36 protein-coding genes are annotated in these 45,306 nt (G+C 58.5%); 15 read left to right on the forward strand and 21 right to left on the reverse strand.

Features of this window, described 5'->3' with window-relative positions:
• The 3 genes from ACZRMH_RS21865 to ACZRMH_RS21875 all read right to left on the reverse strand — a co-directional run.
• The coding region (locus tag ACZRMH_RS21865; protein WP_464015250.1) for an Ig-like domain-containing protein at nt 1-2,511 on the reverse strand (2,511 nt) is incomplete at its 3' end.
• Between the two features lie 163 nt (nt 2,512-2,674).
• Nucleotides 2,675-4,060, reverse strand: coding sequence for an ATP-binding protein (locus ACZRMH_RS21870; RefSeq protein WP_464015251.1), 1,386 nt, complete (start codon nt 4,058-4,060; stop codon nt 2,675-2,677).
• Nucleotides 4,057-4,767, reverse strand: a complete 711-nt coding sequence (locus ACZRMH_RS21875) for a response regulator (RefSeq protein ID WP_464015252.1) — start codon at nt 4,765-4,767, stop codon at nt 4,057-4,059. The genes ACZRMH_RS21870 and ACZRMH_RS21875 overlap by 4 nt, the downstream gene beginning before the upstream one ends.
• Nucleotides 4,768-4,954: 187 nt before the next feature.
• Here ACZRMH_RS21875 and ACZRMH_RS21880 point away from each other — a divergent pair, with 187 nt between their 5' ends.
• The 5 genes from ACZRMH_RS21880 to ACZRMH_RS21900 all read left to right on the forward strand — a co-directional run bounded on the left by ACZRMH_RS21880 (nt 4,955) and on the right by ACZRMH_RS21900 (nt 11,008).
• Nucleotides 4,955-7,333 (forward strand): TonB-dependent receptor, encoded by a 2,379-nt coding sequence (locus tag ACZRMH_RS21880; protein WP_464015253.1) that lies wholly within the window; start codon nt 4,955-4,957, stop codon nt 7,331-7,333.
• 24 nt (nt 7,334-7,357) lie between these two features.
• The gene (locus ACZRMH_RS21885) at nt 7,358-8,038 is read left to right on the forward strand and encodes a Fe2+-dependent dioxygenase (RefSeq protein ID WP_464015254.1); all 681 of its coding nucleotides are present in this window, start codon (nt 7,358-7,360) and stop codon (nt 8,036-8,038) included.
• Between the two features lie 83 nt (nt 8,039-8,121).
• Nucleotides 8,122-9,183, forward strand: coding sequence for an ABC transporter substrate-binding protein (locus tag ACZRMH_RS21890; RefSeq protein ID WP_464015282.1), 1,062 nt, complete (start codon nt 8,122-8,124; stop codon nt 9,181-9,183).
• Nucleotides 9,180-10,241 carry a FecCD family ABC transporter permease gene (locus ACZRMH_RS21895; RefSeq protein WP_464015255.1) on the forward strand — a complete coding sequence of 354 codons (1,062 nt, stop codon included), beginning with the start codon at nt 9,180-9,182 and terminating at the stop codon, nt 10,239-10,241. Before ACZRMH_RS21890 ends, ACZRMH_RS21895 begins: the two co-directional genes overlap by 4 nt.
• Nucleotides 10,238-11,008 (forward strand): ABC transporter ATP-binding protein, encoded by a 771-nt coding sequence (locus ACZRMH_RS21900; protein WP_464015256.1) that lies wholly within the window; start codon nt 10,238-10,240, stop codon nt 11,006-11,008. Before ACZRMH_RS21895 ends, ACZRMH_RS21900 begins: the two co-directional genes overlap by 4 nt.
• Before the next feature lie 158 nt (nt 11,009-11,166).
• Here ACZRMH_RS21900 and ACZRMH_RS21905 read toward each other — a convergent pair whose 3' ends face one another.
• Nucleotides 11,167-12,201, reverse strand: a complete 1,035-nt coding sequence (locus tag ACZRMH_RS21905; protein ID WP_464015257.1) for a D-cysteine desulfhydrase family protein — start codon at nt 12,199-12,201, stop codon at nt 11,167-11,169.
• 191 nt (nt 12,202-12,392) lie between these two features.
• Between ACZRMH_RS21905 and mdeB the strand changes: the two genes are divergently transcribed.
• Together mdeB and ACZRMH_RS21915 are read left to right on the forward strand one after the other, a co-directional pair.
• Complete coding sequence (mdeB, locus tag ACZRMH_RS21910) at nt 12,393-15,101, forward strand: alpha-ketoglutarate dehydrogenase (protein WP_464015258.1); 2,709 nt, start codon at nt 12,393-12,395, stop codon at nt 15,099-15,101.
• 95 nt (nt 15,102-15,196) lie between these two features.
• Complete coding sequence (locus tag ACZRMH_RS21915; protein WP_464015259.1) at nt 15,197-16,129, forward strand: LysR family transcriptional regulator; 933 nt, start codon at nt 15,197-15,199, stop codon at nt 16,127-16,129.
• Between the two features lie 101 nt (nt 16,130-16,230).
• Here ACZRMH_RS21915 and ACZRMH_RS21920 read toward each other — a convergent pair whose 3' ends face one another.
• The gene (locus ACZRMH_RS21920) at nt 16,231-18,615 is read right to left on the reverse strand and encodes a membrane-bound PQQ-dependent dehydrogenase, glucose/quinate/shikimate family (RefSeq protein WP_464015283.1); all 2,385 of its coding nucleotides are present in this window, start codon (nt 18,613-18,615) and stop codon (nt 16,231-16,233) included.
• 314 nt (nt 18,616-18,929) lie between these two features.
• Here ACZRMH_RS21920 and ACZRMH_RS21925 point away from each other — a divergent pair, with 314 nt between their 5' ends.
• The gene (locus tag ACZRMH_RS21925) at nt 18,930-20,294 is read left to right on the forward strand and encodes an MFS transporter (RefSeq protein WP_464015260.1); all 1,365 of its coding nucleotides are present in this window, start codon (nt 18,930-18,932) and stop codon (nt 20,292-20,294) included.
• Nucleotides 20,295-20,429: 135 nt separating this feature from the next.
• Here the strand turns inward: ACZRMH_RS21925 and ACZRMH_RS21930 are convergent, their stop codons facing one another.
• The gene (locus tag ACZRMH_RS21930; RefSeq protein ID WP_464015261.1) at nt 20,430-21,110 is read right to left on the reverse strand and encodes a response regulator transcription factor; all 681 of its coding nucleotides are present in this window, start codon (nt 21,108-21,110) and stop codon (nt 20,430-20,432) included.
• A gap of 447 nt (nt 21,111-21,557) precedes the next feature.
• Between ACZRMH_RS21930 and ACZRMH_RS21935 the strand changes: the two genes are divergently transcribed.
• The 4 genes from ACZRMH_RS21935 (at nt 21,558) to ACZRMH_RS21950 (ending at nt 27,289) form a co-directional block, all read left to right on the forward strand.
• Nucleotides 21,558-23,816: a type I secretion system permease/ATPase gene (locus tag ACZRMH_RS21935; RefSeq protein ID WP_464015284.1), complete on the forward strand. Its 2,259-nt coding sequence runs from the start codon at nt 21,558-21,560 to the stop codon at nt 23,814-23,816.
• A gap of 62 nt (nt 23,817-23,878) precedes the next feature.
• Nucleotides 23,879-25,057, forward strand: coding sequence for an HlyD family type I secretion periplasmic adaptor subunit (locus ACZRMH_RS21940; RefSeq protein WP_464015262.1), 1,179 nt, complete (start codon nt 23,879-23,881; stop codon nt 25,055-25,057).
• A gap of 2 nt (nt 25,058-25,059) precedes the next feature.
• Nucleotides 25,060-26,517, forward strand: a complete 1,458-nt coding sequence (locus ACZRMH_RS21945; protein ID WP_464015263.1) for a TolC family protein — start codon at nt 25,060-25,062, stop codon at nt 26,515-26,517.
• On the forward strand, nt 26,444-27,289 hold the full coding sequence (locus ACZRMH_RS21950; RefSeq protein ID WP_464015285.1) for an Hpt domain-containing response regulator: 846 nt from the start codon (nt 26,444-26,446) through the stop codon (nt 27,287-27,289). Before ACZRMH_RS21945 ends, ACZRMH_RS21950 begins: the two co-directional genes overlap by 74 nt.
• Before the next feature lie 77 nt (nt 27,290-27,366).
• Here ACZRMH_RS21950 and ACZRMH_RS21955 read toward each other — a convergent pair whose 3' ends face one another.
• The 10 genes from ACZRMH_RS21955 to ACZRMH_RS22000 all read right to left on the reverse strand — a co-directional run bounded on the left by ACZRMH_RS21955 (nt 27,367) and on the right by ACZRMH_RS22000 (nt 38,073).
• A complete protein-coding gene (locus ACZRMH_RS21955; RefSeq protein WP_464015264.1) occupies nt 27,367-28,338 on the reverse strand; it encodes an ABC transporter ATP-binding protein in 972 nt (323 codons plus the stop codon).
• The gene (locus ACZRMH_RS21960; protein WP_464015265.1) at nt 28,338-29,327 is read right to left on the reverse strand and encodes an ABC transporter ATP-binding protein; all 990 of its coding nucleotides are present in this window, start codon (nt 29,325-29,327) and stop codon (nt 28,338-28,340) included. Before ACZRMH_RS21960 ends, ACZRMH_RS21955 begins: the two co-directional genes overlap by 1 nt.
• 2 nt (nt 29,328-29,329) lie before the next feature.
• A complete protein-coding gene (gene ddpC / locus ACZRMH_RS21965) occupies nt 29,330-30,211 on the reverse strand; it encodes a D,D-dipeptide ABC transporter permease (RefSeq protein ID WP_464015266.1) in 882 nt (293 codons plus the stop codon).
• Between the two features lies 1 nt (nt 30,212).
• On the reverse strand, nt 30,213-31,229 hold the full coding sequence (locus ACZRMH_RS21970; RefSeq protein ID WP_464015267.1) for an ABC transporter permease: 1,017 nt from the start codon (nt 31,227-31,229) through the stop codon (nt 30,213-30,215).
• Nucleotides 31,230-31,303: 74 nt separating this feature from the next.
• Complete coding sequence (locus tag ACZRMH_RS21975; protein WP_464015268.1) at nt 31,304-32,884, reverse strand: ABC transporter substrate-binding protein; 1,581 nt, start codon at nt 32,882-32,884, stop codon at nt 31,304-31,306.
• A 148-nt stretch (nt 32,885-33,032) separates the two neighbouring features.
• Nucleotides 33,033-33,584, reverse strand: a complete 552-nt coding sequence (gene ddpX / locus ACZRMH_RS21980; protein ID WP_464015269.1) for a D-alanyl-D-alanine dipeptidase — start codon at nt 33,582-33,584, stop codon at nt 33,033-33,035.
• Nucleotides 33,585-33,621: 37 nt separating this feature from the next.
• Nucleotides 33,622-34,485, reverse strand: a complete 864-nt coding sequence (locus ACZRMH_RS21985) for a MurR/RpiR family transcriptional regulator (protein WP_464015270.1) — start codon at nt 34,483-34,485, stop codon at nt 33,622-33,624.
• A 118-nt stretch (nt 34,486-34,603) separates the two neighbouring features.
• Nucleotides 34,604-35,800: a hypothetical protein gene (locus tag ACZRMH_RS21990; protein WP_464015271.1), complete on the reverse strand. Its 1,197-nt coding sequence runs from the start codon at nt 35,798-35,800 to the stop codon at nt 34,604-34,606.
• 12 nt (nt 35,801-35,812) lie between these two features.
• Nucleotides 35,813-36,706, reverse strand: a complete 894-nt coding sequence (locus ACZRMH_RS21995; RefSeq protein ID WP_464015272.1) for a nitrilase family protein — start codon at nt 36,704-36,706, stop codon at nt 35,813-35,815.
• Between the two features lie 329 nt (nt 36,707-37,035).
• Nucleotides 37,036-38,073 (reverse strand): LacI family DNA-binding transcriptional regulator, encoded by a 1,038-nt coding sequence (locus tag ACZRMH_RS22000; protein WP_464015273.1) that lies wholly within the window; start codon nt 38,071-38,073, stop codon nt 37,036-37,038.
• 212 nt (nt 38,074-38,285) lie between these two features.
• Between ACZRMH_RS22000 and ACZRMH_RS22005 the strand changes: the two genes are divergently transcribed.
• A complete protein-coding gene (locus ACZRMH_RS22005; RefSeq protein WP_464015274.1) occupies nt 38,286-39,617 on the forward strand; it encodes an MFS transporter in 1,332 nt (443 codons plus the stop codon).
• Between the two features lie 13 nt (nt 39,618-39,630).
• Entirely contained in the window at nt 39,631-41,061 is a 1,431-nt protein-coding gene (locus ACZRMH_RS22010) for an amidase (protein ID WP_464015275.1), read from the forward strand.
• Here ACZRMH_RS22010 and ACZRMH_RS22015 read toward each other — a convergent pair.
• Together ACZRMH_RS22015 and ACZRMH_RS22020 are read right to left on the reverse strand one after the other, a co-directional pair.
• The gene (locus ACZRMH_RS22015; RefSeq protein ID WP_464015276.1) at nt 41,008-41,499 is read right to left on the reverse strand and encodes a GNAT family N-acetyltransferase; all 492 of its coding nucleotides are present in this window, start codon (nt 41,497-41,499) and stop codon (nt 41,008-41,010) included. The genes ACZRMH_RS22010 and ACZRMH_RS22015 overlap by 54 nt on opposite strands.
• A 3-nt stretch (nt 41,500-41,502) precedes the next feature.
• Nucleotides 41,503-41,664 carry a DUF2986 domain-containing protein gene (locus ACZRMH_RS22020; protein WP_464015277.1) on the reverse strand — a complete coding sequence of 54 codons (162 nt, stop codon included), beginning with the start codon at nt 41,662-41,664 and terminating at the stop codon, nt 41,503-41,505.
• Between the two features lie 225 nt (nt 41,665-41,889).
• On the opposite strand from ACZRMH_RS22020, the gene ACZRMH_RS22025 reads away from it, so the two are divergent.
• A complete protein-coding gene (locus ACZRMH_RS22025; protein ID WP_464015278.1) occupies nt 41,890-42,300 on the forward strand; it encodes a VOC family protein in 411 nt (136 codons plus the stop codon).
• Between the two features lie 394 nt (nt 42,301-42,694).
• Here the strand turns inward: ACZRMH_RS22025 and ACZRMH_RS22030 are convergent, their stop codons facing one another.
• The 3 genes from ACZRMH_RS22030 to ACZRMH_RS22040 form a co-directional block, all read right to left on the reverse strand.
• Nucleotides 42,695-42,958, reverse strand: coding sequence for a PAAR domain-containing protein (locus tag ACZRMH_RS22030; RefSeq protein WP_464015279.1), 264 nt, complete (start codon nt 42,956-42,958; stop codon nt 42,695-42,697).
• 72 nt (nt 42,959-43,030) lie between these two features.
• Nucleotides 43,031-44,614, reverse strand: coding sequence for a type VI lipase adapter Tla3 domain-containing protein (locus ACZRMH_RS22035; protein ID WP_464015280.1), 1,584 nt, complete (start codon nt 44,612-44,614; stop codon nt 43,031-43,033).
• The coding region (locus ACZRMH_RS22040; protein ID WP_464015281.1) for an effector protein Tle3 domain-containing protein at nt 44,614-45,306 on the reverse strand (693 nt) is incomplete at its 5' end. The genes ACZRMH_RS22035 and ACZRMH_RS22040, both read right to left, overlap by 1 nt.

Here is a 45,306-nt window from a genome sequence, read left to right on the forward strand (position 1 = left end):
AGAATACGATTGGAGCGCGGGCTGACCTGCGGATTGAGCGGTAAAGTGGTGATGGCCGTTGCTCAAGGGTTCGACAGGAGTGAATGCCCAGTTGCCACGTTCATCGACGAGTGTTTCACCGATTTTTTTGCCATTGGTGTAGATACCAAGGGTTACGCCCGGTTGGCCAGTACCCTTGAGGGTCGGGGTGTTGTCAGCAGACATGCTGTATTGCGGGGTGCCGTTATCGTCAAGTACCTCAGAGATCGTTGGTCTGATCGCTGGCGGCTTCACGAGCACATTCAAAGGGTCGGACATTTCACTCTTGATGCCTGTCGAGCTGACGGCAATCACCGAGAATGTGTTCTGGCCTACTGGCAGTGGCTGGAAAGGGGTGAATTTCCAGTTGCCGTAATTATCCACGGGCGCCATGCCGATGGGCATGCCGTTGAGATAGATTATCACTCTACCGCCAGGCCCCATACCGCTACCTTGCAGGGTAGGGGTCGTGTCGTTGGTCTGTGTGCCATCTGCAATAGGTTGTCCATAGTCATCGACGATCTGGATGACGCCCCCGGTGCCGCCAGCCCCTGGCTTACCCGGTGGAGTGGTGTCAATTGCCTGAATCAATACCGTATAAGAATACGATTGGAGCGCGGGCTGACCTGCGGATTGAGCGGTAAAGTGGTGATGGCCGTTGCTCAAGGGTTCGACAGGAGTGAATGCCCAGTTGCCACGCTCATCGACGAGTGTTTCACCGATTATTTTGCCATTGGTGTAGATCTCAAGGATTACGCCCGGTTGGCCAGTACCCTTGAGGGTCGGGGTGTTGTCAGCAGACATGCTGTATTGCGGGGTGCCGTTATCGTCAAGTACCTCAGAGATCGTTGGTCGGATCGTTGGCGGTGTCACGAGCACATTCAAAGGGTCGGACATTTCACTCTGGATGCCTGTCGAGCTAATGGCAATCACCGAGAATGTGTTCTGGCCTCCTGGCAGTGGCTGCCGAGGGGTGAATATCCAGTTGCCGTGCTCATCCACGCGCACCATGCCGTTGGGCGTGCCGTTGAGATAGATCACCACTCTACCGCCAGGCTCCATACCGCTACCTTGCAGGGTAGGGGTCGTGTCGCTGGTCTGTGCGCCATCTGCAATAGGTTGTCCATGGTCATCGACGATCTGGATGGCGCCCCCGGTGCCGCCAGCCCCTGGCTTAGCCGGTGCAGTGGTGTCAATTGCCTGAATCAATACCATATAAGAATACGATTGGAGCGCGGGCTGACCTGCGGGTTGAGCGGTAAAGTGGTGATGGCCGTTGCTCAAGGGTACGTCAGGAGTGAATGCCCAGTTGCCACGTTCATCGACGAGTGTTTCACCGATTTTTTTGCCATCGGCGTAGATCTCAAGGGTTACGCCCGGTTGGCCAGTACCCTTGAGGGTCGGGGTGTTGTCAGCAGATATGTTGTGTTGCGGGGTGCCGTTATCGTCAAGTACCTCAGAGATCGTTGGTCGGATCGCTGGCGGTGTCACGAGCACATTCAAAGGGTCGGACATTTCACTCTGGAGGCCTATCGAGCTGATGGCAATCACCGAGAATGTGTTCTGGCCTACTGGCAGTGGCTGCCGAGGGGTGAATATCCAGTTGCCGTGCTCATCCACGCGCACCATGCCGTTGGGCGTGCCGTTGAGATAGATCACCACTCTACCGCCAGGCTCCATACCGCTACCTTGCAGGGTAGGGGTCGTGTCGCTGGTCTGTGCGCCATCTGCAATAGGTTGTCCATGGTCATCGACGACCTGGATGACGCCCCAGGTGCTGCCAGCCCCTGGCTTACCTGGTGCAGCAGTGCCAGTCCTCTCAATATTCAACGAATAAGGTTCAGATTTTAGCCCTGGGTAGCCTTCGGCATTGACGTAGCTGGTGCTGAAGGCGTTAAAACCGTTTTGCAAGTCTTCAGTCGGGGTGAATGCCCAGTTGCCATTTTCATCGACGAGTGTCTCTCCGATCTTTATACCATTGACCACGATCTCAAGAGTCCTGCCGGGCTCTGCGGTGCCTTTGAGCGTGGGAGTCTTGTCAGTAGACGTACCGTTTTGTTGGGTTTGCTGATTGTTTTGATCGTCAAAAACCGCAGTGATCACCGGGGCTGGTGCTGTCTCAACGTAGATGATGAAGGGATCTGACTCTGTGCTGGTTACGCCCGTTGCGCTGACAGCAATGACCGTGAATATATGCTCGCCTTGAGACAGTGGTTGGTCAATGGTGAATGACCAATAGCCGTTTTTGTGGACAATGGCCTCACCGATGGGCTCGCCGTTAACCATGATGATGACTTTGGCGCCGGGGCCCACCAGCCCACCAGATAAGATGGGGGTTGTGATTCCTGTTGGAAAGCCATTCTGAATGAACGTGCCGGGGCCATTGCTCAGATAGGGTTCTCTTGGCTGAGAAGGCCTGTTGAGCAACTGCTCAGGATGAGACAGAAAACTCTGTTGGTTATTGCCATTCTCGTTTACGAATCGGTTATCCATTCACATCTCTCGCTTAAAGGTTTAGCGCTCACAGAGAACCTGTACTCAGGAGCCCGTGAGGCTCATGTGCGTTTCAGGTGTGGTGTTGCGCGGGGGAATTTGTCAGGTGGCGAGAGGAGTTGGTATGAGACTGGTCTCAAAAATGGCTGTGTGAACGGGAGTATCAGGAAAGCGGGGAGAGCCGCAGCACCACATCCAGCCCACCTTCGGGCCGGTTGCGCAGTTCCAGTGTGCCGCCGTGGGCCGCCGCAACTGTCTGCGCGATGCTCAGCCCCAGGCCATAGCCGCCGCTGCTGCTGTTGCGTGATGACTCTACCCGGTAAAACGGCTCCAGCACTTGGGTGAGCAGTTCGGGTGCAATTCCCGGGCCGCTGTCCCTGACGGTGATGGTCAGTGTGTCGGGCTGCTCGTCGACGATCACCTGTACATCCCGGGCATAGCGCACGGCATTTTCCAGCAGGTTTTGCATGCAGCGTTTCAGGCTGTGGGCATAGCCTGAAACGGGGCGGCTGGCATGACCGTTTAGGGTGATGTGCTCGCCGATATCCTCCAGGTCGGCCTGCAGGCTTTGCAGCAGTGCATTGATATCGATGTTTTGGCGTGGTTCGTTGATTTCACCGCTGCTGACAAACTCCAGGGTGGTGGACACCAGCCCCTCCATATCCGTCAGATCCTTGCGAAAGCGCTGTTTGAGTGGTTCGTCGTCGAGCATTTCGGTGCGCAGGCGCAGGCGGGTGATAGGTGAACGCAGGTCATGGGACACCGCCGCGAGAAACCGCGTGCGCTCGGCCAGACTGGCCAGCAGGCGCTGTTGCATCAGGTTGAAGGCCCGGGCGGCGCGCTGCACTTCCACCGGCCCTTTGACGGTCAGCGGTGAGCGACGGATATCCTGCCCCAGCGCCTGCGCGGCCTGGGCCAGCTGGTTAAGTGGGCGGATGGCAAGGCGCACCGCCAGCAACACGATAATCACCACCACAATGATGCGCAGCAGATAAATGCGCAAAAAGTAATCGAGCATGACATCGGCGGGGGCGAGGCTGGTCCAGCCTTGATCCTCCCGCGCCTGCACATGCAGCCAGCGGCCATCGGCCAGGCGCAGTTCAAGGGTGAATTGACCGGCGGCGGGGCTGGAGCCAAACAGGGTGTCGATCCCGGCTTTGTGCCCCTGATTGTCGAGCAGGGTCAGGTTGAGCAGGCGCAGGGGCGTTTTTGACGCGGATTTTTCATCGATCAGGCTGCGCAACAGCGATTCGGTGGCCTGATCCTGGGGCGTCAGCGAGGGTTGCACGGGGCTGGGGGCATTGCCCAGTTCAAGTTTGAAGTCCGCGGTGCTGAGGCTTTGCAGCAACAGTTCGGTGCGCTGCGGGTCAGTCCTGGCCACTCGCACGATATCGGCCAGGCGGCTGGCAATCAGGCGCGTAGGGATTTCCAGCACCTGGCTGTGGCGCACGTCATACCAGATGCTGCTGGTCAGTACCTGGGCGGCCAGCATGCCGGTCACCAGAATTACCACCAGCCGCCCGTAGAGCGTGCGCGGCAGCAGGGTCATGATTCGCTCGTCACGCAGGCGCAGGTCAGCATATAGCCCTCGTTGCGTACGGTTTTGATCAGGCCGGGCGCCAGTTGCTGGCGCAAGCGGCTGACGCATACATCGATGGAACGGTCGAAAGGCGTGCTGTCCTTGTCAAATACATGGTTAAGCAGGAAGTCGCGGCTGAGCGGGCGATTGGGGTGCTGCAACAGCAAGCGCAATACCCGGTAGTCGGAGTTGCCCAGGCTGATCACCAGCCCTGCGGCGGACAGCACCTGCCGGGCGCGGGTATCGAGGCGCCAGTCGTCGAACCGGACAAAGGGCGCTTCATCGACCCTGGCCCGCTCGGGAAAGCTCTGCGCGCGGCGCAACACCACCTTGATCCGCACCAGCAGCTCGCGGGGGTCAAAGGGCTTGGGCAGGTAATCGTCGGCGCCGATTTCCAGCCCGACAATGCGGTCGATCAGGCTGGCGCGGGCCGTGAGCATGATCACCGGGATATTCGAGGTACCGCGCAGGGTGCGGCACAGGCTCAGGCCGTCTTCGCCGGGGAGCATCAGGTCGAGCACGATCAGGTCGATCACGTTCAACTCCAGACGGCGGCGCATGTCCTTGCCGTCACAGGCGGTGGACGTCTGATAGCCCGCGTCGCGCAGGTACTCGGCCAGCAACTGGCGGATTTCGGGGTCGTCATCGACGATTAACACATGATCTTGCTTGGACATGGGGTTCGGGTACGCCTTGGGGCTCGCAGCAATAGCGGATTTCACGGGGTGGAGCCAAACGAAATGTAATGGAATGTTGTAGGCGCTGTTTTCGTGCAGTGCCAATACAAAGTCGGGCCATCCCCCGCAATGACGCTCTTTAGAATAGCGAATCTAAATGCGAGTCATTGTAATTAAGGAAGGCCCGATGCCATCGTCACCCGATGCGGCAGTAGTTCGCAATACCCCTTATGCATTGAATGGCACCCTTGCCCCGGTTTTCAGCGGGCTGGCCCTTGGGGTTTTCAGCACCGGCGCTCAGGCCGCACTGCCGTCAGCGGATGTGCTGACCCTGCCCGCGTCGAATGTGCAGGGCACCTATGACTCGCCGTTCAAGGTCGACGAGGTGTCTTCGCGCAAGGTCATGACCCCGCTGCTCGATGCACCACAGAGCATCACCATCGTGCCACAGCAGGTGCTCAAGGAGCAGAACGCGCAGAGCCTGCAGGATATTCTGCGCAATGTACCGGGGATTACCTTTATGTCCGGGGAGGGCAATCTGGGCTGGGGCGACCTGTTTTCCATCCGCGGTTTTTCTTCCGAGCAGAGCCTCACGGTGGATGGCGTGCGCGACGCGGGTATGTCCAGTCGCAATGACACCTTCAACTTGCAACAGGCCGAAGTGTTCAAAGGCACCGGTGCCATTGAATCGGGCATTTCGGCGGTGGGTGGCAGCGTCAACCTGGTGAGTAAAGAAGCCCATCTGGGGGATGCCAACCGGGTATCGGCCGGGGTCGGCACCGATGGCTATCGACGCCTGACCGCTGATCTGAACAAGGAGCTGAACGACACCAGTGCCCTGCGTATCAACCTGATGAAGCACGACAGCCAGGTAGCCGACCGCGACGAAGTTGATTACGACCGCTGGGGCATTGCCACCTCTCTGGGGCTGGGGCTGTCGACACCGACCCGGGCCTTTGTCGATTTTTTCTACCAGAAGGATGACAACACCCCGGACGGCGGCCTGCCGATTTTGCGCGGCACCGATGGCAAGCGCATGCCGGGGGTCAAGCGCAGTAACTGGTACGGCGATTCCAGCCTGTATACCCAGCAGACCGAAACCACCTCGCTGACCGGGCGCCTGGAGCATGACTTCGACAATGGCGCACTGCTGACCAACCAGCTGCGCTGGCAGCGCACAGACAACTTCTCGGTGCTGTCGCCAGCGCGTTTCACTGCGGCGGCTGCCGACGGCTCGAAAACCTGCTCCGGCACGCGCTGCGCCACCCTCGGTTATGTTGGCGTGGGCCCGGTGTCGACGGTCAACGGGGTCAAGGTGTACACCGATTACACCAACAACGGCAGCACCGCCAACGGCATTCTGCGCGGCTCTGATTTCGGCCTGTCCAAGCGCTACACCATTCTCGACAACCAGACCGATCTCAGCTGGCAGTTCGACACGGGCAGTATCGGCCACAAGGCCGTGGCCGGGCTGGATGTCTACCATGAAACCTACGGTGGCCTGGAGCGCAACGCCAAGGTCCCGGCGCCGAACATGACCTTCGACATGGGCGACCCGCAGCACGATTTTGATGCGGTCTACACCACCAAGGGCGTCGGCGAACCGCGTTCGAGCATCGACAATGCCGGGCTGTTTTTCGGTGACACCCTGACCCTCAATCAGTGGTGGCAGGTGATGGGCTCGCTGCGTTACGACCACTGGAGTGCCGAAACCACCCAGCGCGGCTTCGACGATGTCAAAGACACTTCGGGGGCCTGGAGCGGGCGCGCCGGGGTGGTGTTCAAGCCGCAACCCAACGGCACTATCTACGCCTCTTACAGCGAGTCGACCCAGCCCTCGGCCCTTGGTGCCTCGACCAATAACCAGATCTACGGCGCCGCCAGTACCAGCAGCTACACCCCGGCCAAGTCCAAAACCTACGAGCTGGGCACCAAGTGGGACTTGCTGGACAAGGGTGTCAGTGTGACCGCCGCAGTGTTTCGCACTGAACTGGTCAACTCCTGGGAATACGCCGAAGGCGAAATTTCACCGGTGCGCGCGCTGCCTGCCAAGCGGGTCGACGGCGTAGAGCTGGGCCTGCAGGGCAACCTGACGGATCGCTGGACCGCCTACAGCGGGTTCTCGGCCCTTAAAAGCGAACAGACCAAGGGTATCAACAAGGGCGAGGAGGCGAAGAACGTTCCCGACCTGACTGCCAACCTGTGGACCACCTATGCCTTTACCGATGATCTGAGCCTGAGCTATGGCGCCAACTATGTCGGGCGCAGGCGCTATACCGACAACCAATATGTCGGTGGCCTGAACAACAACAGCAGCTATGCCGACGGCCCTTCCGGGGTGCTGGCGATCTATACCGAAGACAAAGAGAAAGCTCCGGGCTACTGGGTCCACTACCTGGCCGCGCAGTACCGGGTCAACCCGCAGACCACGGTCAATCTCAATGTCGACAACCTGTTCAACACCTTTTACTTCAGCCGTATCGGCGCCTCACTGGATGGCTTCCAGCTGTATGGCGTTCCGGGGGCCGGTCGCACCCTGACGGCGAGTATCGATTATGACTTTTAAGTTTCGCCGGCACGGGAGCGCGCCATGCTGATCGAAATCGCCGATGTGTTCAGCCCGCAGGAAGTGGCCGATATGCGCCGCGTGCTGCTTGAACAACCCTGGGTCGACGGCAAGCAGACAGCGGGGCAACGCTCGGCACTGGAGAAGTGCAATCGTCAGCTAAGTGAGGACAGCGAGGTGGCCATTCAGTTGGGCCAGCGCATTCTTGCGCGGCTGTCCGATAACGCCCTGTTTATGTCCGCTGCGTTGCCCAAGCGCATCTACCCGCCATTGTTCAACCGCTACAGCGGTGGCGAGGCGTTCGGCTTTCATATCGACAATGCCATTCGCGGTATCAAGGGTGTCCGTGAACGGGTGCGCACAGACCTGTCCGCCACCCTGTTTCTGGCCGAACCTGACCGCTATGACGGCGGAGAACTGGTGATCCGCGACACCTTCGGCGAGCGCAGTGTCAAGTTGCCCGCCGGGCATCTGCTGTTGTACCCGGGCACCAGCGTACACAAGGTTAACCCGGTGACGCGCGGCGAGCGGGTGGCGGCATTTTTCTGGATAGAGAGCCTGGTGCGCGAAGACAGCCAGCGCAGCCTGTTGCTGGACATGGACGTTGCCATTCAACGTCTCACCGCCCAACAGGCCGATGACGAATCGCTGCTGCAGTTGAGCGGCGTTTACCACAACCTCTTGCGGCGCTGGAGCGACGTATGAGCCTTTCACCTAGCGGGAGATTTGCCGTGTCCAACTTGTTTTTACGTCAGTCCTTTGCGCGCTTGAGCGCCATTGTTGTGCTTATGCTGCTGGCCGTTTCGACGGCCTGGGCCAAGGATGTGACCGATGCCCTGGGGCGAGTGGTCAAGGTGCCGGACCATGTGCAGCGTGTGGTGCTGGGGGAAGGGCGGTTGATCTCGGCCTTCGCGCTACTCGACCGCGACCAGCCGTTCAAACGCATCGTTGGCTGGCAGAACGATTTGCGCAAACTCGACCCCAATACCTACGCCGCCTATGTGGCCAAGTTTCCCGAGGTCAAGGACATCCCCCTGATCGGTCAGGCGTCGGAACAGAGCGTCAGCGCCGAGCAGATCCTGGCGCTTAAGCCGGATCTGGCGGTGTTCAGCATTTCCGGGCATGGCCCGACCGAGCACAGCCCGGTGGCCGATGTGCTGGAGCAGGCCGGGATTGCGGTGTTGTTTGTCGATTTTCGGGTCAACCCGCTGCAAGGCACCCGCGACAGCATGACTGCGCTGGGGCAGGCCCTGGGGCGTGAAAAGCAAGCGAGCGCCTTTTTGGATTTCTACAACCAGCATGTCGAGCGTATTACCCAAACGCTGGGCGTGATCGATGAGCAAAAACGCCCCAGCGTGTTTCTCGAACTGCTGGCCGGGGTCTGGGCCAATCCCGGGCACACCACCGGCAAGGGTGGCATGGGCGAGCTGATTCGCCTGGTCGGTGGGCGCAATATCGCCGAGGGCGTGGTGCCTGGTGCGCTGGGGGATATCAGCGTGGAATACGCGCTCAAGGCCGATCCCGATGTGTACATCCTCACCGGCAATCAAAAACCCGGTGTGATGCTGGGCGCTGGTATCGACAGCGCAACCGCGCAGGCTTCGCTCAAGCAGGTGCTGGCCCGGCCGCAGTTCGCCGAATTGCGGGCGATCCGCGAGGGCAATGTGCATGCCCTGTGGCATGACTTTTACAACTCGCCGTACAACATTCTGGCCATCGAGGCCCTGGCCAAGTGGGTTCACCCGCAAACCTTCGCCGACCTCGATCCGCACCTGACCCTGGAGCAAATCAACCGGCAGTTCCTCGACACGCCATTGGCGGGCCAGTACTGGATCAGTGAGCAGAAATGACTTCGTTCGCAAACCCTGCGGTGCTTGCCGCCAGCCAAGGTTATCGACGCCTGCTGGCGAGGCGCTTTGGCCTGCTGCTGGTGATGGGCTGCGCACTGGTCGGGGCGGTGCTGCTGGACCTGTCCACCGGCTCATCGGGAATGGGCCTGGGCAATTTGCTGCACGGCTTGCTGCACCCGCAAAGCCTGGACGTGACCGATCGCGTGATCATCTGGAATGTGCGCTTGCCCTATGCCCTGATGGCCGTGCTGGTGGGCGCGGCCCTGTCGCTGGCGGGGGCGGAAATGCAGGCCATCCTCAATAACCCGCTGGCCAGTCCGTTTACCCTCGGGGTGTCTTCGGCGGCCGCGCTGGGGGCTTCGCTGGTGATTGTGTTTCCGGTGAGCAGCGCCTTGTTGAGCCGGGATTCGCTGGTGGCGTTGTCGGCCTTTGTGTTTGCCTGCGCTTCGATGTTCCTGCTGCACGGTATGTCGCGATTAAGAGGCGCAGGGGTCGAGACGCTGGTGCTGTTCGGCATCGCCCTGGTGTTCAGCTGCAATGCGCTGGTGGCCCTGTTGCAGTTGCTGGCCACCGAAGACGTGCTGCAACAGCTGGTGTTCTGGAGCCTGGGCAGTGTGGCTCGGGCCAACTGGGACAAGCTGGGCATCCTTGCTTTCGTGATAGCTCTGAGCGCGCCGTTCTCACTGCACGCATCCTCACGCATGACCCTGCTGCGCATGGGTGAGGAGCGGGCGCAGAGCTTTGGCGTGGATGTGCGCCGGTTACGGTTTTTCTCGTTGCTGCGTATCAGCCTGTTGTCCGCCACGGCCGTAGCTTTTGTCGGCACCATTGGTTTTATCGGCCTGGTGGGGCCGCATATTGCACGGATCCTGATCGGTGAAGACCAGCGTTTCCTGTTCCCGGCCAGTGCGCTGGTAGGGGCGTTGTTATTGTCGCTGTCTTCGGTGGTCAGCAAGATCATCATGCCGGGGGTGATCGTGCCGGTGGGTATCGTCACTGCTCTGGTGGGTGTGCCGATTTTTGTGGCGCTGGTGTTCAAGCGGGGCAGGCAATTATGAGCAGTGAAGGGTTGTTGATCCGTCACGCGCAAGTGAAATACGGGCGCCGGGTGGTGATTGCCGATGCCTCGCTGCCAGAGCTGCGCCCCGGCACGTTGACGGCCCTGATCGGTCCCAATGGCGCTGGCAAGTCGACCCTGTTGCGTGGTCTGGCCGGGCTTGAGCCAATGGCCGGCTCCATCAGCCTGCAAGGCCAGCCACTGGCGCCCATGTCGGTGGCGCAGCGTGCGCGGCTGATCACCTATATGCCCCAGCATCTGCCGCCGGGGCTGGGCTTGAGCGTGACCGAAAGCATCATGGCGGCCTTGCGTGTGGGCGGTGGCGCTGGCGATTATCTGGAGCAGGCCTATGGCGCCTTGCAGCGTATCGGTATCGAGCAACTGGCCGACAATATGCTCAATGCATTGTCCGGCGGCCAACGGCAACTGGTCAGCCTGGCACAATTGATCGCCCGCCAGCCCAAGGTCATGCTGCTGGATGAACCCACCAGCGCGCTGGACTTGAGCTACCAGTTGCGGGTGATGGAATGTGTGCGGGAGATGGTGCGTGAGCACCGGTTGATTGCCGTGATCGTGATGCACGACATCAGTTTGGCGGCGCGCTATGCCGATCATATCGCGGTACTGCGCCAAGGCGCGGTGATGGATTTCGGCAGTGCAGAACAGGTGCTGACGCCGCAACTGTTTGCCCGGGTGTACGGGGTCAAAGCCCGGGTCGAGCGGTGTTCGCAGCAGACCCTTCAGGTGTTGGTGGATAGCCCGGTATAAATGCTTACGTGTCATCTCGCAGTGTTGTTTACAGGTAAGACCACTTGTGGTCCGTGTGACCCATTTGTGGGAGCGAGCCTGCTCGCGAAGCTCTTGGCCTGACAGACCGAGTCGCCTGCATCGCGAGCAAGCCCGCTCCCACAGAAACGACTGGCGTGTCACTGGCTGACAAATGTATCCCTATAGGCATACAACCCCGGTGTGCCCCCGGTCATCACAAACAGCACACTATCGCCCGCGTGATAGCGGCCCTGGCGCAAGTCAGCCAGTAGCCCGGCAAAGGCCTTTCCCGAATACACCGGGTCGACCAGCAAACCTTCGCAACTTGCCATTAGCCGTACGGCTTCAAGCATGGCCGGGGTTGGCAAGCCATAACCGTCGCCCAACTGGCTGCCATCGATATTGATTGCGTCGGTGCGCAGGGCTGCTGAGCTGCCCAGCAGGGCCAGGGCCTGGCGGGTCAGTTGCAGGGTTCTGGCCGCACAAGTGTCACGGTCCGCCAGGACCGACCAGGACTTCACCGTCGCCGCGCTGCGGCCCAGCAGCTCAAAACCGGCAGCAAGCCCGGCATGGGTACCGGCACTGCCATTGGGAACTATGACCTCAGTAAACTGTACGTCCAGTTCTGCTTCCTGACGCAGGATTTCCGCCGCGCACCGGGCGTAACCCAGGCTGCCCACCGGCGTCGAGCCACCGGTAGGAATCACCAGCGGTTTACGCCCTGCAGCGCGCAATTGAGCGGCCCTGATTTCGGCCTGGGCCAGCGAATCTTCACCTTGGCCCAGCACGTGCACCCGGGCGCCAAACAGGTGGTCGAGGAGCATATTGCCGTTGAGTTCGTAGTCGGCGTCGCTCTTGGCCACGGCACGACTGAGGATCAATTCACAGCCCAGGCCCAGGCGGGCGCACACGGCGGCCGTCAGGCGCGCGTGATTGGACTGGATACCGCCCACCGTGATGAGTGTATCGACACCGTCCTGCAAGGCCGCGCCGAGGTGAAACTCCAGTTTACGCAGTTTATTGCCGCCACCACCGATCAACATATGGTCATCGCGTTTGATAAATAACTTCACCTCCTGCTTGTGCAGGCCAAGATGTTGCTCAAGGCGGCTGGCCCGTTGCACAGGGGTGCTGCCCGGCAACAGGTCGGCCCGGGGGAAAGCACTCAGCGCCTTGTCCAGTACGGTTTGCATATAGTCAGGTCTCGTCGCTCAATTTAGTGGGGCGTCACTGTATGGATAAAAACCCCCACAATAAATGCAGTAAAAGTTAGTTCTTGTATAACCTGAAGTTTGTAATTGCAGGTCCAACTTTTATATATAAAAAGTCTATTTAATTTCTTCTGGTTAGCGGCCTAAACTAATAAAAAAGCGAGGGAGTGCCAATGAACCGTTCTGATTCAATTTGCAGTGCCGCGTCACCTGCTAACGATTGCCAGGCCGATAGCCAGCAGTTGCAGGAATGGCGCGAAGCACTGGAGTCACTGGTGGCCAATAATGGGCCGCAGATGGCCAGAACCATGCTCGACATGCTGGCAGAGCTGGGCCGTGATCCGGCAATTGGTTGGCAACCGCAGCACAACACGCCCTACATCAACAGTATCGGTGTGGAGCAACAACCGCGTTTTCCAGGCGACCTCGCCACTGAAGAACGGCTGGCTTCGATCATGCGCTGGAATGCGCTGGCTATGGTGGTGCGGGCCAATCAGGCTTATGGCGAACTGGGTGGCCATATCGCCAGCTACGCCAGTGCGGCGGATCTGTTCGAGGTGGGTTTCAATCACTTCTTCCGTGCCCGCAGTGACAGCTTCGACGGCGACCTGGTGTTCTACCAGCCGCACTCGGCGCCTGGGATCTACGCCCGGGCCTTTCTTGAGGGGCGTTTGAGCGAAGTCGATCTTGAACATTACCGTCAGGAAATAACCGCAGGCAAGGCCGGCGCCCAGGGCTTGTCCAGCTACCCCCATCCGTGGCTGATGCCGGATTTCTGGCAGTTCCCTACCGGCTCCATGGGCATTGGCCCGATCAGCTCGATTTTCCATGCCCGCTTTATGCGTTATCTGCAACATCGCGGCTTGCAGGACACCACGGACCGTCATGTCTGGGGCGTGTTCGGCGACGGTGAAATGGACGAACCGGAAAGCATGTCGGCACTGACGCTGGCCGCCCGCGAGGGCCTCGACAACCTGACCTGGGTGGTCAACTGCAACCTGCAACGCCTGGACGGGCCGGTGCGCGGCAACGGCCGGATCATTGATGAACTCGAAGCCTTGTTCGGCGGCGCCGGGTGGAACGTGATCAAGCTGGTCTGGGGCTCTGACTGGGATGTACTGCTGGCCAGGGACAAGGACGGCTCGCTGGTGCGAACGCTGTCGCAAACGGTCGATGGGCAGTTCCAGACCTTTGCCGCCAAAGATGGTAGCTATAACCGCGAGCATTTCTTCGGCCAGGACGAAACCCTGGCTGCGCTGGTTCGCGACCTCAGTGACGAGCAGATCGACCGTCTCAAGCGCGGTGGTCATGACATGGTCAAGATCTATGCGGCCTATCGCGCCGCCTGCCTGCACGAAGGCAAGCCTACGGTGATTTTGGCGCAAACCAAAAAAGGCTTCGGCATGGGGGAGTCCGGGCAGGGCAAGATGACCACCCACCAGCAAAAGAAACTCGACCCCGCAGCGCTGATCGCCTTTCGCAACCGCTTCCAGTTGCCGTTGTCGGATGAGCAGGTTGCTGCGTTGAGTTTCTACAAACCGGCCGATGACAGCGCCGAGATGCGCTATCTGCGTGAGCGTCGCCAGGAACTGGGCGGCAGCCTGCCGGTGCGCAACCGTGATGCATCGGTGGTGCCGGTTCCCGCCATCGACGGCTACGGTGGGTTTGCAACGCAGGCCAATGGCAAGGAAATGTCCACCACCATGGCCTTTGTACGCATGCTCAGCAATCTGCTCAAAGACAAACAGCTGGGGCCGCGCATTGTCCCCATCGTCGCCGACGAGGCACGCACCTTCGGCATGGCCAATCTGTTTCGCCAAATCGGCATCTATTCCAGTGTCGGCCAGCGCTATGAGCCGGAAGATATTGGCTCGATCCTCAGTTACCGCGAAGCCACCGACGGGCAAATACTCGAAGAAGGTATCAGCGAGGCCAGCGCCGTCAGCTCCTGGGTGGCGGCGGCAACCAGCTACTCGGTCCACGGCCTGCGCATGTTGCCGTTTTATATCTACTACTCGATGTTCGGTTTCCAGCGTATCGGTGATCTGATCTGGGCCGCCGCCGACCAGCGCGCCCGGGGTTTCCTGCTGGGGGCGACGGCCGGGCGCACCACCCTGGGCGGCGAAGGTTTGCAGCATCAGGACGGTTCCAGCCATCTGATTGCCGCCACTATCCCCAACTGCCGTGCCTACGATCCTGCATTTGCCGGTGAGTTTGCGGTGATCCTCGATCATGGCATGCGCCAGATGCTGGAGCAGGATGCCGATGAGTTCTACTACGTCACCCTGATGAACGAGAACTATGCCCAGCCCACACTGCCAGAGGGCGTCGAGCAGTCGATCATCCGCGGCATGTACCGCTTTGCCGGGCATGTCGTGCAGGCAGCGCAAGGGCGCGTGCGCCTGGCCGGTTCGGGGACGATCTTGCGCGAAGCCCTGGCCGCCGCCGAATTGTTGGCCAGTGACTGGCAGATTGAAAGTGAGGTATGGAGCGTCACCAGCTTCAGCGAGTTGGCTCGGCATGCCCGTGAGGTGGAGCGCTGGAATCGCCTGCATCCGGGGCAAGTGCCAAGGCTGAGCCACTTGGGCGAGTGCCTGCCCAAGGGCGCGCCGGTGATTGCCGTGACCGACTACGTGCGAGGGCTGCCCGAGCTGATCGGCTCCTATATCGAGTCGCGCTACACGGTACTGGGTACCGACGGTTTTGGCCGCAGCGATACCCGGGCTGCGCTGCGCAGCTTTTTCGAAGTGGACCGTCATCACATCGTGCTGGCAGCCTTGTCGGCACTGGCGGATGAGGGGCGGATTGAGCGCGCTCTGTGTGCTCAGGCCATCGAGCGATATGCATTGCAGGTTGATGGCAACAGCCCATGGACGTGCTGAACTGCACAACGTTCAGGGTATGATCTGACTGCCCGGGTTTGAGCCCGGGCAGTCGCGTTCAAGGTTTATTCAAGCGGGGCCACAAGGCATTTTTTATGAGCAAGCTCAGGCAGATGGAAGTTTTTGTCGCCGTGGTCGAGGCCGGCAGTTTTGCCGACGCTGCCGTGCTGGTGGGCATGTCGGCGGTCATGGTGGGGCGCCATGTGCAGAGCCTTGAAACAGCGCTCAATAGCAAATTGATCCAACGCACTACCCGACGCCAATCGGTGACGGGCGAGGGGCGGCTTTTTTATGAAGAATCGAAAAAGGCCCTGGAGCAGGTCAAGTACGCCTATAGCCGGGTGGAAGCCTCTGCCGGCAAGCCGGGCGGGCTGCTGCGCATGACCGCGCCCATGACATTGGGGGTGGCGCTGGTGGGGCCGCTGGTGAGCGAATTTATGCAGCTTTACCCGGATATACAGGTGGAACTGATCCTGTCCAACGAGGTGGTGGACCTGCACGAAAGCTCCTTTGATCTGGGTTTCAGGATATCGGAGCTGATCGAGGTCAACCTTGAATCAAGGCCGCTACCGCCTTATCGCATGGTGATTTGCGCGTCGCCTGCGTACCTGCAAATGTGCGGTGAGCCGCAGGCACCGGAAGAGCTTTGCAAACACCGGATTTTAACCCACACCTCCTGGAACAACCGCTTTGCCTGGCCCTTGCAGCACGGCACTAAAACCATGCCCTGGCCTGAGGGGGCGGTACTCAAAAGCAATGACGGTCAGGTGCTGTTGCAGGCGGCTATCGCTGGCAACGGGATTTTGATGCAACCGGATTTTCTGGTGGCTACAGCCCTGGCCGAAGGCGAATTGGTGACGATCATGGATGCCTATGCACCGGCACCCAAGCCGGTACAAATCGTCTATCCGCGATCCAAAAAAGCGCTGCCCAAGCTTACTGCTTTTGTCTCTTTTATGGTTGAGAGGCTGGAGCCGCAGTCGACGAAGAACTGCCAGAGCACTCGACCAGCCGCAGCGGGATCGTAGAGCATGTGGGAGCGGGTTTGCCCGCGATGGTATCAGCGCAGTTTGCCTGACAAACTGTGTGGCTTGCATCGCGAGCAAGCCCGCTCCCACCAAAACACGTCTTAGTCCGGCAAGGCATAAGCAATGATGTAGTCACCCACATCAGGTGAATGGCTCATGCCCCCTGCAGAGATCACCACATACTGCTTGCCCGTGGCCGGCGACTTGTAGATCAGCGGGGCCGCAACGGCACCCACCGGCAAACGCGCCTTCCAAACTTCTTCCCCTGTCCTGGAGTCCAGTGCACGCAGGTAGTAATCCTGGGTACCGGCAAAGAACACCAGCCCCGACGCGGTTGCGGTCGGGCCACCCAGGGTCGGCATGCCAAGCGGGATCGGCATATGGGTCTTGATCCCCAGTGGCCCGGTGTCCTGGACGCTGCCCAGGGGGACCTGCCACACCAGTTTCTGGGTATTGAGGTCAATCGCGCTCATGCTGCCGAACGGCGGGGTATTGCACGGCACACCCAATGGCGACTGGAGAATGTCGATTTTTACGCCGCCATAAATACCGGCCACTTGCGGGCGAATGGTGCCCATAAAGCCGGGCACTTCATCGGTCGAGACCTTGAACTTTTTGGTGTTTTCCTTGGTGACCAGGGCCATGCGTAATGGCATGCGCATATCATTGACGAACATCATGCCGGTGTTTTCGTCGATGGAAATCCCGCCCCAGTTCATCCCGCCCAGCAGGCCTGGCCATTCGATATAGGGTTTTTCGCTCGGAGGCGTAAATGGTCCCAGGTAGACCGAATCCTTGAACATGATGCGGCAGTACAGCTGGTCGAATGTGCTGACACCCCACATGGATTTCTCGGTCAGCGGCTCGGCGCCAATGACCGGCATACCGGTGGAGAAAGGTTGCGTCGGCGACAGGTGCTCGCCTGCAGCTGCAGGTGAAGTAGGCACGGCGCGTTCTTCAACGGCAGTTACCGGCTGGCCTGTACGGCGATCGAGGACAAAAATCTGCCCGGTCTTGGTGGTCTGGATCAATACCGGGGTTTTCACGCCCTGTGCATTTTTGATGTCATACAGCACCGGCTGCGAGGGCAGGTCATAATCCCAGACATCGTGGTGTACGGTCTGGTATACCCATTTGGCCTTGCCGGTCGAGGCATCCACGGCCACCACGGCCGAGCCGTACTTTTCCTTGGCCTGGTTGCGATCACCACCCCAGTAGTCGGGCGGGCCATTGCCGGTTGGCAGGTAGACCAGGTTCAACTCTTTATCGTATGTCGGAATGGTCCACACATTGGGGGTTTCCAGAGCGAACTGGTGATCCGCGCCTGTGGCATCCTGGCCCTCGGGTGCGCCAACGTCCCATGCCCACACCAGTGAACCGGTCAGTACATCGAATGCGCGCACGGCGCCGGAAGGTTCGCCCGCCACGATATCCCGTACCCAGCCACCCACTACAGTGAGATGGCCCATGACCACCGGCAGGGAAGTGGGGTGGTAGCGTTTGCTGTGTTCGGTCGGGCCCATGCCTTTTTTAAGGTCAACGTAACCGTTGTCGCCAAAACCCGGGCACAGGGTGCCGGTATGGGCATCCAGGGCAAACAGGCGGGCATCGACAGACGACACCAGAATCCGCTGTCGGCATTGTTGTTGATCGTTGTAAGACGCTTTAACTGCAGCGCTCAGGCTATCGTCTTTGTCAATGTCGTAATAACCCACGCCACGGCAAGTAACATGCTCTTCACTTTTGGCCTGAGGGTCGAACTTCCAGAGTGGTTTGCCACTATCACCGTCAAGTGCGGTAATCAGGTTTTCCGGGGTGCAGGAGTACAGAACGTTGCCGATCTGCAACGGCGTGTTTTCGTCGACGCCAGTGCCCGCGCCGGTAGTTCTGCGGCCAGTGCGGTAGATCCAGGCAACTTGCAGGGCATTGACGTTTTGCGGGGTGATCTGGGTGTAGGGAGCAAAACGGGTGCCGGATGCATTACGGCCAAAAAACTCCCAGTCTTGCGGCGCCTCGGCGGGTTGTAAAGCCTGCGGTGTATTCGTGGCAGCCACCGGATTGGAGATGGCACCGTGCGGGTAAAACGCGGCAATAAAGGTCGCGATCAACGCCAGCAGCACGGCAAAGCCTGAACGGTTGGCAGCGCGCCGTGTGCTCAAGGGTAGGCCAGGGAACGTGGCGCCTACCCACAAGCTCAGGGTCAGGATAATGGCCGGTACCACCAGGCGTGGCAGCAGTTGCCAATAGCTGAACTGGCCCACTTCATAAAAGGCCCAAACGCAAGTTGCCAGGAAAATAACAGCCGAAAGGCTAACCCCCACGCGCTTGCGCAGTAAAAACACAACGGCCAGCAGTAAATACGCCAGGCCGGCGATCAGGTAGTAGCTTGATCCATCCAGAGCCACAAGTTTGAAGCCGCCATAAATCAGTGCCAGCGCTACGACAAATACAAGCAAGGAAAAAAGCACCCGCGCAATATTGCCCATTCGGGGGTGTTGGTTATCCGTCATACTTTTTATTGCTCCGTTAGTTGATACAAAAGTGGCCGTTTAAAAAACAAGAGCATTTTATTCCGATGTTTTTTTGGATAAATCCGCAGTGCGGAGAAACAATATTGGTTAATCAGTAACAATACTTGGCTGTGATGTTGTCGGCTTAAACGTTTCAGCTGTGGTGATTACAGGGCAAGTAGCACGAGGCCTCTGGCAACATGAAAACTGGGTCAGCCGCGCAATTGCCCGCTGAAAAAAAGCTCGGCTGCACGTACTCTGCACATCTTTGCCTTGAGCGCGGAGGGTTCATGTCTTCAGATGCCGATGGTTTGCCCGGTCACCAACGCTTGCCTGCGGTTATCGCGATCTCCCTGGGGATCGGTATGGCGACGCTGGATACCGCCATCGTCAACACGGCGCTGCCGACCCTCGCCGAGGGCATTGGCACTGACTCAGCTTCGGTAATCTGGGTGGTCAATGCTTACCAGTTGGCAACCATCGCCGCGGTGCTGCCGTTTGCATCGCTCAGTGACGTGCTGGGCCATCGGCGGGTGTTTCTCGGCGGCCTGCTGGTGTTTATCGTGGCTTCGTTGTTCTGCGGGCTGGCCTGGTCGCTGCCCACCCTGACGGCGGCGCGGGTGCTGCAGGGGCTGGGTGCGGCGGCGATCATGAGCGTGAATATCGCCCTGTTGCGGCATATCTACCCGGCGAAAATTCTGGGTCGGGGGCTGGGTTATAACTCGCTGGTGGTGGGGCTGGCCTTTACCCTCGGGCCTACTGCGGCCTCGGCGATCCTGTCGCTGACCACCTGGCATTGGCTGTACCTGATCAATGTGCCCCTGGGGCTGCTGGCGGTTGTACTGGGGCTGCGCTCGCTGCCCCAGATCCCACGCAGCGGGCATGCTTTCGACCGGTTGGCAGCGATCTTGTGCGCGGGGCTGTTCGCCTTGCTGGTACTGGGGCTGGGTTCGGCGGTACATGGGGCTGAAGGCGATTTGAGCCTGGGCCTGATCGCTGTGGCACTGGTGTGCGGAGTGTGGCTGATGCGGCGCCAGGCCGGTCATCCGGCGCCGATGCTGGCGATTGATCTGTTCAAGCGGCCGCTGTTTGCCTTGTCTTCACTCACGGCGATTTGCGCATTCAGCGCCCAGGGGCTGGCGTTTGTCTCGTTGCCATTCTTGTTGCAGACAGCATTGGGCCACAGCCAGGTGGCAACCGGGTTTCTGATGACGCCCTGGCCGGCGGTAGTGGCGGTCATGGCGCTGATTGCCGGGCGCCTGGCAGACCGGGTGTCGTTGGCGCTGCTGTGCGGTATCGGCCTGTTGATGCTGGGCGCGGGCATGGCCTCCCTGGCGTTGTTGAGCGAAGGGGCATCGGCTTTTGATATCGGTTGGCGCATGGCTTTGTGCGGCGCCGGTTTTGGCTTTTTCCAGTCGCCCAATCTCAAGGCGATCATGACCAGTGCGCCAATCGCCCGCAGTGGTGGGGCCAGCGGCATAGTGGCCACCTCGCGGCTGATGGGGCAGACGCTGGGAGCGTCACTGGTGGCGCTGTGTTTTCACTTGTCAGCGGTCAGCGGCCCGCACTATGCACTGTGGCTGGGCTGCGCCTTTGCCCTGGCAGGTGCGTTGGCCAGCGGTTTGCGCCTGATGCAGCAGCCCGGGCAGGTTTGAGTTTACTTGGCGGGGCACATGGTTGGGTCAATAAAAGGGACCGTGAGAAAATGGCCGCTTCCATGTTGGTAAGTAACCAGGCCATTCCGGTTTACACATCGAAGGTTGGAACTCTCCATAATGTAGTCAGGTATCTTAAAGACGGGCCTGAAGCTTGAACAGTTCCGTATCAGTACGGACTCCAAGTTTTCTGAGTGCGGACTGTTTTTGACCACTGATTGTTTTAGGGCTACGTACGAATTTTGCGGCAATTTGAGAGACCGACATCCCCTCCAGGCAACAGCGCAACACTTCGATTTCCTTGGGCGAAAGTTCAGGGTGGTTCGCGAGTGTTAAATCGCTATCAATGTTTGATCCTGCAAGTGGCAAATGCGCTGCCGGAAGCTTTTCCAACTCGAATGCCATCGCAGGGGCCAGATAAAATCGGTCCAAAGCGGCCATTCGAATAGCGCGCAGCAGCTCTTCGGTTTCCTGGGATTTTCCGACGAAACCATTGGCGCCCGCACGAAGGCTTATATTGACGGTGGCGGCCTTTTCTGATGATGAGAAAATCACGATTTTCACCGCTGGATAGTGCCTGCGCACTGACTGGATCAGACGTAAACCATCAATTTCCCCCTCGCTCAACTGGTAGTCAAGAACCACCAGGTCAACTGCTGTCTCAGACAGGCCGTCAAGCAACCCCCGGCTCGTTGAATACACGGCTTGTACTTTGAAATCTGCTTCCAGATCCAGACGAATTTTCAGCGAATCTCTGATGAGCGGATGATCATCCAGAAGGACAATACGTAACGGCGATATAACTGACCATCTCATGTCTGAAAGACTCTTGGTTGTTGTTAAAGCATTTTTTGGGATTTTTCCTACGTTGTCGTCGTCGCCCCCCTATATGTGAAAACCCTTTTGTGCTGTCTTCTTTACATCCTTCAGCAGTCTTTCCATTAGGTGTTGGTGCCCTGTTTAAATTTGTAATGGAATAACTTTGGGGCTTCTGCTTTGTGAAGCGTCACGGCGGGGAGTATATCGGTTCGAATTGATATATTTTTTAGTTTAAGAATTTTCTTACATCTGATTCGTACTATATGGCAGCTTCAATTTAAGACAAATCTTGTTTAGCCGGGCTGCATCATTTGTAAAAATCTTCTCATTGGGAGTGAAAGGTTTCATCCGTTCTGACGGAATAAAAAGCATTTGCAAAAAAACTATTTATGACGCTCGCCGTAGACGAGTTAAGCTCAGGACTCATTGATGCCAACTAAAAGTATGCCCTCTTATTCTCAGGGGGACGCACAGGAACAGCCTGCCTCTCAAACAAGTATTCCGGACACTTTATTGCAAAGCGTTGCATGGCTCTGTGATCACTACGGCGTAGGCCGCTCGATACAAGCATTGACAGCAGGTCTGCCAAAAGAAGGGCTGCTTTCCCCTTCATTGGCACTTGCAAGCCTTGCCAGCGCCGGTTTGTCCGCAGGATTGGTAGAGCGCATTGCGCTCGCATTGCCCAAGCAATTGGTACCCATGATCCTGCTGCGCAAGGAGCAGGGTGGCTGCATTCTCCTGGGGCGACGTCTGGACCCGGAAGATGAAAAAAAGCGTGCTTGTCTGTACCAGGTAATATTGCCGGAGGTCAGCAACGAACCGGTAGAGGTCACGCAGTCGTTTATTGACGAGTCCTATTCCGGCTTTGCCATTCTCGCCAAGCCCAGGGCGAAAGTGGACATGCGCGCGGGCGAAGAAGTTGCGAAGCCGGCGGGCCACTGGTTATTGAGCACCCTGTGGCGCTATCGCAGTTACTACCGCAGTGCAGCTATCGGCGCCGTATTGATCAACGTGCTGGCGCTGGCGAGTATCTTTTTCACCATGAACGTGTACGACCGGGTTGTGCCCAACCAGGCGTTTATAACCCTCTGGTCGTTGGCCATTGGCGTGGTGATTGCTATGGTTTTCGAAGCCGTTGCCCGTTACGTCAGGGCGCACTTGCTGGACATGGCTGGCAAGAAGGCCGATCTGGTGTTGGGAGCCCTCTTATTCCGCCAGGCGCTGTCGATTCAGATGGAACACAAGCCTGCGTCTTCAGGGTCCTTTGCCAATCAGTTACGCGAGTTCGAATCAGTTCGCGATTTCGCCACCTCGGCAACGTTGGCAACCATTTCCGATTTGCCCTTTGTGCTGATGTTTGTTGGTGTGATCTTCGCCATAGGTGGTCCTTTAGGCTGGGTGCCGTTGTTATTGATACCGCTGATCCTCATCATCAGCATTGCTATTCAATGGCCGCTGGCCCGGGTCATGAAAGAAAACCTGCGCGAGTCCTCTCTCAAGCAAGGCGTACTGATTGAGTCTGTTGAAGGCCTGGAAACCCTGAAGGCGGTGGGTGGTGAGGCCTACATGCAGCGCCGTTGGAATAATTTCAGTGCCTTGGCCGCGGCCACATCGATGAAGTCCCGGCAGTTGTCGAGTCTGGCCACCGGAGCGGTGACGTTTTTGCAGCAGGTTCAGTCGGTTGCATTGGTCGTGATCGGGGTCTATCTGATCAGTGCTGGCGATATGACCATGGGGGCATTGATTGCGACCGTGATGTTGTCAGCTCGTGCCACTGCGCCGCTGAGTCAGGTTGTTGGCCTGGCCGTACGATTCCAGCAGGCCAAGGCAGCCATGACGTCACTCAATAGCTTGATGGCGATGCCGGTTGATCGTGACTGCACTCGTGAGTACCTCGCCAAACCAACCCTCAGTGGGCAGATCACGCTCAAGAGCGTAGATTTTTCTTACCCTGCGCCGCCCATGCAACCTAATCCTGCGGTGTTGAAAGGTATCAACCTGACGATCAAACCGGGAGAACGAGTCGCTATTCTCGGGCGAATTGGCAGCGGCAAGTCGACCCTCTTGCGGGTAATGGCGCGGCTGTATTCGCCCGTCGGTGGCCAAATGTTCACCGACGGGCTGGACGTCAACCAGATTGATCCCGCCGACTGGCGCAAGGCTGTCGGCTACGTCGGTCAGGATGCACGCCTGTTCTACGGCACTTTGCGCGAGAACGTCATGATCGGCCGGCCTGAAGCCACAGCGCGGGAGTTTTTGCGCGTGTTGCAACTCAGTGGTCTGGACCATATTGCGGCGCGGCATCCCGCAGGTATCAACCTGCCCATTGGTGAAATGGGCGAAGGATTGTCGGGTGGCCAGCGTCAGTTGGTTTCTCTGGCGCGCAGCTTGCTGGCCAGGCCAAAACTGCTGTTGCTGGACGAACCGACCAGCGCCATGGACACCCAGACTGAAGCTGTATTTCTACAGCACCTGCAGCGGGCAACTGAAGGGCAAACGCTGGTAGTGGTTACCCACCGCTCCTCATTACTGAGCCTGGTTGAGCGCATTCTGGTGGTGGACGATGGCAAGGTAGTCGCCGATGGTCCCAAGGCCGCCATCCTTGCGGCGATGAGCAGCAATGCGACTTCTACAGTCAAACCTGCTCATGCCCAGGACGTACAGTCGCCTGATACGGCTCCACTTGCAGTGGAGAAAGTTTGATGCTCAGGAAATTATTCAGGCGAAATCCATCCGCTGACTTGCAGCCAGGTGATGCGGCCTACATGAACGATGTCCAGGAGTCGTTACTGGCGCAAAACACTCCCGGTTCAAAACGGGTGCTGTACCTGATTGGCGCAGTTCTGTTCGCAGGGGTGTTCTGGGCCAATTTTGCCCGGGTTGAAGAAGTCACCCTGGGCGAAGCGAAGGTCATTTCCAAGAGTCGAGAGCAACTTATCCAGAGCCTTGAGGGCGGCATTCTCACCGAAATGATGGTGCGCGAAGGCGATGTTGTGGAGAAGGGCCAGGTCTTGCTCAAGATTGATTCGACCCGAGCCGTGGCCAGTTATCGTGAGGTCCTGTCCAAAGTCATTGGTCTCAAGGCCAGTATTGCCCGGCTGCGTGCCGAGGCCTACCAGCAACCGCTGCAGTTCGATGAGATGGTGAAGGGCGACAAGGCCGTTGTTCAACAGGAAACCCAGGCTTATAACGCCCGCAAACAAGCGTTGACTGAAAGCCTCTCGGTTCTGGAGCGCAGCTACGCATTGTCCATGGGCGAAATCAAACTGTCTGAACCTTTGGCAGCCAAGGGCCTGATGTCCGACGTGGAAATCCTGCGGATGCAACGTCAGGCCAACGAAATCAAATCGCAGATCGTTGAGCGCAAGAACCGTTACCAGGCCGAAGCCAACGCAGAGCTGGCCAGGTTCGAGATGGAACTGTCGCAAACCTCTGAAAACCTGGTGGGGCGTGCGGACGTTGTCGAACGCACGACAGTTTATGCGCCGGTACACGGCACCGTAAAAAATGTACGGGTCAACACTCGCGGCGGCGTTATACGGCCTGGTGAGCAGATTCTGGAAATCATTCCACTGGAGGAGCAACTGCTGGTCGAAGGAAAAATTCGCCCGGCCGATGTGGCTTTTTTGCGTCCGGGCCTTGCCGCTACGGTGAAAATTACCGCGTACGACTTCAGTATTTACGGCGGGCTTAAGGGAGTGGTCGAGCATATCAGCCCGGACACGCTCAAGGATGATCAGAAGGCCGCGTCCGGTCGCTCTGACGATTCCTATTATCGCGTTCTGATCCTGACGGATAACAGCCACCTGCAAGCGGGCAGCAAATCCTTGCCCATCATTCCCGGCATGGTTGCGACCGTGGAAATCCGCACGGGCGAAAAAACCATTCTTGATTACCTGCTCAAGCCCGTGCTCAAGGCACGCGAAGCGTTCCGGGAACGATAGAAATGAAACCTTTTATCCAGTGCGTTCAAGTGGCGCCCGTTATCCAGGTGGCGGTGGTTTGTCTGGCCATGGAACTGTGTATCAAGCCAGCAAAGGCCGACACCGCCAAGCCGGCAACAGGGGGCACTCCCCACCATGCACCGTCTGTTGCCGCGCAACCAACCCATAGCGTTTCGGCCCTTGAATTTATGGGTTTGCCAGCCCGAATGGCAAACCGGGCCCGAAGTGGTCAGCCGGTCATCGGACCGTCTGAGGTAGAGTTACGCAGGATATTCCAGCGTGCCGTGGACGCAGCAATCCAGCGCAGTCCTGAGGTTTCGCGCTCGCAAGCCGAGCAGCAGGTTGCCGTGTGGGATATCGACGAAGCAAAAGGGCAGCGCTGGCCGCAGGTCGATATTGGCAGCAAAAGCCAGCCGGTACAGTTTGGCAAGGGCTTAAAAAATCAGGGTAACAGCGCCAGCATCAACCTGACGGTGACCACCCTGTTATATGACTGGGGCCGTGTCAGCAAAACCATCGGCAGCCGCGAAAAACTCGGAGTCGCCGCTGATGAAAAACTCGCAGCGCAGATCGAAACCACCAGTCATGAAGTGCTTTCGACACTCATTGAACTCGGTAAACAGCGCATCATCAGTGACCTTGGTCAGCAGTTTTCCAGCCGTATGCAGGACCTGGTCAAAATGCTCGCGGGCATTGTAGCGGTGGACCCGGGGCGGACCAGTGAACTGACCCAGGCCAAGGCCCGTCTGCTGCAAGCACAGGCGTTGCATGATGCAACCGAGGCCAAGATGCGCTTTGCAGAGATGACCTTGAGCAAGTTGGTGGGTGAGCGGGTGGTTCCCATACCGCTTACCAAGGAATGGAATATCGGTCTGGCCAAGCTCGAACCGTTACTGACCGCCGCTAGCAACCATCCGGCCATTCGCCAGACTATTGCGCAAGTCGAGTCTGCCGAGCTGCAGGCCGAGGCGGTGCGTGCCTCCGGGTTGCCTCAGTTGAATTTGGGCATCAGTAAAAGCACCGCCACGGATGCATTGGGCCGAGAACAACCCTGGCAAGCCAGTCTGGCCATGGGATGGAGTGTGTTCCGTGGCGGCTCGATACGGGCATCGGAGCGTGCAGCCTTGCAACGTGCCGATGCCGGGCGATTCGATATCGCGCAACAACGCCGAGAACTGGAGTTTCGTATCCTTGCAGCAGACAAGGACGCCCGTACCCAGCTTGAGCGTGCCGAGCTATACCGTGAGCTGTCCGCTGAGTCGGATCGCATCCGCGATGCTTTTCACCAGCAGTGGTACCACTTGGGCAAGCGTACATTGCTCGATGTGCTAATGGCCGAAAGTGATCATCACGGCAATCAGGTCAGTGAAATCACCAATCGCTTCGATGGGTATCAGGCCATTGTGCGTCAGTACGCCAGTGCAGGCATGCTTGCTCAATGGTTGCAAGGTAGTGAGTGAGCGAAAGTGTGTAACAGCCCCTGACGTCCCACCGGCCCAACGGTTAAAAATTCTTGTGGTCGCAGCCCGTGCACTGGACCGGCTTTTGTTGAAAACTCAACTGGAGCGCCCGGGCTATGAAGTGGTGATCTGCAACGATGGTGCAAGTGCTCTGCAAGTCTGGAAGGGAGCGGCTCTGGCATTCGACCTGACCATTACTGATTGCAAGATGCCACTTATGAGTGGTTACGAACTCACCTGCAGGATGCGTGATTGGGAGCGAGGACTTGCACAACGCAACCATCCGATCTTTGGCCTGACGGGCAGTGTCCAGGCTCACAGTGTTGAGCAGAGTATGAGCGCAGGGATGACGTTTTGCCTGTGCAAGCCGATCCGCTTTGCAGTGTTGATGCCGATGATTGATGCGCTGGCGCAGGAACGCGAGCGCCGATTGCTGGCCGCAGCAAGTACCTCGGGTGGTGAATTGCAGAAAATCAGGCTGCTGTGCCCTGAGGCTTACGGTCCACTGGTGGATAAAATGGTTAAAAGCCACCGTGAAGATGCCGTCAAGCTGGCGAAATGGGTACAGAGCAACGACTTTGAGGGGCTGGCCAGACTGGCACACAGATTACTCGGAGGGGCACTTTTAGCAGACGAGCGAGCGTTGATGCAAGCCTGTGAAACACTGCAAACGCTGGCTTTGCAGGGGGCAGGGCAAGCCTGTCAGGCACAGATCGCAGTGGTGCTGAGCGGGCTTCAGGTACTTGAAGAGCGGTTGTTGCAAGACCGTTAAATACAGCATGTCGTACACATGTGCCAACTCAAAAGGTCAGCGCAATTTACTGCGCTGACCTGGGTGGGCGGCAATCATCAGCCCATGACATGACACCTGACCCGCTGATGTTCACCGCCACGCATCACCTGCGGTTGCTTGCAGCCGTCCCTGCTCGAGGCGCAACGCTCCAGAAAGAAACATCCCTGCGGCAACTGGCGGTTGCCGGGCAACTCGGTAGGCGCAGCAACCTGTTCCGCATGCAAGGGCACCCCGAGCCTTGGCACGGCTTCGAACAGCAGGCGAGTGTAAGGATGGCGTGGTTGATCGAGGACCTGGGCGGCGCTGCCCAGCTCAACGATCTGCCCCAGGTACATCACCGCCACGCGGTCAGCCATATGGCGGACTACCGAGACGTTGTGGGAGATCAGGATATAGGTCAGGTTGCGTGCCCGTTGCAAATCGGCCAGCAGGTTGAGGATTTGCGCCTGCACCGAGATATCCAGTGCCGAAGTCGGTTCGTCGAGCACGATAATGTCCGGATCCGATGACAGTGCCCGGGCAATCGCGATACGTTGGCGCTGGCCTCCGGAAAACTGATGCGCGAAACGGTCCAGGTACTCGGGGCGGATACCTACTTGGGCCGCTACTTTGGCGGCAATGCTGCGCATCTGCTCACTTGAGCGCATGCCCCGGGCATACAGCGGCTCGGTGATGATGCGCCAGATCGGCAGGCGCGGATTGAGCGACGATTGCGGGTCCTGGAACACAATCTGCACGTTGCTGCTGCCTTCGCCCTTGTGCCCATTGGCCCAGCTCAGTTGCCCGCTGCTGGGCTTGAGCAGACCCATCAGCAACTGCGCCAGGGTGCTTTTGCCGCAACCGGACTCGCCGACGATGCCCAGGGTTTCTCCAGTGCGCACCTGCAGGTCGATGCCGTTGAGTGCATGGGCGTAGCCACGGGGGCGCCCCAGCCAGTCATTGCTGACAGGGAAGCGCACACGGACATCGGTGAGTTTGAGAATCTCGCGGCCAGTGTTGCTGGCGGGATGGATCAACGCACTGTTCATCACGAAAGCTCCTGTTGCGGCAACCAGCACGCGCTTTTACGTTGTTGATCATGGTTGATGGCGGTCAGCACCGGGCGCTCGCTACACACCGGCATCGCATGGCCGCAGCGCTCGGCAAAGGTGCAGCCGGCGGGCAGGCGTGACAGGTTGGGCACTTGCCCCGGTATGGTCAGCAAGGGCTGGCCCGGTTCGACCATCTCCGGCAGGCCGCTGAGCAAGCCCCGGGTATAGGGATGCTGCGGGTTGCTCATCACATCATCGGTGAGGCCCTGTTCCACCACTGCGCCGGTGTACATCACATAAATCCGGTCGCAGAACTGCGACACCAGCGCCATGTCGTGGGTGATCAGCAGGATGGCGGTGCCTTTTTGCCGGGCCTTTTCGCGCAGCAGCAACAACACCTGGCGTTGCACGGTGACGTCGAGGGCGGTGGTGGGTTCGTCGGCAATCAGCAGTTGCGGCTCGCAGGAGAACGCCAGGGCAATCATCACCCGCTGGCGCATGCCGCCCGACAATTCGAAGGGATAGCTGTCCAGCACCTGTTCGGGGCTGGCGATATGCATGTCGCGCAGCAGGGCGACGGCCTTGGCATGGGCCTCGCGGGTACTGATTTTCTGGTGATGAATGATCACGTCGAGCATTTGCCGGCCGATGCGCCGCGTCGGGTTGAGGGCGGTCATCGGCTCCTGGAAAATCATCGCAGCGTCGCGACCACGAATCTTCAACAGGTCTTTTTCAGGGGCGTTGAGCATATCCCGGTCGAGCATGCTCAGGCTGCCGGAGGTGATGCGATAACTGCGCTCCGGCAGCAGGCGCATGCTCAACATGGCCGTCACCGATTTGCCTGAGCCGGACTCGCCAACCACGCCGACAATCTCCCCGGGGTTGACGTGCAGTGACACGCCGTTCAAGGCCTTGACGCTGCTTTGGTAGGCCGGAAATTCCAGGCTCAGGTTGTCGATGGCCAATACTGGGTTGCAAGTAGTCATGGTCATTTCCCCTGTTGCCGTGGGTCGAGCAGATCGCGCACGCCATCGCCCAGCAAGTTGAAACCGGTGGCAGTGATCAGGATCGCCAGCCCCGGGAAGGTGGAGTACCACCAGTTGTCGAGGATAAAGTTGCGTCCAGTGGCAACCATCGCGCCCCATTCGGCGGTGGGCTGTTGTGCCCCCAGGCCGATAAAGCCCAAGGCAGAAGCCATCAGGATGGCGCTGCCGATATCCAGGCTCAGTTGCACCAGCAGCGGCGGCATGGCGTTACGCGCCACATGCCAGTGCACCATATGCCAGCGCTTGGCGCCGAAGGTCTCTGCAGCTTTCACATAGCCCATCTGGCGGATGCTCAGGGCCTGACCGCGGGCCAGGCGCACATAGGATGGAATCCGTACCAGAGTAATTGCCAGCATGGCATTGAACAGACTGGCGCCCAGCGCAGCGGCCAGGGCCATGATCAGTACCAGCGACGGCACTGATAGCATGATGTCCATCAGGCGCATGGTCAGGGCATCAAAGCGCCCGCCGATCACTCCGGAAAAACAGCCCAGCAGGCCGCCGATAAAGCACGAGGCAAAGGCCACGAACAGGCCGACGCCCACCGATTGCTGGCTGCCGTACAGTACCCGGCTGAACAGGTCGCGGCCCACTTCGTCGGTGCCGAACCAGTGCTCGCTCGACGGCGGCGCCAGGCGCTCGGCCAGGTTCAGGGCATTGGGGTCGTGGCTGGCCAGCCACGGGGCGAAGATCATGCATATCAGCACCATCAGGGTGATGAACAGGCCGGCCATGGTCAGCGGGCTGCGGCGGATCTGGTAGGCCAGGTAGGTGAACTTTTCACTCCAGCGCGGGCTGAGCGCTGTGGTCAGGGGCACGGACATTTCAATTCACCTCGCCGATACGCGGGTCGATCACGCGGTACAGCAGATCGATGGCCATATTCAGCAGTACATAGATAAACGACACCAGGATGGCGAAGCCCATCACTGCCGGGAAATCCAGGGACTGGATCGACTTGACCACATAGGCACCCATGCCCGGCCAGGCGAATACGGTTTCGGTCAGCACTGCGCCGTAGAGCAGGTCGCCCAGAGTCAGGCCGAGTACGGTCACCGAAGGAATCAGCGCATTGGGCAAGGCATGGCGCAGGATCACGGTCCATTTCGACAGGCCATAGGCGCGGGCGGTGCGGATATAGTCCTCGCCCAGTTGGTCGAGCATGGCCGAGCGGATCTGCCGCGAGATCACCCCCAGGGTCACAAAACCCAACGTGGCGGCGGGCAGGATCAAATGCTTGAGCACATCGACAAACAGGCTGAAGTTACCCGCCAGCAACGAGTCGATCAGGTAAAAGCCGGTAATCGTCGAGGGTGGCGTCAGCCCCTCGGACAGACGCCCGCCACCGGGCAGCCAGCCAAGGTGACCGTAGAACAGCACAATCGCGCCCAGGCCCAGCCAGAACGCCGGGGTCGAGATGCCCGTGACGGCCAGGGTACGGGCAATCTGATCGATGGCGCGGTTGTGGTAGACCGCCGACAGTACGCCCAGCGGCACGCCGACAAGGATGGCCAGAAACAGCGCCACCAGTGCCAGTTCCAGGGTGGCGGGGAAGAACGCCTGCAAGTCTTCCAGCACCGGGCGATTGGTGCGGATCGAAGTACCAAGGTCGCCCTGCACCAGGTCCAGCACGTAACGGCCGTATTGCTGGTACAGCGGCAAATCCAGCCCCAGTTGATGGCGGATGCCGGCCACCAGTGCATCGCTGGCCCGGTCACCGGCGATCAGCCGGGCGGGGTCGCCAGGAATCAGGTGGGAAATGGTAAAGGTAATCAGCGAAACACCGAACACGACCAGCAACAGGCCAAGCAGGCGCTTGCGCAACAACGTCAGGAAGGCCATAGGCACCTCAGTCACTCTAACGACAGAAATCCACAACCGTGCGCGCCATTGCTGACGCGCACCCAGCAACCGCTTTACTTGCTCATGCTGCCCAGGTTGAACACTTGCTCAAGCATGGGGTTGAACACATAGCCCTTGACCGAATCACGCATTGGCAGGGTGTAGCTCTTCTGGAAGAGGTAAACGTAAGCGCTGTCGGCGAGTACCTGTTTTTGCGCCTGCTGGTACAGCTCGGTGCGCTTGCCCGTGTCGCTGGTGGTTGCCGCTTCGCGGATCAGGGTATCGACCTGCGGGTTGCTGTAGAACGAGCGGTTGCCTTGCAGGCCCTGCATCTTGGAGTCGAACCAGAAGTTCATAAACATGTACGGGTCGGCGAAGTCCGGGCTCCAGGTGCCGACGGCGATGTCATAGTCGGCCTGGCCAACCCGTTCACGCAGGGTGGCATTGGCGGTCTTCTCCAGCTTGAGGTTGATGCCCAGCGGCATCAGGGCCGCTTGCAGGGTCAGGCCGATCGGCTCCCAGTTGGCGTCCTTGTCCGAGTACATGTAGCTCAGGTGGGTGATTTTTTTCGGCACCTTGGCCAGGCTGTCCGCAGCGGCCTGCATGTCCTGTTTCATCGGCGGCAGCGAGCTGTCGTAGGCCCACATGCCGTCCGGGATTGGTCCGTTGAGCAGTTCGGCCTTGCCTTTGAGAATGCCCTTGACGATGCCGTTGTAGTCCACCGCTTCGGTGATTGCCCGGCGTGCATCGACATTGGTCAGCGGGCCCTGCTTGTTGTTCAGGTACAGGTAGGTGACCCGCAGCGACGGGTACTCCTTGACCACTACACCGGGCTTGCTGGCCAGTGAGCCCAACTGGTCTTCGGGCATGTCTTCGATGATGTCCAGGTCACCGCGTTCCAGTTGCAGGCGGCGCACCGAAGGCTCGGCGATGATCTTCAGCACTACGGTTTTCAGCGCAGGCTTGGCCCCGGCGTAGTGGGGATTGGGCTCCATGGTCAGGGACTGGCCTTTCTGCCAGCTGGCCAGACGGTACGGGCCAGAGCCTGCGGTATGGCTGGAGAGCCAGGCATTGGCCTCAGCACCCTTGTTGGCCACCAGCGGGTTGACGATCGAGGCGCCGTTGTGGGCCAGGGTAAACAGGAACGGTGCGAACGGGGTCTTGAGGGTAAAGCGGATGGTTTGCGGATCAACCACGGTGACCTGCATATCTTCCGGGAATGCACCGGACGGCCCTTGCTTGAGGGTCATCAGACGGTCAAAGGAAAACTTCACGGCGTTAGCGTCTACTTCAGTGCCGTCATCGAATTTGTTGCCGGGCTTGAGCTTGAACTCCCAGACCAGATTATCCGGCGACACGGTCCAGCTGTCGGCCAGATCGCCCTGGACTTCGGTGCTGCTCTTTTCACCGTCGATCTTGTAGCCCACCAGCCGTTGATAGGACGGATAGGTGATGGTCCAGTCGTTGTTGTCGAAGGTTACGGCCGGGTCCAGGGTCTGCGGGTCGGCAGGCTTGCCGATGATCAGGGTGTCCTGTGCGGTGGCGGCTGTTGCGGCCTGCCAGGCGCCAAGGCTGAGGGCTGCGCACAGAAGGCCGGGCAGCAGTTTGCCGAGGCGAACAGAGGGCTTGCGGTTCACGGTCTTGATAAGGGTCATGCCGGTTTCCTTCAACATTCGATGTCTGGAAGTGGTTTATTTTTGGAATCTATAACCGGGCAGTAGCAGGTGAAGCATTCGTGCAGCGTTTTTGTTGTTGTCTTTAAACAGTGATCTGGCGCGAAACTCTGCGGTTTCGTGGGCCGCTTTACTCGTGCAGCAAGGGGTAGTCGTCGGCGTTTGGTAATTCGTAATGCCACCACTCCGTGGCGATCGCATGGAAGCCGGCGATCAGCATGATGCCCAGCAGCAGCAAGCGATTGCGCTGCACATTGACCGCCAGATCGGGGTAGAACTGATGGGACTTGTCTTCCATCGCATCGAAGGCGGTGCCCATGTCCAGTGGCTGGCCGTCGCTGTCTACCAACGTCAGGTCCACGGCAACCCCGCGACTGTGATGCGAGCCCAGATGCGGGTCGCGCACATAGTCGCCATTGGGCAAGGCTTCCCATAACAGGAACTGCGCATAGGGTGGCCGATAGGCGTCATAGATTCGCAGGGTAAAGCCCGCCAGGCTGGCCAGCTCGACGGCCTTGCGCAAACACTCGGCGGCATCACGGTGCAACAGGCAACGGGTGGTCGGGTAAATGACTTTGCCGGCCAGATTGTCGGCAGTGGCGTAGATCATTTCGATCTGCACCTGAAACTGCTGCGCATCGATCTCGACGAGCGGGCTTGGGTTGGCAACGCTTTGATTCACACAAACTCTCCAGTGTTAATGCGTTTGAGGCAATGGCTCAGCCTTCGAACTGGCCAAAGGCTTTTTGCAGTTGACGGTTTTTCGCCAGACGCTGATCCAGATGCTCGCCGTATTTTTCCGCAACGGCGGACACCATCAGGTTCAACAGGCATGCCAGTGGCGCCGGGGAATCCCAGAACTGGCCCACATCGGTTTTGATCTGCAGAAGGTCCAGGGTCGGGTAATCCCGCGCCCAGGGGCATTGCAAGTCGGTGATCAGGGCCAGAGGCAAGTTGTGCTCGATGGCCGCGTCGCAGAAGGTCTGGGTCACGCTGGAATAGGCGCGGAAGTCGGCAATGATTGCGTAGGGGTTGGCGAAACCGGAGTTCAGGGTTTCGGCATAGATACCCGACAAACCGTCAACGTAGTAGACCTTGGGGCGAATGTATTCGAGGTGGCTATGAAAGGCCGTGAGAATCCCGCGGGTGGACTGGATGCCGAGGATAAACACCGCGTCGGCTTCGTGGAGGCGCTGCACGATCTGGGCAAACGCATCGCTGCGGGCCAGGCTGTAAACCTGCTGGATGGCCTCGATCTCGCGATGCTGGGAGCGGTCGAGGGCATCGTCGCTGCTGTTTTCGGCGCGAAAGGCACCAATGCGGTCGGTGATCAGCCAGGAGGTGGGAGCCTCACCGCGCAGGCTTTGCTTGACCTCATCGAGGTTCTGGTAACCCAGAGAACGCAGGAAGCGCCCGACGGAAATGCCGGTGGTGCTGGCCTGCTGGGCAATGCTGTCGGCGGACTCGAACGGTAGCTGTTGTGGATTGCCCAGCAAATAGCTGGCGATACGCTTGCCGGTGGGGGTCAGGTTGGAGAACTCCTGTTCCAGCAATTGCACAAAGCTGTTCTTTTCCATGGTCATAGGAGTACGCCGACATTGTGGTTGTTATTGGTGTGTCATTTGTTTATTGCGTGTTAGCAACATAACATTTGTTTTCGAAATAACACAATGGCTTTTATGGCGAGTGGGTTATGAGGGGCTACTGTGTGACCATCACACCGATTAGAGGCACGATCAGCAAGGTACTCAGCGCCATCGACAGCACATTGCCGATATACGGGTGTAGGTATTTGGGTAATCGCTGAGCAATGGCGCAGGCCAGTGGCGGTGCGATCAAGGCGCCGAGTAGTGCGCTGGCAATCATGACCGTGTAACCGCCACCATAGGTCAACACCGCAGCAGGCACGACTGAAACCAGTGGTACATACGTGGGATACCAGCCGCGTTTTTGCCATTGCTGACGCCAGACAATGACGCCCACCAATGAGGTCAACGTTTGAGCCGCGACCATGTGCAACAGCAAGCCAGAACCATACGCAGGGCTTAACGGGTTCAAGGTGTAAGCCAGCAACACCCCCGCAAGCATCCCCAAACTGGCCCACTCATTGCCATAAAACGGCGCTTCCGAGAAGTCCGCCAGCACGCGACGCAATGTCCACACCACCCCATAGTCCGGTTTTTTCTCAGGGCTGGAAGGTGGGTTTTCTGGCGTCTGCTCATGCTTGGGTGTCACCAGCGCTGGAAAACGCCGACACAGCACAAAGGCCGCCACGCTGCCCAGCGCCATGCCCAGCACATTGCCAATGACCACCGGCAAACCCAAGGGCACGCACACAAAGTTAACGATTAGCAGACAGGACGGCGTGACCAGCAGCGCGCCAAGGATTGCTCCATTGAGGGTGACTTTCCAACCACCGCCAAACAACAGCACCATCGCCGCGGGTAGTGACACAAAAGCAGCGAAGGTGGGTTGCCAGGTATCAGCGGTCAGGGTCCAGCCCCACAGGGCATTGCTCAACAGCAGCCCCAGCAGTGAGCTGGTCACCAGCCATGGCCACAATCCGCTGCCATAACTGATGCTGAAGCCTTGCCACGCTTGCGCATAGCGACTGGCCCAGTAACCCAGCGCGCCCCCGAGCAACAAACCCAGTGAGGCGAGTTCATGTTTGTAAAACGCGACCTCGCTGATATCGCCTACCACCCAGCGCAGCCAGGCCCAGGGGGATGGCATGCTGTTCATCATATCGCTGTAGGCAGGCCAGTAAGCGGTGTTGGTTGCGGAGTGGCCTACGGCCACCCAAGCGGTAACTGTGCCAATCACCAACACTATGGCAACCCAAAAAATCAGCAGACGAGCAGCAGATCCTGAAGCCTCTTTTTTATAGATGTTTTCCATGACTGCCCCCGATCAACGAGGTAAACGAAAGTGATGGCCATAGCCAAGCATTTCGTCATATACATCGGTGCGACGGTCACGCAGCAGGTCGTTCAGGTTGTTCCAGATCGGCGCGCTGCGAGCGGTGGACAGGTCGATGTCGGCGTACAAAATGGTCTGCTCGTCTGCCGGAGCCACTTCCCCGATGGGCCAACCATTGGTGCCGGCAATCAGCGAACAGCCCAGATAACGCGCATCCTGCTCCTGGCCAATACGGTTGGCCGCAGCAATAAAGACGTTGTTGACGTGGGCAGCCGTCATCGTCAGATACGTAGCCATGCATTTACCCGAGGCGTCGAACAGTGGCGGTGGCGTCCAGACCCAATTGTTCAGGCTGCAAATAATGTCCGCGCCTTGCTGCGCCAGCAGGCGGGGTACTTCGGGGAACCAGATATCCCAGCAAATCAGCAGGCCGATACGTCCGATCGGGGTTTCAAATACTGGAAAGCCGATATCGCCAGGGGTGAACCAGAGCTTTTCCTGGTTCCACAAATGCGCTTTGCGGTACTTCCCGATATACCCGTCCGGCCCCAGCAACACCGCCGTGTCAAACAGCTGCATATCGTCCTGCTCGACCAGGCCTGCTACCAGATAAACCTGATGGTGTTGTGCAAATCCGCTCCAGACCTGGAGGCTGGGGCCGTCGGGAATAGTTTCGGCGTGGTCAAAGGCATCCTTACGATTGGCGAACAGGTAGCCGGTGTTGGCCAACTCCGGCAGCACAATCAGATTCGCTCCGTTTTCGACCGCTTGTAGCGCCAGATCCAGACTGTTTTCCAAATTGGTTTGGGTATTTTGGGTACCTACTTGCGGATCAAACTGGATAACTGCAACGCGTACCGGGCTGACAGCGACAGACTCGCTCATGACTGACACCTCTTCTTGTTTTTATGGTTCCACCTTGCGGCGGTCATTTAGTAAGAAGAGTTGCCTGTGCTGGTGTCTATCGCCGGGTTCCGTTCAGCTTGTAGTCCATTGGCATATAGCATGAGTGATTTGTATGTATGGACTGCAAGGTAAAGGCGTTTTACCTTCAAGCGACCAGAGGCTGTGTACCAGGTCGGACAGAATCGCTACTTCGCTTTATTGGCTACCGTGATCGTTGCGTTTGCCTTGCAGGCAGGCTTGGCCTGTCGAGGCCAATCAAGCGGGGAGTGGAGTAGGGTGTGATGGCGGGGAGGGCTGAGGGCCAGCCCTCAGTCAGCGCTACGCACCTGTGAAGAACTCGCTCGCACCTGCAACTGCGGAGTCAAAATAATCGATTCGCAGGCTTCGCCCTTGATCCGCTTGAGCAGCAACTCCACGGCATGCTGCCCCATTTCTGCCAACGGCAGGCGCACGCTGGTCAGCGGCACCATCAGTTCATTGGCCAGCGGCGTGTCGTTGAAACCGACCACGGCAATGTCTTTGCCTGGCATCAAACCCTTGTCCCGCGCTGCGCCCATCAGGCCGATGGCGAGAAAGTCGTTGACCGCAAAAAACGCCTGCGGCCGCGGATTCAGCCCCAACAAGTACTCGCCCTGGCGGTGCCCGGTCAGGCTGTCGAACGGCCCGTTGAGGGTCCACTCCGGGCGCAGGCAGATGCCTTGTTCACGGTAAAAGCGGGTAAAGCCACGGGTGCGATCAGCGCCGGTGGAGGCATGCCGTTCACCCGCCAGAATCGCTACATCGCGACAGCCTCGCTGGTACAGATGCTCGGCCGCCAGCCAGCCCCCCAGTTCATCGTCAGTGCACGCCGCCAGGTGCCCGGCCACTTGCCGGCTGACAAGCACGTAAGGGATGTGCTTGCGGGTCAGCAGGTCGAGCAGGGGCTGGTTATCACCGACATGGGAGTCACCCACGATCAACCCGGCCACCGAGCGGCGTAAGGCATGCTCGGCACGGGCCATCTGCCGCGATTGCTGGTCGTCGGTATTGGCCACAAAGGTCAGGTAGCCGGCCTGTTCAGCCGTGCTGTCGATGCTGTCGTAAATGGTTGCCATCACCAGGTCGGTAAGGCGCGGCATCAGTACGCAGATTTCCTGACTTTTACGCAACTTCAGGTTAGATGCCTGCGTGTTCGGCCGATAATCCAGCTCTTTGGCCAATGCTCGAATACGCTCGACCACCTCGGCCGACGCCGCGCGCTCGACCCCGGCCGGGTCGCCATTGAGGACCCGCGATACCGTGGAGACGTGAATGCCAAGGGCGCTGGCCATGGATTTCAGGGTGGCGGGACGAGAGGGATTGGGCATGGTTGAGCAGCTTCCGGCAGTCCGTTATTCGGCGCGCAAAGTTTACCCGAATAGCGCGCAGCTACCCGCAAATAAAACATCACCCAAACGTTTGACTAAATTTTTTCGGCGATCTACATTTTGCCAACCCAAACGTTTGGGTAAAACAATAAAAATACGCCGGACGCGGCCGACTTTTTGACTTCTGCCATCATTTGAAGAGTCAGATTCCCATGAATAACTGCGCAATCCCGTCCTTCCGCTACCAGATTTTCTTCCTGATCATGCTGATGGCCTTGCTCAATTACATCGACCGTGGCGCGATTGCCTATGCGTCGGCGAGCATCCTTCCCGAGTACGGCTTCGACAAGGCCGACTGGGGCAATGTGCTGGGTTACTTCGGTTACGGCTATATCCTCGGTGCGTTGGTTGGCGGCATTCTGGCCGATCGTTTTGGCGCCAAGCGTATCTGGCTGATTGCCGGTGGCACCTGGTCGATCTTTGAGATCGCCACGGCGTTCGCCGGTGACTTCGGGCTGGCGTTTCTTGGTGGTTCGGCCATGGCCGGTTTCGCCACCATCCGCGTCATGTTCGGCTTTGCCGAAGGCCCGGCGTACTCGGTTATCAACAAGAGCGTGGCCAACTGGGCAACGCCCAAGGAACGCGGTTTTGTGGTGTCGGTCGGCCTGCTCAGCACGCCGCTGGGCGCACTGCTCACCGCGCCGGTGGCTGTCGGGCTGCAAACGCTTACCGGTGACTGGCGCAGTATGTTCGTAATCCTTGGTGTGGTGAGTCTGGCGCTGCTGATTTTCTTTATGACGCGCTTTACCAACACCCCCGATGAAAACCCCCGTGTGTCCAAGGCCGAGCTGGATTTTCTGCGCAAGGAACGCGCCGAAGCGGTCAATGCCTCGACGCCAACCACCAGCGTTACCCCGGTGTGGCACTTCTTCAAGAACAAGGACCTACTGCTTAATGCAGTCGGTTACTTCGCGTTTGTGTATGTGACCTTCCTGCTGCTGACCTGGACCCCCAAATACCTGCAGGACGAGTTCCACTACAACCTGTCGTCGCTGTGGTACATGGGCATGATTCCCTGGACGGGTGCCTGCTTTACCGTACTGCTGGGTGGCAAGATCTCCGACCTGCTGCTGCGCCGTACCGGCAACCTGAAAGTGGCGCGCAGCTGGCTGGCCGCGACCTGCCTGCTGTTGACCACCCTGTGTTTTATTCTGGTGTCCCAGGCCCAGACCGTGTGGGGCGTGATTGCCCTGATGACCCTGGCCAACGCCCTGAACGCGCTGCCCAACTCGGTGTACTGGGCCGTGGTGATCGACACCGCGCCGTCCAACCGCGTAGGGGCCTACAGCGGCATGACCCACTTTATCGCCAACACCGCTTCGTTTATCGCCCCGATGCTCACCGGCTACCTGACCGTTCGCTACGGTTACTCGTCGATGTTTGTGGCTGCCGCCGTGGCTACGGCGCTGGGCATGAGCGCCATGCTGATGGTGCGCCCAGGTGGTCGTAAGGCAGTGCCTTCCCCTATCCCTGCCGTTGCTTGATGGAGTTGTTTAAATGAGCCTGGTGAAGCCTCCCCATGCGGGATATTTTTGTGGCCAATCGGTTGTTGCGCTGGCCGAGCGCCTGCGCGCGGGCAGCCTGACCAGCGTCGAACTGACCCAGGCTGCCCTGGACAGCATCGAGCGCCTGAACCCCATCTTGAACGCCTTTGTTCAGGTCGATGCACCCATTGCCCTGGCACAGGCCCGTATTGCGGACGAGCTGTTCGCTCAAGGCCAGGATCTGGGGCCGCTGCACGGCATTCCGATAGCGGTGAAGGACAATATCGACACGATTGATTACGTCACCACCTACGGTTCGGCGCACTTCGAAGGTTTCAGACCGGACACCGATGCGCTGTGCGTGCAGCGTTTACGCGAAGCTGGCGCGGTGATTATCGGCAAAACCCTGACCCATGAATTCGCCTACGGCCCCACCGGCGATCGCTCGCTGCAAGGCGCGGCGCGTAATCCGTGGGATGAGGGTTGCATCACCGGCGGCTCCAGTGCTGGCAGTGCGGCAGCCGTCGCCAGCGGCATGGTGCCATTGGCGCTGGGCACTGACACGGGCGGTTCGATCCGTATTCCGGCGGCGCTGTGCGGCGTAGTCGGCTTCAAACCTTCGTTTGCCAGCGTGCCGGTGGAGGGGGTATTCCCGCTGGCGTCGAGCCTCGATCATGTAGGCCCGATCGCCAACAATGTTGAAGATGCACGCTTGCTGTTTGAAGTGGTGGCTGGGCGCGTCTGTGCGCCTGCGGCCGAGCCCCGACTGCTGCGGGTCGGCTGGATTCAAACGGGCACTTTTGGCCCGGTTGATGCCGAGGTGGATTGGCAGGTGTACCAAACAGCGCGGCAATTGTTTGGTGAAGCGCTACAGGAAACGGACGAACTGGCGCCACTGGCAGCAATCATGAAAGACACCTTGCTGACCCTGCAACGGGCCGAAGCGTACGATGTGCACGCCGAACGCATGCAGCAGGCCCCGCACAAGTTTGAACAGGAGGTGCGCGAGCGCCTTGAACTGTCGCGGGAAGTGCGCGGCTGGCAATATATTCGTGCCCAGGCCTGCCAGGTGCAGCTTAAAGCGGTAATGGCGGGGTTGTTCGAGCGCTATGATTTTCTGGTGTCGCCCAGCGTGCCGATTACCGCAACTGCGGTCGATGCTCGCGAGGTGCGAGTGGGCGAGCAGGACATTGATGTCCGCGCCGCCGTGCTCAGCCACACCAGCCCCTGGAATCTCACCGGGCTACCGGCAATAAGCCTGCCAGCAGGGCAGGTGAGGGGGATGCCGGTGGGGCTGCAGGTGACTGGTGCTGCCGGGGAGGATGATCGGTTGTTGCAGGTAGTAATCGAGTTATTGGGCAGGCAGCGTGAACAACCCACGCCAATACAGTCAGATCTGCATAACCATTTCATGCCAGGCCATGCCGCCGTGCTCGGAGGGTGACGGCTGGACATACTGGTAGCCCATCCGTGCATAGAGCGTCACATGCTGCTCCTTGCACATCAGGTGGATGGTCTTCTTGCCCTGGCCCTGCATCAGCTCGACAAACTGGCCCATCAGCAACTTTGAAAAACCCTTGCCCTGGTGCTCAGGAGCTACAACCACGGACATGATCACCACATTGGCGGCCAATGGATCGTGGCCGACCAGCTCCTTGAACGCTTCATCCGACATGACCACGTCATGGGCACAGCCGCTATTGATAAAACCGACAATCTCGTCACCCTGCTCAAGGATAAGAAACCCCTGGGGATATTGGCCAATCCGGGTGCGGATTTTTTCCAGGGTGGCGGCTTCGTCGCCTTCATAGGCACCGATCTCTATCTGATAGCAGCGCTCGGCGTCCTCGGCAGCGGCCTGGCGGAATCGGGTCGGGCTCATATCTCAGCTCTCGGGGGTAGTGATGGTGCCCTGTTCGGCCTCGGCAGCCAGTTTCAGACGGTCAGCCTTGCAGATGTACTTGACCTTGTTTTTCGGTGCCAGTTTGGCGCTAGCCTTCTTGGCGTTGGCCTTCAATATCTGGTTGATTTTCTTGCGACGGTTCATGTTTTTGCCTGGTGTGTGAATACATATGACGATGTTAGCGTGAAATGACAAAAAACTTCTAATAACAGCTGATTACCACTGCCATCAGCGCAGATGCCGGGCAAACCATCGGACCATGCATCAGCTTCAAGTTGCACCCCATCCCCCTGATTGTTCCCAGTCAGGTCTACTCTTCGTATGTGCCGCTGAGTCATGGCGGGGGGTTTCTATTCAGGAGCCGATCCAATGTCTATTTTCAGAGTCCAGCATCTTGACCACATTGTCCTGCGAGTGGAGGACATGGCGCGCAGTGTCGATTTTTATACTCGGGTTCTGGGATGTCCGATCACAAAGCGCAACGAGCAATTGGGCATGATCCACCTCGCCGCTGGCAGGTCACTGATCGATCTGGTGGACATTCATGGCCCCTTGGGTGCCATGGGCGGAGGTGCTCCTAGCAAAGAGCGACGTAATGTCGATCATTTCTGCCTTCGAGTCGAACCCTTCGATGAGCAGGCGATCCTTGCTCACTTGCAAGCTTCTGGAGTCGTTGCTGAAAAGGCGGTTACCCGATACGGGGCCGAAGGGGTTGGTCCCTCGATTTACTGCTTCGACCCTGACGGTAATCAGGTTGAGCTCAAAGGCCCTGCTGAATAGGGCGCTGCTTAAGGCAAAAGTCATTTGCTGAAGCGAGGGCGTATCCATCCCTGAAATGCTGGACGATAGCGAAGCTTTTCTGGAAGGCCTGCTATTAACCACCAACAGCGTTTAAGGGCACTCTGAGTGCATTGATTGGCAATCTGCCGGGGCTGCCCAGAGGTTGTACAGATCGCCAAAAAACATTATCCGATACCTTTGGAACAGGCGTCGTACCACCGTTTACACGCAGACACATGCCCCAGCTTTTTGCTCGTGAAGTGAGTGGCATGGATATCCGTATTCCCGTGCCACTGAGCGGGGTGGTCGGCTTCAAACCTTCATTTTCCCGCGTGCCGTTGGAGGGGTTTTCAGCTCCTGGGGGGTGTTTGTTTCGGTTGTGCAGAGTGTGCACCTACCCACTCACCGCTCCTTTTGGGTCGCTGGCAATAAGACTGGCCCCGCAGGCGGTTTTCATACCGTCCAGTGCCACGGCGATGCCATCAACTGAATACGTCGCGCTGCCCTCGGCAATCGGGAAAATGCCTTTGCATAAAGGGCAACTGACGTTATGACCGATCCCGGCAATGGGCTTGCCGTTGAGGTCGGTATTGGGGAAAGCTTCGAGTACGACGCCACCGTGGGTGGTAGCGTCGCCTAGGCGGATGATGTCTTTCATGGGGTGAACATATCCTTGCACAATTAATATCAACTTTGGGCAGCACCGATCAGACCAGTATCTACACCGTTCTTAAAGTTCATCCATCCAGTTGTCATTGCTCTTCAAACTGAGCAAGAATTTTTCAATTGCGTAGTCATTGGACACTGTCGGCATGGGTGGCAGGGCAGGGCTTGGCGGCTGTGTAATCGCCGGGGCGTCGCTGCTGGCCGTTTGTGGCATCAGGTTGACGCCGAACGGATTACTGACAGGTTTTTTGCCCGGTGTGGCGGATGTAATCGGGATGATCGTTGCCTGATCCTGGCGGCGCATGGGCATGACGACGCTGGTGTCGGCGTTCAGGTAACTGGCCATTGTTGCCAGGGCGATACCGACAAAAGGTGAGGCGGAGCCGGTGTCGCCCAAACGTTGGGTCAGGTCGTAGCTTTCCCGGGAGTCGAGCAGGTCAAGAGTGCTCTGAGCAACGCGCAGTGCCGGGGACAACTCGGTGATGGGTCTGCGGTTCAAGCCGCCGTCGTAAAACAGTCGGCCGGGTTGGGGGGTGAGTGAAGCAGTGGCAGTTTTCCAGCCGGCGGCCAGTTGTGCGGTCAGGGCCTCGTGCTTCAAGCGTTCACCGGTATCGGGGCGTGTGAGTGAGACAGTGACGGGTCGGTGAATTTTGGCCAACACTTGCATTGCGTCCCATTGCTCGAAGGCGCGTTGCGTCCAGGGTTGTGGGATGAACTCGGAGGGTTGGAATTCAACGGGTGGTTTTCTCCAGCCCCAGCCATGGAATTCAGGGTCGATCTTGTTATCGTTGACCTTGGCGTATTGCGCGTAATAACGCAGCCATTCGACACGTTCGGGGCGGCCTACGATCAGGGCGACCATGGTGTCGGTGAGTTCTCCGGGTTGTCTCGGGCCTGTGCCAACACCTATTGGCTTATTACCCCTAGTTGTCAGGGCTAGGGCCATGTTGAAACCTTCAACGTTATAAACCAGCACAGCTGGCAAATCTGGATTGCGTTCAAACAGCTGGAATAAGCTTTCTATAAGTCCCTCTGGGGTATCGTTGCAGATAAAGTCGTCTTGCAAATTTCTGATTCGATGCCAATGTAAACCTGCCTTTGTCCGAAGGCCGTTCACCATGGATGCTAACATCCTAGATACTTCGGTTGGAGTTCGCCTTAGGTTGGGGGTGTTGGGGTTCCAGCCGCGAACTACACCGACTGTAGGAACAGGCCACTTCTCCAAAAAATCTTTTAGACCTAACTCCAGAGCATCTGATTTCCGTTTTTTCCAAGCCATGTCCTTATCATCAGCGGTCACAGGGTACTTATTTGGATCCATTGGCAAGATGCTTGCTACATGCAGGGCCTCAGTCTGATTTTCACTTTGTTCCGCCAACGCCTGCCAAGTCTGTCCTTGGCGAAAGACATCAAGGCTCAAGCCAATACTGAGGATATCTAAAGTTTCCAAGCGTGGCGATGTAGTAGGAGCACGATAACGTGCGTCAACAGACATGACGGTGTCCTTATTGGCTGAAGAGTTTGTAATTACAGGCATGGTTGGGTTAACAAAGCAGTGGGTGGACTTTGGCGATGAGTCCGCCGCTTGAATTGAATGAGGAACTAGCAATAAACTAGTAATAGCTAGGCACACCGCTACGTAGCGCATTAGGCGGAACCTCCTAGAAACATTGCTTTTCCAGCTTTTCGTTCTGCTAAAGTTTGGGAGGCCACCAATGAAGGCATTTTGTCCACTACGGCACTTGGGAATGCGCCTGTTACTGTGTACTCCACAGTGGAGTCAATTAGTTTTCGATTATTCGCATTCTCGGAGCGATAGAATTCCAGTACATCGTCATCAGGTGCTTCAATTCCAGTATCAGCCTGGCTCCGGCCATCGTCATCTATGGCCTCCCAATCCAACCGCCAATCTGCCACCCGGCACAAATACGCATAAAACGTCACATCATCCACGCTCTCTCCCGCACCAATTGCCACGTCATAAGCCAGCACCTGACGGCTATGCTCGGGGTTGTTGGGGATGGCTGAGTGAAACGACAGCGGCTCGATGTAATCCTTTTGCAAGCGCAGCCGCGCTTCGTATGGCGTTTCCGAGCGCGTGACCAGAACCTGCCCATCCCCTTTTGCGCGGGCGCTGAACACATGAGTCATCTGTGCCTGTTCCTTGCCTTCATTGAGGGCTTGTTCAACGTTGGCAGGCGTGCGCCCATATTTGAAGGCTGCGGCTTCGCCCATCAGTTGGTGCTTGGCATGACGGGTGTCTTCAGGCGTCCAGCCCTTGTTGCTGACTGCGATGGCCGCGTCTACCGGGTCCAGTGTGTCGGTCGCCTGGTAAATCCC

This window comes from Pseudomonas sp. B414, assembly GCF_055408445.1.

Bases quoted from the DNA above. Each gene is read 5' to 3' on its own strand.
- ACZRMH_RS21880 (WP_464015253.1), top strand. From the start codon at position 4,955: ATGCCATCGTCACCCGATGCGGCAGTAGTTCGCAATACCCCTTATGCA.
- ACZRMH_RS21885 (WP_464015254.1), top strand. From the start codon at position 7,358: ATGCTGATCGAAATCGCCGATGTGTTCAGCCCGCAGGAAGTGGCCGAT.
- ACZRMH_RS21935 (WP_464015284.1), top strand. From the start codon at position 21,558: ATGCCCTCTTATTCTCAGGGGGACGCACAGGAACAGCCTGCCTCTCAA.
- ACZRMH_RS22020 (WP_464015277.1), bottom strand. From the start codon at position 41,664: ATGAACCGTCGCAAGAAAATCAACCAGATATTGAAGGCCAACGCCAAG.
- ACZRMH_RS21985 (WP_464015270.1), bottom strand. From the start codon at position 34,485: ATGACCATGGAAAAGAACAGCTTTGTGCAATTGCTGGAACAGGAGTTC.
- ACZRMH_RS21950 (WP_464015285.1), top strand. From the start codon at position 26,444: ATGGGTATCAGGCCATTGTGCGTCAGTACGCCAGTGCAGGCATGCTTG.
- ACZRMH_RS21940 (WP_464015262.1), top strand. From the start codon at position 23,879: ATGAACGATGTCCAGGAGTCGTTACTGGCGCAAAACACTCCCGGTTCA.
- ACZRMH_RS22025 (WP_464015278.1), top strand. From the start codon at position 41,890: ATGTCTATTTTCAGAGTCCAGCATCTTGACCACATTGTCCTGCGAGTG.
- ACZRMH_RS21915 (WP_464015259.1), top strand. From the start codon at position 15,197: ATGAGCAAGCTCAGGCAGATGGAAGTTTTTGTCGCCGTGGTCGAGGCC.
- ACZRMH_RS22005 (WP_464015274.1), top strand. From the start codon at position 38,286: ATGAATAACTGCGCAATCCCGTCCTTCCGCTACCAGATTTTCTTCCTG.
- ACZRMH_RS21905 (WP_464015257.1), bottom strand. From the start codon at position 12,201: ATGCAAACCGTACTGGACAAGGCGCTGAGTGCTTTCCCCCGGGCCGAC.
- mdeB (WP_464015258.1), top strand. From the start codon at position 12,393: ATGAACCGTTCTGATTCAATTTGCAGTGCCGCGTCACCTGCTAACGAT.
- ACZRMH_RS22030 (WP_464015279.1), bottom strand. From the start codon at position 42,958: ATGAAAGACATCATCCGCCTAGGCGACGCTACCACCCACGGTGGCGTC.
- ACZRMH_RS21930 (WP_464015261.1), bottom strand. From the start codon at position 21,110: ATGAGATGGTCAGTTATATCGCCGTTACGTATTGTCCTTCTGGATGAT.
- ACZRMH_RS21900 (WP_464015256.1), top strand. From the start codon at position 10,238: ATGAGCAGTGAAGGGTTGTTGATCCGTCACGCGCAAGTGAAATACGGG.
- ACZRMH_RS21945 (WP_464015263.1), top strand. From the start codon at position 25,060: ATGAAACCTTTTATCCAGTGCGTTCAAGTGGCGCCCGTTATCCAGGTG.
- ACZRMH_RS21925 (WP_464015260.1), top strand. From the start codon at position 18,930: ATGTCTTCAGATGCCGATGGTTTGCCCGGTCACCAACGCTTGCCTGCG.
- ACZRMH_RS21870 (WP_464015251.1), bottom strand. From the start codon at position 4,060: ATGACCCTGCTGCCGCGCACGCTCTACGGGCGGCTGGTGGTAATTCTG.
- ACZRMH_RS21975 (WP_464015268.1), bottom strand. From the start codon at position 32,884: ATGACCCTTATCAAGACCGTGAACCGCAAGCCCTCTGTTCGCCTCGGC.
- ACZRMH_RS21995 (WP_464015272.1), bottom strand. From the start codon at position 36,706: ATGAGCGAGTCTGTCGCTGTCAGCCCGGTACGCGTTGCAGTTATCCAG.
- ACZRMH_RS22000 (WP_464015273.1), bottom strand. From the start codon at position 38,073: ATGCCCAATCCCTCTCGTCCCGCCACCCTGAAATCCATGGCCAGCGCC.
- ACZRMH_RS21920 (WP_464015283.1), bottom strand. From the start codon at position 18,615: ATGGGCAATATTGCGCGGGTGCTTTTTTCCTTGCTTGTATTTGTCGTA.
- ACZRMH_RS21960 (WP_464015265.1), bottom strand. From the start codon at position 29,327: ATGACTACTTGCAACCCAGTATTGGCCATCGACAACCTGAGCCTGGAA.
- ACZRMH_RS21895 (WP_464015255.1), top strand. From the start codon at position 9,180: ATGACTTCGTTCGCAAACCCTGCGGTGCTTGCCGCCAGCCAAGGTTAT.
- ACZRMH_RS21875 (WP_464015252.1), bottom strand. From the start codon at position 4,767: ATGTCCAAGCAAGATCATGTGTTAATCGTCGATGACGACCCCGAAATC.
- ddpC (WP_464015266.1), bottom strand. From the start codon at position 30,211: ATGTCCGTGCCCCTGACCACAGCGCTCAGCCCGCGCTGGAGTGAAAAG.
- ACZRMH_RS21970 (WP_464015267.1), bottom strand. From the start codon at position 31,229: ATGGCCTTCCTGACGTTGTTGCGCAAGCGCCTGCTTGGCCTGTTGCTG.
- ACZRMH_RS22010 (WP_464015275.1), top strand. From the start codon at position 39,631: ATGAGCCTGGTGAAGCCTCCCCATGCGGGATATTTTTGTGGCCAATCG.
- ACZRMH_RS21890 (WP_464015282.1), top strand. From the start codon at position 8,122: ATGCTGCTGGCCGTTTCGACGGCCTGGGCCAAGGATGTGACCGATGCC.
- ACZRMH_RS22015 (WP_464015276.1), bottom strand. From the start codon at position 41,499: ATGAGCCCGACCCGATTCCGCCAGGCCGCTGCCGAGGACGCCGAGCGC.
- ACZRMH_RS22035 (WP_464015280.1), bottom strand. From the start codon at position 44,614: ATGCGCTACGTAGCGGTGTGCCTAGCTATTACTAGTTTATTGCTAGTT.
- ACZRMH_RS21955 (WP_464015264.1), bottom strand. From the start codon at position 28,338: ATGAACAGTGCGTTGATCCATCCCGCCAGCAACACTGGCCGCGAGATT.
- ACZRMH_RS21990 (WP_464015271.1), bottom strand. From the start codon at position 35,800: ATGGAAAACATCTATAAAAAAGAGGCTTCAGGATCTGCTGCTCGTCTG.